Raw genomic sequence first — 57,671 nt, 5'->3', positions numbered from 1 at the left:
TTCGCCTGCCTCTTCGCCTACGTCGCCGCCTCCCCGTTCGTCGTCCAGGAGATCTACGGCGCCTCCCCGCAGACGTTCAGCCTGCTGTTCGGGATCAACTCGGTGGGCCTGATGATCATGGGCCAGATCAACGGCAAGGTGCTGGTCGGCAGGGTCCGGCTGGACCGGGTGCTCGGCCTCGGGCTCGTCGTCGTCGTGACCGCCTCGACCGCGGTGCTGCTGATGGCGCTGGGCGTGTTCGGGGACGTCGGGCTGGCGCCGATGGCCGTCGCGCTGTTCGTGCTGATGTCCGCCATGGGCATCACCATGCCCAACACCCAGGCGCTCGCCCTGATGCGCGTCAGGCACTCCGCGGGCTCCGCGTCCGCCCTGCTCGGCACGTCGTCCTTCCTCATCGGCGCCATCGCCTCCCCGCTGGTCGGGATCGCGGGCGAGGACACCGCCGTTCCGATGGGCGTCGTCCAACTGACCGCAGCCCTGGTGGCCCTGGCCTGCTTCATGGGAATGTGCCGCCCCTGGCGCGGGCGCACGGCCACGGACGACGGAATCACCCTGCGTCCCCGCGCGGCCGGCGGACCCGGCGGAAGCAGTACAGCCGACGGAACCAACGGAACCAGTGGCACCGAGAGAGCGGGGGCGGGCAGCTGAGCGCACCGAGACTGCGCCACGGCACCCCGGAACGGGCCGGGCTCGACCCCCGCGAACTCGCCGCCCTCGTCCGGGAGGTCCGCGCCCGCACCGCCGGGGAACACCCCTGGGCCGCGGGCGCCGTCGTGGTCGCCGGCCGCGGCCCGGTGCTCGCCGTGCGGGAGGCGGCGGGCTGGGCCGTACGGTACGCGGCGTACGACGAGCGGACCGGGGCCGCGGTGGAACTGCCGCCCGGTGACCGCGTGCCGATGGCCGTGGACACCCCCTTCGACCTGGCGTCCCTGACCAAACTGTTCACCTCGGTGGCCGCCGTGCAGCAGATCGAGCGCGGCACCCTGGGCATCGACGCCCGCGTGGGCGCGTACCTGCCGGACTTCCCGGCGGCCGTACGGCACGGCGTCACCGTCCGTCAGCTGCTCACCCACACCTCCGGGCTGCGCCCCGACCTCCCGCTGTACGACTGCGCCGACGACGCCGAGCGCCTGGCCCGGCTCCGCGCGGAGCGGCCGACCGGGGTGCCCGGCACGTACTGCTACTCCGACCTGAACATGCTGCTCCTCCAGCACGTCCTGGAGCGCCTCACCGGCCGCGCCCTCGACACGCTCGTCCGCGACGGCATCACCCGGCCGCTCGGCATGACCGCGACCGACTTCGGCCCGTGTCCGGGCGCGGCGGCCACCGAGGACCAGCGGCGGCCCTGGGCCAAGGCGGACCGGGGCATGCTGCGCGGCGAGGTGCACGACGAGAACGCCTGGGCGCTCGGCGGTGTCGCGGGCCACGCGGGTCTCTTCTCCACCGGCCCCGACCTGGCGGTCTTCTGCCGCACCCTGCTGGCGGGCGGCTCGTACGGCCCCGCCCGCATCCTCGGCCCCGACTTCGTGGACCTGCTCCTCGCCCCGCCGGGCCTGGGCTTCGCCGTGGACCAGCCCTGGTTCATGGGGGAGTTGGCCGGGCGGGGCGCGGCCGGCCACACCGGCTTCACCGGCACCTCCCTGGTCCTGGACCGCGCCACCGACACCTACCTCGTCCTCCTCGCCAACACGGTCCACCCCCGCCGCCCGCCGGCCCCGTCCAACGGCCCCCGCGCGACGGCGGCCACGCGCGTGGCCCGCGCGGTCCGGGGGAAGTGAGGGGCACCGCGGACGGGCGACGCCCGCCGGACCGGGGCGGCCGACGGACCGCGCAGGCGGCTGCCGGGTGCGGTGCGACGCGGCGGGCGGCACCGTCGTGGCCGGTGCCGGGGCCGTCCGCCCGCGCCGTAGAATCACGAGGTGAACGCCCCCGCTCCCGTCTCGCCCGGCTCTCCCGCCGACACCCTGCGCAGCGCGCTCGCCGGGCTGCTCGACGGGCTCCCGCCGCGGCAGGCGGCGCAGGCCGTCGAGCGGCTGATCGCCACCTACCGGGGCGCCACCCCGACCGCGGCACCCATCCTGCGCGACCGCGCGGACGTCGCCGCGTACGCCGCGTACCGGATGCCCGCCACCTTCGAGGCCGTACGGTCCGCGCTGACGGCGTTCGCCGACGCGGTGCCCGGCTGGACGCCCGGCGACCACCTCGACATCGGCGGCGGAACCGGCGCCGCGGTCTGGGCGGCGAGCGCCACCTGGGACGGGAAGCGGCCGGTGACCGTCCTCGACTGGGCCGAGCCCGCCCTCGCCCTCGGCCGGGAACTCGCCGCCGCCCACCCCGCCCTCGCGGACACCCGCTGGCAGCGCTCCCGGATCGGCACCGCGCTCACCCTCGAGCCCGCCGACCTCGTCACCGTCTCCTACGTCCTCAACGAACTGACCGACGCCGACCGCGCCGCCCTCGTCGACGCCGCCGCCGGGGCCGCCCGGGCCGTCGTGATCGTCGAACCCGGCACCCCCGACGGCTACGCCCGCGTCATCGAGGCCCGCGACCGGCTGATCCGGGCCGGCTTCCGGGTCGCCGCCCCCTGCCCGCACAGCGCCGCCTGCCCGATCGTCCCCGGCACGGACTGGTGCCACTTCTCGGCGCGGGTCAGCCGCTCCTCGCTGCACCGCCAGGTCAAGGGCGGCTCCCTCGCCTACGAGGACGAGAAGTTCAGCTACGTCGCCGCCACCCGCCTCCCGGTGAGCCCCGCCCCCGCCCGCGTCGTCCGCAAGCCCCAGATCCGCAAGGGCCAGGTCCTCCTCGACCTCTGCGAGACGGACCCGGCCCTGCGCCGCACCACCGTCACCAAACGCCACGGCGACCTGTACCGGGCGGCCCGGGACACCGACTGGGGCGACGCCTGGCCGCCGCCGGCCGATGACGGGGGGCGCCAGGAAGTTCCGTTCGGATCAGTCGGTCACCGGCCCGGACCGTCGAGCGGTGCGTCAACCGCCTGAAGCAGTGGCGCGGCATCGCCACCCGATACGAGAAGACCGCGACCGTCCACCTCGCCGGACTCCACATCGCAGGCCTCCTCCTCCGGTCCGCCCGCTGATCCGTACGAAACCGCCTAGGTGAGCGCAGCCTGCATGATCTTCTGGGCGATGGGAGCCGCCAGGCCGTTGCCGCTGACCTCCGAACGCTCTGCGCCCGAGTCCTCGACGACGACCGCGACCGCCACCTCCTTGCCGGTGGACCGGCCTTTTGCATAGGACGTGAACCACGCGTACGGCGTCTTGCTGTTGTCAACGCCGTGCTGAGCGGTGCCCGTCTTGCCGCCCACCTCCGCCCCGCCGATTTGCGCGTTCGTCCCCGTGCCGTCCTCGACGACGGTGACCATGGCGCTGCGCAACTGCTCGGCGGTGGACGACGACACGACGCGTTGTGCAGCCGCGTTCCCGAAGTCCTCCAGGGTCCCGCCGTCCGCGTCCGTCACCTCGGAGACCATGTGCGGCGCCGGGAGCTCGCCGCCGTTGGCGATCGCCGCCGAGACCATGGCCATCTGGAGCGGGGTGGCCGTCACGTCGAACTGGCCGATGCCGGTCAATGCGGTCTGCGCCCTGTCCATGCCCGAGGGGTACACGCTTTGGGACGCCCGCACCGGCACGTCGAGCTTCTCCGCGTTGAAGCCGAACTTCTCCGCCATCGCCTTCACCGAGTCCTGGCCGAGGTCGACGGCCAGCTTCGCGAAGACGTTGTTGCAGGAGTACTTGAGCGCGGTGCGCAGCGTGGCGTCTTCACAGGGCGCGGACGCGTTCTCGTTCGTGAGGACCGTCCGCGTGCCGGGCAGGGTGTAGGGGTTCGGGCTGTCCGTCCGCTCGTCGACGGACCCGAACAGTTCCTCTTCCAGCGCCGCCGCGGCGACGACCAGTTTGAACGTGGAGCCGGGCGGCAGTGGCTGCCGCAGCGCCCGGTTGAGCATGGGCTTGTCCTCATCACCGGTCAGCCGGCGCCAGGCGTCGCCGGCCCGCAGGCCGCTGATCTCCGACGGATCATACGAAGGCGTGGAGACCATGCCCAGGATCCGCCCGGTTTCCGGATCGATCGCGACGGCTGCGCCCTTCTTGTCGCCCAGCGCCTCGTACGCGGCCTCCTGTACACGCGGGTCGATGGTCGTCACGACGTCACCGGGGTCACCGGGGTCGCCGATCAGAATGCCGACCGGGTTCTTCAGCCGGGGGTCGGTCCCGTCGAGGACGTCCTCATGGATGCCCTCCAGCTGCGTTGCGCCGTACACGTGAGACCTGTAGCCGGTGACGGCCGCGTAGAGCTCGCCGTTCCTGTAGGTCCGCTTGTATTCCAGATCGCTTCCCTCGGTCTCCTTCGATCCGGTGACCGGCGAACCGGCCACGATGATGTCACCGAGCGGCTGCGCGTACTGCGCGATGATGTTCCGCCGGTTGTGCTTGTCATCCGCGAGGGCCTGGCCCCGGAACGCCTGCACCCACGTGACCCGCACCAGCAGGGCGAGCACCAGGAGCAGGCAGAAGACCGAGGTGTGCCTGATCGTTTTGTTCATCCCACATGAGGGACGAACGGGGCGGTTCGGGGAGTTCCGGAACGTCGATCGTCTCAGAAGACGTTCATCTCGGTACGGCGCGGTGAAGCCCGCCTCGTACCCGTGATCACCGCCGGGGCGCCCCGTGCTGTTCACGGGCCACGCGAACACCCGCTTCGATTGTTCACGAGAGCACTGACCGGTGCTCCGTTCCCACCCGATGAGCCCGTGTGCGGTTGCCCTGGATCATCGGGGTGCTGATGGTTGGTCCAGTGGGGGCTGACGAGGAGGAGCGACCATGGCACGACGTTCCGCGCTTCGAGGCCGGTGCGGCTTGGCGGCCGCGGCCCTCGCGCTGGCCGTGACTGCCGGCGGATGCGGGGGTGACGATTTTTCCCTGCCGGACTGGGAGGCACCGGGGCAGAATGCCCGCGTCGGCGATCTCATGATCAGGTACGCGCACTTGGCGGAGCCGCGCGGCGAGCCGTGGAAGCCCGGGGACGACGTTCCCGCTTACGTCTGGCTCTACAACAAGGGGGCAGAGGCAGACAGGCTGGTGGGTGCGAGCACACCGGCGGCCGACTCCGTGGACATCGTCGGGCCCGACGGCAAGCCGCTTTCCGACGGGGTGAACCTTCCGGAGAACAAGCTCGTCGAATTGGAACCCGGCAAGGCCCACCTCGTCCTTCGGGACCTGCGCCAACAGGTCAGAGGCGGCGATTTCATCAAGATCACCATGCGGTTCCAGGATGCCGGGTCGATCACCTTCAACATCCAGTCGCAGATCCCGGCCTACGACCAGAGCCCCTCCCCGAGCCGCTGAACCGCCCGCACGGCGATCATGTCACCGGGCGACGACGTGTGCTGCTGGGCAGTTTCGTTTGGACCACCGGGCGGACCGGATGCACCGCTCGACGGTATTGCGCTGTTCACAGGTCTCGCGGTCGAAGGCCGGTGGCCTGCCACCCATGCTGCCGCGACGCAGCCGGTGGCCGCGCCGGTCCGCCGGGACGGGGATCACCGCGCGGATACCGCGCTTGCGCAGGTGCTCGCGGATCGCCCGGGACGAGTACGCCCTGTCGGCCAGGGCCACGTCCGGCCTGGTGCGGGGCCGTCCCCGCCGACGGGGAACGCGCCGGCGGGCCATGACGTCGGTGAAGGCGGGTGCGCCGCCGGCCTGTCCGGCGGTGAGAACAAATGCGAGGGTCCACCTGCCGTACTCCTCCGGCAGGTGGACCCACCGCGTTCCGGTCCGGAACTTGAAGGCGATCGCGCCGATCACCTCACGGTGGTCCCACCAGCGACCATCCCGCCTCGGGTCCTGTCCGGGAGCGACGGTTCGATCCGCGCCCACTGCGCACCTGTCAACGGCACACCCGGACCAATGACCGACTGATCCAAACGAAACTGCCCAGGTCCGCTTCAGGACCGGTTCCCGGGCTCTGCGTCGCCTCCTCCCCGGTGCTGTACTTGCCGGTGTTCCTGCTCGCGTCGCTCCTGGAGCCTGCGCAGCAGTTCGCGCTTCTGGGCCCGGGCGTCGCGTCCGCCGCCGACGCGGCCGTCGCGTCCGCCGCCGCGCAGGGCCTCGCGGCCGAGGTGCTGTCGGGTGCCGCCGACGCCCAGCATGTTTCCGGATCCGCCTCGGGACATGGTGATCTCCATTCTTCCGACTCGCGACGATACGTATCGTCTCGGTTCAGCTCTCACCACTCTCAGGCGAGACGCACCGTCTTGTCAACCTGCTACATTCGAGCCATGGCCTCGAACAGCTCCTCAACCCCCGACTCCACCCGCCGCAGCGAGCGTTCCCGCCGCTCCATCTACGACGCGGCCATCGCCCTGGTCGTGGAGATCGGCTACCCGAAGACCACGATCGAGGGCATCGCCGCCCGCGCCGGCGTCGGCAAGCAGACGATCTACCGGTGGTGGCCGTCGAAGGCGGACGTCCTGCTGGAGGCCTTCCTCGACCTCGGCGAGCAGACCGCCCGCACCGCCGCGGAGGAGCACGGGACCGTTGACGGGCAAGGGGAGCCGCAGGGCCAGGGCATCCCCGACACCGGGGACCTCGCCGCCGACCTCAAGCTCGTCCTGCGCGCCACGGTCGACGAGCTGCGCAACCCGGCGTTCGAGGCGCCCTCCCGCGCCCTGGCCGCCGAGGGCGTCGTCAACGAGGAACTCGGCCGGAGGTTCGTCGCCAAGCTGCTGGAACCCTCGCTCCAGCTCTACGTCGACCGGCTGCGCTCCGCGCAGGAGGCGGGTGACGTCCGCCCCGAGATCGACCCGCGCATCGCCCTGGAACTGTTCGTCTCACCACTCGCCCAGCGCTGGCTGCAGTACACCGGGCCGATCTCCTACGAGTACACCGACACCCTCGTCGACTACGCCCTGGGCGGCATCGCGCCCCGCTGACCAGGCCCGGCGCCGAAGGGTGGGCGCACCTTGCGGGCATACCTTTCGCCCCGTGGGGCACCCCTCGTCACGTCCGGGCCCCGCTTGTCCCGGCTGCGCCGATTATGGGCTCCGCCCCCCTGAGGCGCAGGATGGTGGGACGATAGGGCATGCTGTGCAGCACGACGGCGAGGCGAGGAGCTAGATGAGCGCGGAGTTCGGCGGTAGGACCGGCAGGCAGGGCAAACTCTCCCGGTGGCTGCGCGGACGCCGCCCGGAACCGGCCGTCGACGAAGGCGGCCGCGAGGCTCTGCTGCTCGCCGCCGCCGGTGCGGGACTCCCGCTCGCGCCCGCCGCCCACCCGGCCGGATACGGCTGTTCCTGCGACCGCGTCGGCTGTCCCACTCCCGCCCGGCACCCCGTCTCGTTCGCCTGGCAGACGCAGTCCACCACCGACCGCGCCCAGATCGAGCGCTGGGCCCACCACCAGCCGCAGGCCAACTTCATCACCGCGACCGGCATGGTGCACGACGTACTCGACGTGCCCCTCGAAGCCGGTCACGAGGCGTGGGAGGGCCTGCTGGAGGCCGGGGTCGAGGTCGGTCCCGTCGCGGAGAGCGACGACGGCCGCATGCTGTTCTTCACCCTCACCCGGGGCACTCCCGAGGACGAGGACGAATGGTGGCCGTGCGAGCTGGACTGCCACCCCGAGACGATGGACGAGCATCCGGGCCTGCGCTGGCACTGCCGCGGTTCGTACGTCCTGGTACCGCCCGCACGGCTGCCCGGCGACGACAACCGGTCGGTGCACTGGCTCCGCGGTCCGGAGCATCCACTGCCCGACCCGCTGAGCCTGCTGGAATACCTCACCGACGCCTGCGCCCGCCATGCCGGCGAGTACCCCGACCAGGCGGCCGCCGCGGCCTGGCCCTCGCGCCGCTGACCCGCCGCGAAAACACGGTCCGGTCCCGCCGTACGGCAGCGGACGCGCTACTCGCCCTTCGCCGACGTCAGTCCCTGGATCCGCCCCAGGATCTCCACCTCGCCGTCGCCACCGCCGCCGTCGCCCGGGTCCAGAGCCACCTCGTTGGACACGAACTCCATCGTCAGGTTCTGCCGTATCTCGCCGGTGGTCAGCGCCAGTACGTCCTTGTTCGGCGTCGGCACGGACGTTCCGGCGGCGGCCGTCTGCTTCTCGAAGTGGCGCGTGGTGAAGAAGACCAGCGCCCCGCCGTCCTCGGTACGCAGTGCCAGCGGCGCGTAGTCGCCGTTCGTCATCGGCTCGTCGATGTACTGCGTGGCCAGACCCGGCCGGGCCGACTGCTTCGTCCGCAGTGCCCGCCACGCGCTGGTGTGCGGCCCCTTGGCGAAGACGGCGTCGCCACCGTCCTCGCCGTCCTCGCCGTTCTTCAGGTACGTCGCGTACGCCGCGCTCAACTCGCCGGGCGGTACGGCCAGATCGGCCGCGTTCGCGGGCACCGCCTCGGCCCAGCCGTCCTTGTCCACCGCGAACCCGGGCATCGCGTCCGGGGCGACCAGCGTCAGGTACGCCGCCTCCCAGGTCTCGTCCAGACCGCTGCGCGTGAACACCAGCAGCCAGCGGGAGTCGCCGCCCTTGTTGCCGGCCGCGTCCGCGAGGAACCAGCGGGGCCAGCCGGCCTTCTTGGGGATGGTGAACTTCGCGTCCGTCAGCTTCAGCGGCGCGTGCCGGGGATTGCCGTCCGGACTGTTGGCCTTCCCGGCCGTCAGCCGCGCCGTGTCGATGTCGGCGAGCGCACCGGTGGTGTGGTCGGCGTCCAGGGAACTGTCGTACGCCTCGTCGGCCTTGTTGTAGGCGGCCGTGAACTCCTGGAGTGCCGTGGCCGCTTCGGCGCGGGTGGTGGCCGGAAGCACCTCCCGCTCACCGTGCACCACCACGCAGCCGCTCGCCGTCAGCGACAGAGCGGTCGCCGAGGCGGCCGCGATCAGCACGCTCCGGTCGAACCCGTGGAACCCGCGGAGCCTTCGAAGGCCGAGATACCTGCTCATCCGGATCCTTCACCTTCCCCTTCCCGGAGCCGAACCCTACCGGGGCGGGGTGCGGCGCGAACGCCGGGACCGGATACAGCGGCCACACCGTGACCCGGCGCGGAACCCGCCCGGGTGAGAGGGCCGGAGGGAGGGGGCATGACGGCGTGATCAGGAAGGGCAACCCTCGGCAGAGGAGGTGCCCTTCCCGGTCCTCACGTCCTAACGGTTGAAGGCAGGCAGGGCGAACCGGGCGACGAGCGGGAAGCCGTCCTCCCGGGCGCTCTTGGCGTTCACCGAGTACACCACCGTCCGGGACAGGTCCCGGGTCGCGGCCAGCACCGTGTGGTAGCCGGGCCGGGACCCCGTCTTGCCCCAGATCTCCGTCCCGTTGTGGACGAAGCGCTGAAGCGCCATACCGTAGGACGCGCCCTCGACGTCGGGGACGACGAACATCTGGTCCAGGAGCGGCTGCGGCACCACCCGGCCCCGGAACAGGGCCACCAGGAACCGCTCCAGGTCTGCGGTGGTGGAGATCATGTCGCCGGCCGCCCAGCGGTCGGACATGTTCCACTCCGTGACGTCGGTGGTCCGGCCGCCGATGTCCGTGTAGGCCCGGTGGTGCGGGCCGTGGACGCGCGGGTCCGGTCCGGCGGGGAAGCCGGTGTGCCGCATGCCCAGCGGGCGGAAGATCCGTACGTCGGCCCGGTGTTCGTAACGGTCGCCCGTCACCTTCTCGATCAGCAGGCCGAGCACGGTGTAGTCGATGTTCTGGTACACCTGCCGCTCCCCGGGCGCGAAGGCCGGGCCCTTCGCGACCGCCGTGGCCACCACCCGCTCGGCACTGAGGGTCCGGAACCGGTGGGGATACATCTCCTCGGTGGTCGAGCCGAGGTTCGCCCCGGGCCGCAGGCCGCTGGTGTAGGTGAGCAGGTGCCGTACGGTCGGCGGCTCGGTGAAGGAGGCCGGCAGCAGACCGGGCAGATAGCGGGTGAGAGGCGCGTCGAGTTCGACCCGTCCCTCCGCGACCAGCTGAAGCACCAGCGCGGCGGTGACCACCTTGGTCGTCGACCCGGCCCGGAACCGCGCGTTCTCCAGAGCGGGGGCCCCGGTCCGCAGATCCCTCACCCCGGCGACCCCCGCCCAACTCCCCTTGCCGCCGACCCGGACGAGAGCGGCCGAGACGTCCCCGTCGGGGAGTCCGGTGAGGGCCTTCTCCAGAGCGCCGACGTCAGGACCGTCGGGGTCAGGGGCGACTCCGACGGACGAGGCGGCCGCCGCGGAAGCCGTCCCGAGGGGATGGGCGGCGGCCACTCCGGCAAGGGGGCCGAGAGCCAGCCCGGCCAACAACGCGGAGGAAACGGCGATACGGACAGGGCGATGGGCATTCATGTACGGGTTCTCCTGCTTCCCAGGGGGCAGCGCTTCGGACGGACTCCATCCTGGTGATCACGCACGCCACCGGGATCCTGCGCGAAGAGGAGCCCAACCCCTCACATCCGGCGCCCAGTTCTCCGGGGGACCCCTAGTTGCACGGGCCATTTAAACGGATTGTTTAAAACAGTCTGTTGACAAGTGAATGTGTGGCGTCGCATCCTTCTCCCATGCCGTCGACTCCCGAACAGCACCCCGAGCCCAACTCCGACCCCTTCATGCCTCCGCAGCCGGAACAGGCGCGGGCGCAGCGCGTCCACGCGTCCCTCTTCCGCGTCGCCGAGCGGCACGCGGCCACCGACGAGCAGCGCCGCCGGCAGGTCCACCCCTCGGTCCTCGGCCCGCACGAGGCCGTCCGGCTGGTGTCGTTCCTGCTCAGCGGGGCCGCGCAGCTGGACGACGGTGAACCGGAGGTGGACCAGGCCGACGTCACGGCCGCGCTGAGCCTCGTGCCCCTGGTCCGCGGGGAGCTGGACGAACTGGAAACCGGTCTCCTCCAGATGGCCCGAGGCCGCGGGATGACCTGGCAGGACATCGCCTTCGGCCTCGGCCTCGGGACTCCCCAGGCAGCCAGACAGCGTTACGAACGCCTGGCCGGCCGCACGGCGGCCGCCGAGGAAGGCCCGGAGTAGAAGGGCCCGCGGTACGTCTCCGTGCACCTCGCGCTCCAAGGAGTTCGATCAGGCGGTCATCGTGGACCCGGCACCATTGCGACTCCGTGTGATCCGCGACGGTCTCCACGTGGAGAACGCCTTTCTCCGGGCCCTCCACAACGAGGTGTGCGGTTGTTCCGCCCACCGGCTCGGTGAAGCAGCCGGGCACCGTCCGGCCGCCGGCCGAGGCCCGAGGCCGCCGGCCGTCGGCCTGGGCAGCCTCCCGGTAATGCCGCAAAGCCGTCCTCGGCGAACCCCTCTCTGTCAGCCTCGCAGGTGCTGGAGGCTGACGGTCGGAAGGGCGCCCTTGACCACCTCGGGTGACAGCGTCAGGCCGAACTCGCGCTCCGGCATCGTCAACGCGGTCACGGACGGCTCCCAATCGCCGGACTCCCCGTTCTCCTCCAGGAAGAAGCCTGCGTCAGTGAGGGCACGGTTGAGGAAAGAGGGCTCGGCGCCCTCCGGCGGCTGGAAATGCCGGGCGTCGTAAGAGGCCAGGAGTTTCCCGGATCGCACATGCGCGATCCGGGTCGTGCTGTCGAGGAGTGCCCAGATCGCGACAGCCTCGGTGTTCATGGACAGGTGGGTGAGCACCGGAGTCCTCCGATCGCCCACGTGGGCGCGGCTGCTCACGTTCTCCCGGGAGTGGTTGGCCCCAGACCGGCGCCACCGGGAGCGGGGGGCGACCTCGTTTGCTGCGCGATGCTTCAATGCCCCCGTGACTGACTACGACGTGGTGCGCGTCTTCTGCGGCCCCCGGGGCGGGTACGGCAACGAACTCGGTGTCGTCCGTGAGGGTTCCTTCATGCCCGGGCGGAGCGAGCGGCAGCTGTTCGCGGAGAAGCTCGGCTTCAGCGAGACCGTGTTCGTCGACGACCCCGAGCGCGGGGTGATCGACATCTACACCCCCACCCTGCGCCTGCCCTTCGCCGGCCACCCGTGTGTCGGTGCGGCCTGGCTGCTCGACGTACCCGAACTGGTCACGCACGCCGGGGTGGTGGGCGCCCGGCAGGACGGGGAGTTCTGCTGGATCGAGGCGCGCGCGGAGTGGGTGCCGCCACGCACCCTGCGCCAGTACGCCACCGCCGCCGAGGTCGACGACCTGGCCGTGCCGCCGAAGGGGGAGTGGATCTACGCCTGGGCCTGGGAGGACGAGCCCGCCGGCCGGATCCGCGCCCGCGCCTTCCCCGGCCGCGACGACGGCATCGACGAGGACGAGGCGACCGGCGCCGCCGCCCTCCTCCTCACCGACCGGCTGGGGCGCGCCCTCAACATCACCCAGGGCACCGGCTCCCAGATCCTCACGGCACCCCAGCCGTACGGATGGACCGAGATCGGGGGACGAGTCATCCTGGAGCGCTGAACTGCGACGAGGGCTTGTGTGCTGTCAGGCGGCCGGTGTCAGTCCAAGCGCGCGACGAATGCCTGCCCCGCGTCTCGGCCGAAGGGGATGGCCGGGCTGCTGGGGTTCTTGCCGTCGCGTACGGGTACGAGGGCGGGGACGCTGTGGGCGAGTTCGAGGCACTCACTCACCCTGTCCGCCGCTGTAGCCGCTCCTGGTCCACATGGAGCGGCTACATGGAGCGGCTGCGGTTTCTGTGAGCCGCGGAGCGGGCGTCACGCCGACAGCGGGAACTCCTCGCCCAGGGCGCGGAAGACGTCGGTGTTCAGGGCGAAGGCCCGCTTGCACTCGGTGATGACGCGCTGCTTCTCCAGGTCGTCCGCCCGGACGCCGTCGAGCAGTTCGCGGTACTCGCGCTTGAAGGCGGACGGGTTGGATATCTCCTCGAAGACGTAGAAGCGGACGCCGTCGCCCTTCTTCGGGAAGCCCCAGGTGCGCTCCGCCCTGTCGCGGATGAGCTGGCCGCCGGAGAGGTCGCCGAGGTAACGGGTGTAGTGGTGGGCGACGTAGCCCGCCGGCCATGCGCTCGCGCAGTGCGCGACGCGCTCCGCGTACGCCCGCGTGGCGGGCAGGGCCGTCAGCGTCGCGCGCCACTCGGGGCCCCGCAGGTGGGCGAGGTCCTGCTCCAGGGAGGGCAGGCGCAGCAGCTCCGGGCGGATGAACGGGCCGGCCACCGGGTCCGACGCCAGCCGCTGTGCGCCGGACTCCAGCGCCTCGTACACGAACCACAGCTGCTCGGTGTAGCGCGCGTACGCGTCCACGCCCAGCCGGCCGCCGAGCAGGTCGCTCATGAACGTCGAGGTCTCCGCCTCCACGTGCTGCTCGTGCGAGGCGGTGCGGATGAGGGTCGAGAAGGAGTCCATGAGTCCAGATCTTTTATGGTTAGGTTTACCTAAGTCAATACCTTGCCGACGGTTCGTCGGTATCCCGTCGGTGACTCCCTACCCCGATGTGGAACGACGAAAGCCCGCCCTCCGAAGAGGGCGGGCTCGAGAGGGAGGAGACTTTGGGTCCGGCTACGGCAGGGTCAGGATGTCCGCGCCGGTGTCCGTCACCACCAGGGTGTGCTCGAACTGGGCCGTCCGCCTGCGGTCCTTCGTCACGACCGTCCAGCCGTCGTCCCACATGTCGTACTCGTGGGTTCCCAGGGTCAGCATCGGCTCGATCGTGAACGTCATGCCCGGCTGGATGACCGTCGTCGCGTGCGGACTGTCGTAGTGCGGGACGATCAGCCCGGAGTGGAACGCGGTGTTGATGCCGTGGCCGGTGAAGTCCCGCACCACGCCGTAGCCGAAGCGCTTGGCGTACGACTCGATGACCCGGCCGATGATGTTGATCTGCCGGCCCGGCCTGACGGCCTTGATCGCCCGGTCCAGCGACTCCCGGGTGCGTTCCACCAGGAGCCGGCTCTCCTCGTCCACGTCGCCCACCAGGTACGTGGCGTTGTTGTCGCCGTGCACCCCGCCGATGTACGCCGTCACGTCCAGGTTGACGATGTCGCCGTCGCGCAGCACCGTCGAGTCCGGGATGCCGTGGCAGATCACCTCGTTGACCGACGTGCACAGCGACTTGGGAAAACCGCGGTAACCGAGCGTCGACGGGTACGCGCCGTGGTCGCACATGTACTCGTGCGCCACCCGGTCCAGCTCGTCGGTGGTCACGCCGGGCGTGATGAGCTTGGCGGCCTCCGCCATCGCGCGCGCCGCGATCCGCCCGGCGGTCCGCATCGCCTCCACGGTCTCGGGGGTCTGCACCTCCGGCCCGGTGTACGGCGTGGGAGCGGGCTTCCCGACGTACTCGGGTCGGCGGATGTTTCCGGGTACGGAACGGGTGGGAGACAGTTCCCCTGGGATGAGCAGCGACTGGCCAGACATGGCGGCGAGTCTAATTCAGTGCCCACGGGGCACCGTCTTCCGTGGCGAGAGGAGCCGGTCATGCCCCTGTTCAAGAAGCGGACGGTCGGAAAGCCGGGCGAGTGGTACTACTGCCTGGAACACCAGAAGGTCGAGGAGGGTCCGGACTGTCCGAACAAGGACCGCTTCGGGCCCTACACGAGCCGCACCGAGGCCGAGTACGCCATGACGACGGCCCGCGAGCGCAATCTCCAGTGGGAGAACGACCCCAAGTGGCACGACGCCCCCGAGGGCGACGGCGGGCGCGGCGACGCCTGACCGGGCGGCCCGCGGGCGGGCCCGCTCCGGCTACCAGCGGGCCGGGGGCGGGGCCGTCAGGAGGTCGGCCAGGCGTGACATGCGGTCCCGGAAGGGGCGGCGGCCCCGCGACGGGGGCAGCGCGTTCTCCCCGGCCGCCGCGCCGACCAGGTGCTGCACGGTGTCCAGGTCCAGCTCGGCACCGTCCGGGACGGCCAGTGTCTCGTGGGCCAGCGCCGGCAGCTCGCCGTCGCCGGGGCCCAGGGACAGCAGCGTCGCGCCGGCCCGGCGGGCGTCCGACACCCGCTCCAGCAGTGGGGCCGTGGGCTCCCCGGGCGCCACCACCAGCAGCGTCTCGCCCCGCCGTGCCGCCTCCAGCCGTCCGAGCCCCACCGCCAGGTGCGCGGGGTCCGAGGGGCGCGCGTCGTGGCGTACGAGCGTCGGGGCCAGCTCCGGTGTGCCCGACCAGGCGGCTTCGTCCACCAGATGCGCCGCCAGGTGCCACGGCTCGTACTCCCGTGTGCCCACGAGCAGCAGCCCGCCCCCGTGCGACACCACCGATCCCCGCAGCGCACCCGCGAACCGCCGGGTGGCCCCCAGCCACTCGGTCCCGGCGAGCACGTCCCGCAGCAGCGCGACCCGTACGGCGTCCATGGACCGCACCCTGCCCCGACCGGGCCCCGAGGATGCGGTGTTCGCCTCCGGTTCACCCGGCCGAGGGGGCGGCGTGCGGCGCAGTGACGGGGCTCACGTGGATCCGCTGAGCCGGAAACCGCCTCCCCGCGCACGTAGAGTCGGACCATGACCTCCAGTACCTCCAGCGACAGCGCACAGCAGCCCGGGAACGCCCCCGCGAAGGCGTCCGCCAAGGATCCCTGGGACCTGCCCGACGTCTCCGGGCTCGTCGTCGGCGTGCTCGGCGGCACCGGACCGCAGGGCAAGGGCCTCGCCTTCCGGCTCGCCAGGGCCGGCCAGAAGGTGATCATCGGCTCGCGCGCCGTCGAACGCGCGCAGGCCGCCGCCGAGGAGCTCGGCCACGGCGTCGAGGGCGCCGACAACGCCGAGACCGCCCGCCGCAGCGACATCGTGATCGTCGCCGTGCCCTGGGACGGCCACGGCGCAACGCTCGAAAGCCTGCGCGAGGAACTGGCCGGCAAGCTCGTCGTCGACTGCGTCAACCCGCTCGGCTTCGACAAGCAGGGCGCCTACGCGCTCAAGCCCGAGGAGGGCAGCGCCGCCCAGCAGGCCGCCGCCCTCCTGCCGGACTCCCGGGTCACCGCCGCCTTCCACCACCTGTCCGCGGTCCTGCTCCAGGACCCGGAGACCGACATGATCGACACCGACGTGATGGTGCTCGGCGAGGTCCGCGCCGACGTGGAGACCGTGCAGGCCCTGGCCGGACGCATTCCCGGCATGCGCGGCGTCTTCGCCGGGCGGCTGCGCAACGCCCACCAGGTGGAGTCCCTGGTCGCCAACCTGATCTCCGTCAACCGCCGCTACAAGGCACACGCCGGGCTCCGCGTCACGGACGTATGACCTCATGGGGGACACTGGTCGGCGAAGCAGTGTCCCCCGACAGGAGCCCAGCCGCCATGCCCCGCCTCGCTCTCTACGCCCTCACCGTCTGCCTCCTCGCCGTCGCCGCGGCCGTCGTGTCCTTCGTCCAGGGCAGCTGGCTGGGGGTCGTCTGGATCCTGCTCGTGGGGCTGTCGTCCAACATGACCTGGTACTACGTACGGCGCGGGAAGGCCGAGCGGGAGGCCGAGAGGGCGGCGCGGGCAGCCCGGACCGAAGGCCCCGTCACGGGCTGAGCCGCACGTCGCCGGCCGGGTCCGTCACGCGGCGGCAGCGCAGAACTCGTTCTCGCCCTGCCAGAAGCGGAACAGCTCCAGACCGCAGTACGTCTCCACCTCGTGGATGCCCAGGGCCGACAGGACCGAGTCGATCACGTCGAAGAACACGCCGTTGACCGCCGGCACCCACAGCAGCGCGAACACGAACAGCAGGCCGAACGGCGCGAACGGCTCCACCTGCCGCCGCAGGCCCGGCGACAGCCAGGGCTCGAGCACGCCGTAGCCGTCCAGGCCCGGCACCGGCAGGAAGTTCAGGATCGCCGCCGTCACCTGGAGCAGCGCCAGGAACGCCAGCGCGAACCGGAAGTGGACCGGCACGCCGTCCAGCGCGCCCAGCCAGAACGGTGCCGTGCACACGATCGCGAACAGGACGTTCGTCAGCGGACCCGCCGCCGAGATCAGGCTGTGCCGCCAGCGCCCCCGGATCCGGTGCCGCTCGATGAACACCGCGCCGCCCGGCAGACCGATCCCGCCCATGATCACGAACAGCACCGGGAGCACGATGCTGAGCAGGGCGTGGGTGTACTTCGCGGGATTCAGGGTGAGGTAGCCCTTCGCGCCGATCGAGATGTCGCCGCTGTGCAGCGCCGTGCGGGCGTGCGCGTACTCGTGCAGGCACAGCGAGACGATCCAGGCGGCCGTCACGAACAGGAACACGGCCACGCCCGGCTGGTTCGCGAACCCGGTCCAGGTGGCCCATCCCGTGACCGCCGTGACGGCCAGGATGCCCAGGAACACCGGGCTGATCCGCCGGTCGCTGTGGCGGGTGGTGACGGTGGTCATGGGGCTCCCTGGGCTGACTGTCGGGCCACGGCCCGTCGGGCACACGGCCACCGGGCACGAGGCGGGACGCGCGGCACGCGCGGGCGGACTGCCCGACCGTACCGGGCGCACCCGGAAAACGTCTCGCGTCGGCCACCGGTTCCGGAGAGGGTGGGGACCCAGGGGCGCGGGAGGAGAGGGCAGCGGACGAACGGGGCCGCCGACCCGCCCGCCCGACCCCGGCCCGTGACCGCCCCCGGACCACCAGGGACAATGGACCCCGTGCGCTATCGCATCCTCGGTACCACCCAGGCACTCCGCCCCGACGGCACCTCCGTCCCGGTCGGCGGGGCGCGGTTGCGCGCGCTGCTCACCGTGCTCGCGCTGCGGGCCGGCCGCACGGTGCCGGTGCGGCACCTCGTCGACGAGGTGTGGGACGGCGAACCGCCGGCCGACGCGACGGGCGCGCTGCAGGCCCTGGTGGGGCGGCTGCGCCGGGCGCTCGGCGCGGACGCGGTGGCCTCCGACGGCGGCGGCTACCGCCTCACCGCCACACCCGACGACATCGACCTGCACCGGTTCGAGCGGCTCGCCGGCGAGGGGCTGCGCGCGCTGGCCGACGGGGACCCGGCCAAGGCGTGCCTCCTGCTGGACGAGGCACTCGCCCTGTGGCGCGGCCCCGCCCTCGCCGATCTGCCCGACCGCACCGGCGAGGCGGCCCGGGCCGCCGCCCGGCGCCTGGACGCCCTGCGCGCCCGGCACGGCGCCGCCCTCGCCCTCGGCGAGGCCGAGCGGTCGCTGCCCGAGCTGACCGCCCTGTGCGACAGCCACCCGTTCGACGAGCCCCTCCAGGTGCTGCGGCTGCGCGCCCTGCGGGACGCCGGCCGCACCGCCGAGGCACTGGCCGCCTACGCGGACGTACGCCGACTGCTCGCCGACCGGCTGGGCTCCGACCCCGGTATCGAACTGCGTTCCCTGCACGCCGAATTACTGAGACCGGAGGCGACACCGACGGCCGCGGCGGCGCCACCGCCCCCGCATCCGCCCGGCAGCCTGCGGGCCCGGCTGACCTCCTTCGTCGGCCGGGAGGCCGACATCGATGCCATCCGGGGTGATCTCGCCTCGGCCCGGCTGGTCACCCTGCTCGGGCCCGGCGGGGCCGGGAAGACCCGGCTGTCGCAGGAGGCCGCCGACGCCCTCCTGCGGGCGTCCGCCGCGCACAACGGCGCGTCCGCCGCGCACAACGGCACAGGCGACGATGCGGTCCAAGGCGGGCTCCTGGACCGGGTACGGGACGGAGTCCGGGTCGCCGAACTCGCCCCGGTCGACGACCCCGCCGCCGTCCCCGAGGCGGTCGTCACCGCCGTCGGCGCCCGCGAGACCGTGCTGTACGGCGCCGGCGCCGAGGGCATGCGGGCCGCCACCGAACGCGGCGACGACCCCGTGGACCGCCTCGCCGAACACTGCGGCAGGCGCCGCATGCTGCTCGTCCTGGACAACTGCGAGCACGTCGTGGACGCCGCCGCCCGGCTGGTCGAGACCCTTCTCGAACGCTGCCCCGGCCTCACCGTGCTCGCCACCAGCCGCGAACCCCTCGGTGTCCCCGGGGAGCTGCTGCGCCCGGTGGAACCGCTGCCGGAACCGGTCGCGCTGCGGCTGCTCGCCGACCGCGGGGCCGCCGCCCGCCCCGGCTTCCGCGTCGACGACGACCCGGAGGCGTGCGCGGAGATCTGCCGCCGGCTCGACGGGCTGCCCCTGGCCATCGAACTCGCCGCCGCCCGGCTGCGGATGCTGACCCCGCGCCAGATCGCCGACCGGCTCGACGACCGCTTCCGGCTGCTCACCTCGGGCAGCCGCACCGTCCGGCCCCGCCAGCAGACCCTGCGGGCCGTCGTCGACTGGTCCTGGGACCTGCTCGACGCCGGTGAACGGGACGTCCTGCGGCGGCTGTCCGTCTTCGCGGGCGGCTGCGACCTCGCCGCCGCCGAGGCCGTGTGCGGGCCCGCCGTACTGGACCTGCTCGGTTCGCTCGTGGACAAGTCCCTCGTGGTGGCGTCCCCTTCGGGCAACGGCACAGGAGACAACGGCGCAGGCACCGGCCCGGGCGGCGGCGAGATGCGCTACCGACTGCTGGAGACGGTCGCCGAGTACGCGTCCGAACGGCTCGACGAGGCCGGACAGCGGCCCGGTGCCGAACGTGCCCACCTCACGTACTTCCGCGAACTCGCCCGCACCACCGATCCGTTGCTGCGCGGTCCGGACCAACTGGTCGCCATCGAGCGGCTGGAGCGCGAATACGAGAACCTGCGTACCGCGCTGCGCCACGCCCTCGCCGCCCGCGACGAGCAGGAGGCGCTGTGCCTGACGCTGTCGCTGGCCTGGTACTGGCAGATGCGCGACCAGCGGATCGAGGCCCGCACCTGGTGCCGTGAGGTGATGGCGCTGGGTCCGGACCCGTTCGCCGAACCGGTGCGTCCCGTCCCCTCGTTGTGGAAGAGCTGTACCGACGCCCCGCCGCCGATGACCGACGAGGTGCTCGCCGAGGCCCGGCGCGAGGTGCATCTGGCCCACATGGCGTGCATGGACACGGAACTGGACGACTGGATGACGCCCCAGGCGCAGCACCGGCTGCGGGTCATCGCTACGGCCTACGAGCCCGGCCAGCCGCAGATCTGCCGCCCGCCCGGCACGTTCTGGGCGTTCGCCCTGCTGCTGAACGGCGAGATGAGCACCCTGTACAAGGTCGTCGACGAGGCCGTCCGCACCTGTCGGCAGACACCCGGCTTCGACTGGGAACTGGCCTCCAACCTGCAGATAAGGGCCAACTTCCTCGCCAACCGCAGCGACTGGGCCGGCGACGCGCTGCGCGACGCCGACGAGGCCCTGGAGATCTACCGGCGGATCGGCGACGCCTGGGGCGCCGCCGAGAGCCTGTCCGCCCGCGCAGAGGCACGCGAACGCCGCGGTGAGTGCGCGCTCGCCGCCGCCGACTACGAGGAGGCGATCCGGTACGCCGAACGCCTCGGCGCCCACGCCCAGACGGCGGTGCTCACCGCACGGCTGGGCGGCGTGCTGCTGGAGGCGGGGGAGGAGGAGCGCGGTGAGCGGCTGCTGCGCGACGTCATCGACCGGCGCGGCGGCGGACACGAGCCGGCGCTGCCCGCCGCCCGGCTCTTCCTGACCGATTGGCTCGGCATGACCGGGCGCGTCGCCGAGGCGCGCGAGCAACTGCGCGTGCTGCGTGATGAGTTCCGTATCGCGCACTACGTCGTCTTCGACGCCTTCATCCTCGGCGCCGAGGGCTGGCTCGACATCGCCGACGGACACGACGAACGGGCGCTGGGCACGATCCGCGCGGCGCTCGCACAGTCCAACAACCCGCTGACCCTGGCGATCGCCGCCCATATGCGGGCCTCGCACCTGACCATGGCCGCCACCGCCCTGGCCGGCGTGGACGGCGGCCGGCACGCCCGCGACGCGGCCCGTTGCCTCGGTGCCGCCGACGCCTCCCTGCCGTCCCGTCACATCGCCGGGCGCATGGAGCGCGAGGTACGTGAACGGGCCGAGCGGCGGATCCGGGAGGCCCTCGGCGACACCGCGTACGCCGCCGCGTACGCGGAGGGCGGCCGCCTCTCCCCGGAGGAGGCCGCCGCCCTGGTCTGACCCGGCACACGGGGACGGAGGACCGGTTTCCCGGTCAGCTCTTCGTACGGAACTTGTGGATCGCGACCGGCGCCGTCACCGCCGTGATACCCACCGACCAGGCCACCGTCAGCCACAGGTCGTGCGCGACCGGGCCGCCCACCATCAGGCCGCGCGCGGCGTCGGCCAGCGAGGACAGCGGGTTGACGTCGGTGAAGGTCTGCAGCCAGCCCGGCATCGACTGGGTCGGCGCGAAGATCGACGAACCGAACTGCAGCGGCATCAGCACCAGGAAGCCCATCGCCTGCACCGACTGCGCGTTCTTCATCGTCACACCCAGCGTGATGAAGATCCACATGAGGGCCGAGCCGAACAGCACGGACAGCCCCACGGCGGCGAACAGCCCCGGCCAGTGGGTGATGTCGAAGCCGACCAGGACACCGACGACCATGAGGATCGCGGTGGCGATCAGCATGCGCAGTATCTCGACCGCGATCTTGGCGAACAGCACCGAGCCCCGGCCGATGGGCAGTGACCGGAAACGGTCCATGACACCCGTGTTGAAGTCCTGGTTGAAGCCGGTACCCACTCCCATGGCCATGTTCATGCCCATCATGGCCATCAGGCCGGGCATGATGTACTGCACGTACGCCTCCTGCCCGCCGCCCAGCGACTGCCCGATCGAGCCGCCGAAGACGTACACGAACAGCAGGGTGAACACGATCGGGAACAGCACGGCGTCGAACATCGACTCCGGGTCCTGCCGGATCCACAGCAGATTGCGGCGGACCAGCGCGCCGGTGTGACGCAGATGGGAACGCAGCGGGATCCGGCCGTCCCCGACGGCCGCCCGAGCCGTACCGGCCCCATGGGCAGCACCGGTGGCACCGGCAGTCGCGGTCCCGCCGTCCGGGGTGACGTCGGTCTTCGAGGTCGTCGCGGTCTTCGGGGACGTCGCGGAGCTCATGCGGCGGCCTCCTCGTGGGTCTCGGCGGGCACGGTGTCCTGCGGGGCACTGGCACGGTGGCCGGTGAGCGAGAGGAACACCTCGTCCAGGCTGGGCAGTTCGGTGGTGATGGAGGCGAGGGTCAGGCCCCGCGCGGTGACGGCGCCGACCACCGCGGTCAGCTGCTCGTCGCTGAGGATCGGAACCAGGACGGCGCCCCGCTCACTGTCCACGGTGGCGGTGGCGAGCCCGGTGATGCCCAGCTCGTCGAGCGCGGAGGCGAGCGGGCGCAGCTGGAGCGGATCGGCCGGGCGGATCCGCAGGGTACGGCCGCCGACCTTGGCCTTCAGCTCCTCGATGCCGCCGCTCGCGATGACCTTGCCGCGGTCCACGACGGTCAGCTCGGAGGCGAGTTGCTCGGCCTCCTCCATGTACTGGGTGGTCAGCAGCACGGTCACCCCGTCCCCGACCAGCCGCCTGACCTCGACCCACACCTCGTTGCGGGTACGCGGGTCCAGCCCCGTGGTCGGCTCGTCGAGGAACAGCACCGCCGGCCGGCCGATCATCGACGCGGCCAGGTCCAGCCGGCGTCGCATACCGCCGGAGTACGTGGACGCCGGACGCCGGGCCGCCTCGGTGAGCGAGAACCGCTCCAGCAACTCGTCGGCGCGGCCACGGGCCTCCTTGCGGGGCAGGTCGAGCAGCCGGCCGATCAGATACAGGTTCTCCCAGCCGGCGAGCTTCTCGTCCACGGAGGCGTACTGCCCGGTCAGCCCGATCACCCTGCGCAGCTGCCGTGGCTGGCGGAGCACGTCGTACCCGGCGACGGTGGCCCCGCCGGCGGTCGGGACGAGCAGGGTGGAAAGAATGCGGACGAGGGTGGTCTTGCCGGCGCCGTTCGGCCCGAGAACCCCCATCACGGTGCCCTCGCGCACATCCAGGTCGACACCGTCCAGTGCTTTGGTCTCGCCGTAGTGCTTGACCAGCCCCCGCACGGTGACGGCGCTGCCCGCGCCACCGGAGTCGTTGTCGTTTCGCGTCATGCCCCGACCCTGACACCCCCCACCGACAAACCCCCGACAGCCGTCCGACAGAGGGCTGTCGGGCAGCCGGCACCCCCGACAACTTCGCGACGGCCACCGCAACCACCGATGGAGCAACCGCGACGGTGAGTACCACTTCCGCGAAAGCGGCGCCGGTTCAGGCGCAAAAAGGGGACGGGCCCGCCGATGGGGGAAGTCGGCGGGCCCGTCAGTGTGCGGCGATGGCTCAGTGGCAGTGCCACGGCAGCGTGGTTCAGTGGACGGAGTGCTCCTCCTGCGGGAACGTTCCGCCTACGACGTCCTCGGCGAACGCCTTCGCCGCGCCGCCCATGACCTCACGCAGGTTCGCGTACTGCTTCACGAACTTCGGCACCCGGCCCCCGGTCAGCCCGAGCATGTCGGTCCACACCAGCACCTGCGCGTCCGTCCCGGACCCCGCGCCGATCCCGACCGTGGGGATGTGCAGCGTGCGGGTCACCTCGGCGGCCAGCTCGGCCGGCACCAGCTCCAGGACGACGGCGAAGGCGCCCGCGTCCTGCACGGACTTGGCGTCCCGCAGCAGCTGCTGCGCGGCCTCCTCGCCGCGCCCCTGGACGCGATAGCCCATGGCGTTCACGGACTGGGGGGTGAGTCCGATGTGCGCCATGACCGGGATGCCGGACTCGACCAGCAGCTCGATCTGCCGGTGCGAGCGCTCGCCGCCCTCCAGCTTCACGGCGCCGACCCCGGCCTCCTTGACCAGCCGGGTCGCCGAGCGCAGCGCCTGCACCGGACCCTCCTGGTACGAGCCGAAGGGCAGGTCGGCGACGATCAGGGCGCGACTCGTACCGCGCACCACGGCCGCGGACAGCACGGCCATCTCGTCGAGGGTGACGGGGACGGTCGTCTCGTACCCGAGGTGGCAGTTGCCCGCGGAGTCGCCGACGAGCATGACCGGGATGCCGGCCTCGTCGAAGACGGACGCGGTCATCGCGTCGTAGGCGGTGAGCATGGGCCACTTCTCGCCGCGTTCCTTGGCGAGGGCGATGTCACGAACGGTGATACGGCGGGTGCCCTTCCCTCCGTACAGCGCCTTGCTGCCGTCGGAGGGGCGTGACCCCGAAGTCGGAGCAGCCGAAAGCTGCGTCATGGCAACGGCTCCTAACACGTCATCTCGAGGCGCCCTGACGGCGTCCCCGGATCCCCTCCATGGTGGCACTTCGCGAGAGCCGGTGCCAGGGGTGGTCTCCACCGGAAGGAGCGCCGCCGGAGCGGCACCGGGGAACTCCTCGCGGACAGCCCCGCCCCGCGACTCCCGGCCGCAGCATTGTGCGCGTTCCGTCACAGAGCGCGCTTTCCCCGGTCCCACCCGGAACTCCCGGGACGGTTCCGCTCGTCCTCGCCTCCGTACGGCCGTCGACAGACGGCGGGAAGGACGCCGATCATCCCCTAGGGTCTACGCACACAGGGGGAGTCGGTGTGCACGGCAAGGTGTGAGGCGACGGTATGGCGCAGCAGGCGTACATGACGGAGACGGACGACGGCGGCTCGGGGCCAGGGCAACGCCGGACAACCGGGCTTCGGCGCCTGTGGGACCGCTTGACCAGAGGCTGGCGCGGGGACCCCCGTATCTGGCGCCGGGGCGTGATCCTCGCCGTGTGCGCGGTGCTGCTCGCCCTCGTCATGGCGGCCCACGCCCGGATCCCCAACGTGGTCGGCAACCTGGGCAGTCTGCTCGAGACGTTCCTGCCGTGGCTGGGGCTGGCCGTCCCGGTGCTCCTGGTACTGGCCCTGGTCCGCAGGTCCGCCACCGCGCTGATCGCGGTGCTGCTGCCCGCCGTCGTCTGGCTGAACCTCTTCGGCGGCCTGATCGTCGACCGGACCGGCCCCGGCGGCGACCTCACGGTGGCCACGCACAACGTCAACGCCCAGAACCCCGACCCGTCCGGCACCGCCCACGACGTCGCCGCCTCGGGGGCGGACGTCCTGGCCCTGGAGGAACTGAAGGCGTCGGCGGTCCCGGCGTACGAGACGGCGCTGGCCTCGACGTACGAGTACCACGCGGTGGTCGGCACCGTCGGGCTGTGGAGCAAGTACCCGCTGAGCGACGTGGCGGCCGTCGACATCCGCCTCGGCTGGAAGCGCGCGATGCGGGCCACGGTGACGACGCCCGAGGCGCAGGTCGCCGTGTACGTCGCCCATCTCCCGTCCGTACGCGTGAAGCTGGAGGCCGGCTTCACCGCCCGCCAGCGCGACAAGAGCGCCGACGCCCTGGGCGCGGCCATCGCGAGGGAGCCCCTGGAGAACGTCGTCCTGCTCGGCGACCTGAACGGCACGATGAACGACCGCGCCCTGAACGCCGTGACCTCCCAGATGCGTTCCACCCAGGGCGCGGCGGGCAGCGGCTTCGGCTTCAGCTGGCCTGCGGCGTTCCCGATGGCGCGGATCGACCAGATCATGGTCAAGGGCGTCGAACCGGAGAGCTCGTGGTCGCTCCCCGAAACGGCGAGCGACCACCTCCCCGTCGCGGCCCGGGTGAAGATCGCTACGCCGGACGGCTGAGGCCGCGGAGCGGCCCCGGGGCGCGAGTTCCCGAGGCCGCTCCGGGCCTGCCCCGCGCTCGTGTGCCGCCTACTCCCGCCAGCCGTTCGTGATCGGCAACCGGCGGTCCTTGCCGAAGCCCTTCGGGGAGATCTTCGTCCCCGGCGGGTACTGCCGCCGCTTGTACTCGGCCCGGTCGACCATCCGCAGTGTCTTCTTCACCAGCTCCGCGTCGAACCCGGCCGCGACGATCTCGTCCGCACCCCGGTCCCGGTCCACGTACAGGTCGAGGATCGCGTCGAGGACGGGATAGTCCGGCAGCGAGTCCGTGTCGACCTGACCCGGCCGCAGTTCCGCACTCGGCGGCTTCGCGATCGAGTTCTCCGGGATGGGCGGGGTCTCGCCGCGCGCCGCCGCCGAGCGGTTGCGCCATTGTGCGAGCCGGAACACCGACGTCTTGTAGACGTCCTTGATGGGCCCGTACGCCCCCACCGAGTCCCCGTACAGCGTCGAATACCCGACCGCCAGCTCCGACTTGTTGCCCGGCGCCAGGACGAGGTGGCCCTCCTGGTTGGAGATGGCCATGAGCATCGTGCCGCGAAGCCGGGACTGCAGGTTCTCCTCCGCCAGCCCGGAAAGCCCCAACGCCCCCATGTACGCGTCGAACATCGGCTCGATGGAGACGGTCCGGAAGTTCAGCCCGGTCCGCCGCGCCAGCTCCGCCGCGTCGCCCCGGGAGTGGTCCGAGGAGTACTTCGACGGCATGGACACGCCGTGGACGTTCTCCGCGCCCACCGCGTCGCAGGCGATCGCGGCGACGAGCGCCGAGTCGATCCCGCCGGACAGGCCGATCAGCACCGACTCGAAGCCGTTCTTCACGACGTACGCCCGCAGCCCCACGACCAGCGCCGCGTACACCTCCTCGTCGTCGTCGAGCGGCTGCGCGGACGACCCGTGCCGCTCGGGCGCGTACGCGGGCAGCGCTGCCCCGGACAGGACGACGCGGTCGATCCGCAGCCCGTCGTCGACGACCTCGCCGGCCGGCGGCGCGTCCGCGGCGGCCTGAGGGAGGTCGAGGTCGAGCACCACGCACTCCTCGGTGAACTGCGGCGCGCGCGCCACGACGTCGCCGTCACGGCCGACGACGATCGAGTCCCCGTCGAAGACCAGGTCGTCCTGACCGCCGGTCATCGCGAGGTACGCGGTCGTGCAGCCGGCCTCCCGGGCCCGCCTGCGGACCAGTTCGAGCCGGGTGTCGTCCTTTTCCCGCTCGTACGGCGAGGCGTTGACGGAGAGCAGCAGTCCGGCCTTCGCCGACCGCGCGGCCGGGACCCGGCCGCCGTCCTGCCACAGGTCCTCGCAGATGGCGAGGGCGACGTCCACGCCGTGCAGCCGCAGGACGGGCAGGGTCTCGCCCGGCACGAAGTACCGGAACTCGTCGAAGACCCCGTAGTTCGGCAGATGGTGCTTGGCGAAGCTCAGCACGACCTCGCCGCCGTACAGCACGGCCGCGGCATTGCGCGGCGCGCCGGCCGGCTGGCCGTACTTCGGCTGGGCGGCGGCGCTGCGGTCGAGGTAGCCGACGAGCACGGGCAGCTCCCCGAGGCCCTCCTCGGCGAGCCGGGCGGCGAGGGAGCGCAGGGCCTCGCGGGAGGCCTCCACGAAGGACGACCTCAGCGCGAGGTCCTCGACGGGATACCCGGTCAGAGCCATCTCCGGGAACGCCACGAGGTGGGCTCCCTGCTCGGCACAGTGCCGGGTCCGGCGGAGGATCGTGTCGGCGTTGCCGGCGAGGTCGCCGACACGCGAGTCGATCTGATTCAGAGCGAGACGAAGTTGAGGCACGCGGCCCAGTGTAATCGTCAATTCGACACTATGGGTGGGGCGGGCGGGCGGTGAGCCGTGGATCACCCTGGGCCGGGCCGCCGGGCCGCCGCACGTGACGGCTTACGGCTTACGGCTTACGGCAGATAATTTGAACGCGTGATGCGGATTACCTACGCTCCCCGGTATGAGGCTGCTGCGCTCCACCGACCTGGCCCTGCGGGTCCTGATGCGCCTCGCCGTGGCCGCGGAGGACTCCCACCCGACGACGCGTGATGTCGCCGAGGCCATGGGCGTGCCGTACACCCATGCCGCGAAGGTCGTCGCCGAACTCCGGCACAGGGACCTGCTCACCGCCCGGCGCGGCCGGGGCGGCGGCCTCACCCTCACCGAGCGGGGCCGTACCGCCTCGGTCGGCGCCCTGGTGCGGGCCTTCGAGGGCGAGAGCGACGTCGTCGACTGCGAGGGCGCGTCCGCGTCCGGCACGGGCACGCCCTGCCCGCTCCGGTCCGCCTGCCGGCTGCGCGGCGCACTGCGGCGGGCCCAGGAGGCGTTCTTCGCCTCGCTGGACCCGCTCACCGTGTCGGACCTCGCCGCGAGCCCGACGGGCCCGCTGCTGCTGGAGATCTCCCGCACCCCTCGGCCCCAGGGCCCGGCCCGCGGCCGTGCGGGGCGCGCTCAGCCCTGCTTGGCCAGCCAGAGGTCCGGGCCGAACACCTCGTAGTGGATGTCGGCCGGCGCGACGCCCTTGCCGATCAGCTGCTCCCGCACCGTCCGCATGAACGGCAGCGGACCGCACAGGTACGCCCGCGTACCCGCCGCGACCGGTACGCCGGTGAGGTCGACGTAGCCGGTGGAGGCGCCGGCCGGGGCGTCCTGCTCGTACCAGAGGTGCACCGCCGCCTCCGGCAGCTTCGCCGCGTACGCCTCGTGGTCGGCGCGCAGGGCGTGGTCGGCGGGGGAGCGGTCACCGTGCACGACGGTGACCGGGGCGTCGTGGCCGTGGTCGGCGAGATGGGCCAGCATCGCGGTCATCGGGGTCACGCCGATGCCGGCGGAGGCGAGCAGCAGGGGGGCGGCGGGTTCGGTGTCGAGGACGAGATCGCCGTACGCCTCGGACAGTTCCACGACGTCCCCGACCCGCACGCGCGCGTGCAGGTGGCCGGAGACCTCGCCCTCGGGCGCCGCGTCGTCGTGCACGCGCTTGACGCTGAACTGCCGCTCACCGGGGCCGGGTGCGCCGGAGAGGCTGTACTGGCGGATCTGCCGGGCGCCGTCGTCGAGGGTGACGCGCACGGAGACGTACTGGCCCGGGCGGAAGTCCCGCACCGGCCCGCCGTCGGCCGGACGCAGCCGGAACGACACGACATCGGCGGTCTCGGCGACCCGCCCGACGACCTCCCACTCCCGCCAGCCGGGCCCGCCCCGCTCCTCGTGGAGCCGCTTCTCGACGGCGATGAGGGCGTTGGCCATCAGCCAGTAGACCTCCTCCCAGGCGGCCGCGACCTCGGGCGTGACGGCCTCGCCCAGGACCTTTGCGATCGCGGCGAACAGGTGCTCGTGGACGATCGCGTACTGCTCCGGGGCGATGCCGAGCGAGGCGTGCTTGTGCGCGATGCGCCCCAGCATCGCGTCGGGCCGGGTGTCGGGGTGTGCCAGCAGGTGCGCGGCGAACGCCGCGATGGACCCGGCGAGGGCCTCGCGCTGGGTTCCGGCGGCCTGGTTGCCGCGGTTGAACAGGCCGCGCAGCAGCTCGGGGCGGGCCTCGAACATCCCGGCGTAGAACCGCTCGGTTATCTCACCGAGGGCCCCGCCCACGGCGGGAAGCGTGGCGCGGACGGTGGCGGCGGACTGCTCGGACAGCATGGGGTCTCCTCGTTCTCGACTGTCTTCTCGACTGCCTGCACCGCCCATTAAAACTTGCATCTGAAATACCAATTAAAGGAGGGTGGGTTCAGGGCCGCCGGGGCGGGCCGGATCGCATACGGGCCCCTCCGTGACGAACCCCGGCCCGAGCGGGCAGGATGGGCCGCAGGGTGATGCGCCTGGCGCGGACAGGCCCTTCGCGCCGCTGTGGAAGCCCGTGGGACGATCAAGGTCGGCAACACGCGCGAAACCCGGATGTGGTGGGATGGCCGAAGTGCCCGACCGCCGCCCGAGGAGGCCACCCGGCGCGGGAGAGACTGGCGGCCTGAACGGCAAGGATGGGGAAGCGGAAGATGGACAAGCAGCAGGAGTTCGTGCTCCGGACGTTGGAGGAGCGCGACATCCGGTTCGTACGGCTGTGGTTCACGGACGTACTGGGCTTCCTGAAGTCCGTGGCCGTGGCCCCGGCCGAACTGGAGCAGGCGTTCGACGAGGGCATCGGCTTCGACGGCTCCGCCATCGAGGGCTTCGCCCGGGTGTACGAGTCCGACATGATCGCCAAGCCGGACCCGTCGACGTTCCAGGTCCTGCCGTGGCGCGCCGAGGCCCCCGGCACGGCCCGCATGTTCTGCGACATCCTGATGCCGGACGGCTCCCCGTCCTTCGCCGACCCGCGCTACGTCCTCAAGCGTGCGCTGGCCCGCGCCTCCGACCAGGGTTTCACCTTCTACACCCACCCGGAGATCGAGTTCTTCCTGCTGAAGGACAAGCCGGTCGACGGCAGCCGCCCGACCCCGGCGGACAGCTCCGGCTACTTCGACCACACCCCGCACAACGTGGGCATGGACTTCCGCCGGCAGGCGATCACCATGCTGGAGTCGATGGGCATCTCGGTGGAGTTCTCCCACCACGAGGGCGCCCCCGGCCAGCAGGAGATCGACCTCCGCTACGCGGACGCGCTGTCCACGGCCGACAACATCATGACGTTCCGTCTGGTCATGAAGCAGGTGGCGCTGGAGCAGGGCGTGCAGGCCACGTTCATGCCGAAGCCGTTCTCGGAGTACCCGGGCAGCGGCATGCACACGCACCTGTCCCTCTTCGAGGGCGACCGCAACGCGTTCTACGAGTCGGGCGCGGAGTACCAGCTCTCCAAGGTCGGCCGCTCCTTCATCGCGGGCCTGCTGCGGCACGCGGCGGAGGTCTCCGCGGTCACCAACCAGTGGGTCAACTCGTACAAGCGCATCTGGGGCGGCTCCGAGCGCACCGCCGGCGCCGGCGGCGAGGCCCCCTCGTACATCTGCTGGGGCCACAACAACCGCTCGGCCCTGGTCCGCGTCCCGATGTACAAGCCCGGCAAGACCGGCTCGGCCCGCGTCGAGGTCCGCTCGATCGACTCCGGCGCCAACCCGTACCTGACGTACGCGCTCCTCCTGGCCGCCGGCCTGAAGGGCGTGGAGGAGGGCTACGAACTCCCGCCCGGCGCCGAGGACGACGTCTGGGCCCTCTCCGACGCCGAACGCCGCGCCCTCGGCATCGAACCCCTCCCGCAGAACCTCGGCGAGTCCCTCACCCTGATGGAACGCAGCGACCTGGTCGCCGAGACCCTCGGCGAACACGTCTTCGACTTCTTCCTGCGCAACAAGCGCCAGGAGTGGGAGGAGTACCGCTCCGAGGTCACGGCCTTCGAACTGCGCAAGAACCTGCCGGTGCTGTAACGCGCGGAGGGAGCCCCGCCCCCGGCCCGTACACGGTCCGCGGAACAGGGCTCCCTCCGGTCTCCGGTGGGGCCGGCCCCGGGAGAGGCCGGGACCGGAGCGTTGCCGGTCCTACCCCTTGAGGTGCCGGCCGGAGTCACGTGCCTGCTCGGTGACCTCGCCGGTCCGGCCGCGTGCCTCGTCCTGGGTGGTGCGTGCGGCCTGCGCCGCGGTGTCCTTCACCTCCGCGGCCGCGCTCTGCGTCACCTCCCGGGCGCCTTCCTTGAGGTGCTGCGCGGACTCCGCGGCGGCCTCCTTGACCGGCTGCAGGGCCTCGCCACCGCGCTCCATCAGCTCGGTGGCCTTCTGCTGCTCGGTCCGGGACGCGGGCACCACCGAGGACGCCAGCAGACCGACGCCGAAGGCGACCAGACCGGCGGCCAGCGGGTTGCCCCGGGTCTGCCGACGGGCCATGTCGGGCGCCTGCTGCACGGCGTCCTCCGCCTGGCCGGCCGCGGCGCGAGCCGCATCGGACGCCTTCCCTGCGCCCTCCTGCACCGAGCCGGCCGCCGACTGCGCGGTGCTCGTCACGCCGTGCGCGGACTGCGACGCGGTGCCCATGACCCGGTCGCGGACGCCCGACACCCTGTCGCGCATCCGGTCCGCGCGGCGGCGCACCACCCGGCCGGGACTGGTCCGCTCGGCGAGCTGGTCCACGTTCGTGGAGAGTTGTTCGCGAGTGGCCTCTATCTCGGCCCTCACCTGGTCGGGTGACGTGCCCATTCCGCGTTCTCCTTCATGGTCTCGACGGTCTGCTCGGGCTTCGGGGAGACGGCCCGCATCCGTGCGCGGCCCTTCTGGTACAGCACGGCCGCGACGACGGCCCACACCGCGGCGACGATCAGTGCGGCCCAGCCCCCGTCCATCACATTGGCCAGCCCCAGTACGGCGGCCAGCGACAGGAACAGCAGCACCAGGTAACCGGCGAAGCCGGCACCGCCGTACATCCCGGCGGCCTTGCCCGCCCTGGTCCCCTCCTCCTTGATCTCGGCCTTCGCCAGCTCGACCTCCTGCCGGAAGAGGGTCTGGAGGTCGGCGGTCACGCCGGAGAGGAGCTCGCCCACGGACTGCTCCTGGCCCTGTGGCTCGGTCGAGCCGGGCACGGGTGACATGGAGGACATCTCACACCTCCGGGTGCGCGCGGCCCGGCGCGCCGGCCGGCGGCGCCCCCGCGGCCGGTGGGGGACCGGCCGGAGGGGGGCCGGGGGGCAGCGGCTGGGTGGGGGGCAGAGGCTGGGTGGGGGGCGTGCCCAGCCCGTCCCACCCCTGCGACCCGGAGGTCTGCGCCTGCCCGGACCCGTCGGACCGCGACGGGGTCTGGGAGGCGGTGCCCGACGCCTTCGCCAGCCGCCCGACGGCCAGTCCGGCCAGCAGCGCGCCGCCGAGGAAGGCCCCGGGGCGCCGGCGGGCGAAGCTCTGGAGGTCGGAGACGAGACCTTCGGCGCCCTGCTCCTCCAGGTAGTCGGCGGCACGGCGGCCCCGGTCGGCCGCCTGGGCCGCGAAACCGCGGGCGGCGGAGTCGCTCTGGGCGTGGTCGGCGAGGTCGGCGAGGTCGCTCGCCCACCCCCGCAGTGCTTCGGCCGCGCGCCTGGTCTGCCCCTCGGCCTCCTCCATCGCCCGGCCCCGCAGGTCGTGGACGGCGGTCCCGGCCTGCTGCCGGGCCTCGCCCGCCACGGTCCGGGCCTGCGCCGCCGCGGTGTCCGCGACCTGGCCCGCGGCCTGTTTTGCCTGACCGGCCGTCGCGGAGGCCTCTGTCCTGACCTTTTCTCCCGTGTCCCTGGTTCCGGTGTGTACGGACTCACTCATCGGCGACTTCTCCTCATCGGATGTCCTGCGTGAGGTCCCGTGCCCCGGACGCCCCGGCGCCTGCCGGAAGTCGTACACCGGGCATCCCACGTGACCGTCCGTCCCGCCCCGAGTGACCTTTCATCCATTTTTGACACGCTTCGTCCGTAAGGAATTCCGGCCGGAGGCCGCGCCTCTCCGTCCACGCGTCGTTTCGCGGGGCGTCTCACGGCAGACGCGGCCGTGACGGTGGGTGAGGGGAAGGGGGAGCGGTACGCCTACGGGTGACTCGGGCGGGCAGCGGGCAGCGGGCAGCGGGCCCGTGTCCCGTGGCGTGGGACCGGGTGGGTTCTGGGTACCCGTGGGTGGTCGGGCGGCGGTGCCCGCTGCCCGGGTGGCCGAGATCTTGTGGGGGGAGGGTGTCGGGTGTGGGCTCGGGGTGGGGGTTGGGGTGGCGGTATGTCGCGGAGTGGTGACGGGATCGTCGAGCGAATGCAACCGTCCACTGGCGTAAAACCGCACCCTGGCGGGACATAATCGCTGGGATTGTGCGACGGCGGCTCGGCGGGGAAGCCGGTCGACGGAGGGACAGGGGGCGCTGGATGAACGCGGGACCGGTCAGGGTCGCGGTCGTGGCCCGGGGCGCTGTCGCCCGCGGTGGGCTCACCGCCATGCTGAAGGAAGCGGGTCTGGTGAAGCAGACCACCGTCTTCCGGCCCGACGAGTTCACGACGGGGTCGCCCCAGGACGCCGTCCAGTTGCTGATCCTCTCCTGCGACGTGCTGGTGCTGTGGTGCGTGAACGGCGCCGGGGAGGGCGAGGACGCGTGGGCCGCCGAACTGGCGCACGTCGTCCGCCGCAACGGGGTCCGGGTGCTGCTGGTGCTGCCCGGTGCCGAGGTGCGGCGCATCGCGTCCGGCGGGGCCGTCCCCTGCGACGGAATCCTGGACCAGGACGCCCTGACCAGCGAGGGACTGGACGACGCCCTGCGGATGCTCGCCGACGGCGAGCGGCCGACGCCACAGCTCACCGGACCGCAGCCGGTGCCGCGCCCGACCGGCCCGGGCAACGGCGTACCGCGGACCCGGTCGCCGATGGGGCAGCTCACCGACCGCGAGAGACGGGCGCTCGAACTGCTGGTCGAAGGGCTGAGCAACCGGCAGATCGGACAGGCACTCGAGCTGTCGGAGCATGCCGCCAAGCGCACCGTCGCGCTCGTGCTGGCCAAACTGGACTGCCCCAACCGCACCCAGGCCGCCGCGGTCGCCCTGCGCGAAGGGCTCGTGGGCGCGGACCCGGGGACGGGGAGGAGCGCGGGTACGGGCAGGGGCAGGGGCACGGGCCTGGGGCCGGGGGAGGCGCTGCGCGCCTAGGGCCTTCCCGCTTCGGTGGGTCGTGGGTGGCCCAGGACCGTTGCCAGGTCGGTTCTGCCGTTGATGCCCAGGATGCGGTAGGTGCGGGTCAGATGGAGTTCGACCGTGCGCAGACCGACCGAGAGTTCCTTGGAGATCGCCGTGTTCGAGCGGCCCTCCGCGGCCAGGAGCGCGACCCTGAGCTGGGCCGGACTCAGCCGGGCCCGGTTCGAGCGGGGCCGAGCGGCCAGCCGGGCGGCGACCTCCTCGGGGAGCGGGAAGGGCCGGCCCCGCCTGACCGCCTCGTCGAGCAGGCCCCGCACCTCCGCCGACCGGCCGGTGTCCAGCAGGGCCGAGGCCAGTTCGACCATCGCCCGCGCGTACAGCCTCCGGGTCGGCAGACCGGCGAGCAGACGTACCGCGGTCCGCAGATGCCCCAGCGCCGTCCGGTCGGTGAGTGCCGGACCCGCCCAGAGATGCACGGCACCGACCGCGCCCGGCGCGCCCCAGGCCCGGGCCGCCGCGAGGCTCTCCACCACCAGACGGGCCGCCGTCTGCGGTGCCTCGCAGGCGGCCTCCGCCATGGCGAGGTGCGAACGCCAGGGGACGACGGCGGGGTTCACACAGCCGAGGGGCAGCAGCATCCGGCCGCACTCGCGCAGTTGGGCCCTCGCCTCGGCGGTCCGGCCGGTGCGGAGCCCGAGGACGCCCCGGGCGAACAGCAAGTGGGGACGGCCCAGGCCGTGTTCGTGCCGGTCCGACGGGTCTTCTGCCCCGTCGGGTCCCTCCAGGATCGACTCCGCCAGGTCCGTCCGCCCGGACTCCAGGGCGACGAGCGCTTCCAGCGCGGTCAGCCTCGGCAGCGCCCGTGGGTGCCAGTGGTGCTTGGGCACCTCGTCGACCGCCTCGGCCAGTCGTTCCCTGGCTTGTTCCAACTCGCCTGTACGCAGAGCCAGTTCGGCCAACCCCAGGAGGGCGTGCCCGGTCACCTGACTCACCTTCCGGCGTCTTGACTCGGCCGCGATCCGTTGCAGCCCGGACCGGGCGAGAGCCGTGTCCTCGGTGACGGCGAGCACGCGCGCGGCGAACAACCGGGGAGTGAACAGCCCGTCTCCCGCCCGGGTGAACACGGCCACGGCCAGGCTGCGGGCCCTACCGATCTCCCGCCCGGCCAGGCAGTACCGCCAGGCCTCGGCGGCGGCCTCGGCCGCGTCGAACTCCACTGCCGGGACGGGAAGTGCCGAACTGTCCGGCGTCACGGCGTCCGTCGCCGGTGCCGTCCCGGCCGTTCCGGCCGGAGAGGTCTCCACGGCCAGGTGGAGCAGGGCGAGCAGGGTGCGTCGATCCGCCTCGGCCGCCGTCGCCCGCGCCGCCGTGCCGAGGGCGGCCGCCGCGTCGCCCCCGGCCCGCAAGGTGAGCAGGTCGGCGGCGAACAGCCGTGCCCCGGAACGGTTCTGGGTGTAGGGCTCCGCCAGGATCCGCCGGAATCCGCGCTCGGCCGCCGCCGGGCGCAGTGACGACTGGGCCGTCGCCAGTTCCAGGAGCACGTCCGTACGCAGCCCGCCGGCGGCTCCGCGGTCCAGGGCCCGTTCCAGGAACACCAGCGCCTCGGCGTCGTCGCCACAGCGGCGGGCGTCCAGGCCCGCCGCGTACAGGGCACCGGGAACCCAGGGCTCGTCCAGCAGGGTCTGCGCCGCCAGGCGGCCGAGTACGGGCGGTGGAAGTCCCTCTTGCTGCGCCAACCGCACGGCACGCTCGTGGAGTTCGCGCCGCCGGTCGTCGCTCAGGAGGCCGAGCGCCCGGTCGGCCACCAGGGGGTCGTAGACCCGGGGCCGTACGAGGGAGTCCAGCAGGCCGGTGGTGGCAAGCTCCGTACGGGCCTCCTCGGCTTCCGGTACGGCGATCCCGGCCAGTTCGCATACCTGGGCGAAGGAGAAGCGGCCCGCCGCCACCGCGCTCGCCCCGACGAGCGCGACCGCCGGTGCGGACACCCGCGCCAGTAGGGTCCTCAGCTGGTGCCTGCCCATCTGGTCGGCCAGCGCGGTGAATTCGTCGGCATCGGGAGGGGGGCCGGGCCACCGCCGGAGCGTGGCGCAGAGCAGCGCCGGGTTGCCGGCCGTCGCGGCGACCGCGGGAGCGAGGAGGGGGACGGCCGCGTCCTCGCCGTATGCCCTGACGAGCAGGGTTCGTACGGCTTGTTCGCCGAGCGGGTGCAGCGTCAGCTCGTACCGGAGGCCGGGAGCGGGGCGGGAACCCGTGGTGCGGGGCGCCGGGGTCGGGTCCTCGGTGCCGCCGACGCCTTCGGCCACCACCACCCGCAGCGCCGGCCGCCGGTGCCCCGGACCGCTGCCGGACGGCTCCGCCCACTCCGTCGCCGGTCCGGGCGTGCCACAGAGGCCGTCGACGAGGACCGCCCACGGGGTCCCGGGGGCAGCGGGTCTCTCCTGGGCGGGCGTTCGGGTGCCGCCGTCGGCCGGGCGGGCGGGCCCGGTGACGACGCGCAGGCCGGCCTGCCGGGCCAGGACGGCGGCCTCGGCGAGCACCGCGCTGCGCCCGGTGCCCGGTCGCCCGCGGACGACGACGGTCGCCGTCCCGCCGTTCGCGACCTCGCGCACGGCGTGCTTCAGCGTCGCCAGTTCCTCGGACCGTTCCAGAAGCCCGCCCGGTCCGCCCGGTCCGCCCGGTCCGTCCCGCGCGTCGCGTGCTCCCTCGCCCTGCCGCGGCCCGCTCAACGCAGTTCGCCGAGTGCTCGCGCGGAGGGGGAGGAGGAGTGCGGCTCCTGCGGCGGGAACCGCTTCGCGAGGCCGGTCCGTCCGGGGACGTCGAGCTTCCGGTAGACGTTCGTCAGGTGGTACTCGACCGTCCGTACGGTCAGGCACAGGGCGTCCGCGATGGCCCGGTTCGACTTCCCGGCCGCCGCCAGCTCCGCCACGGGGCGTTCGGCGTGGCTGAGAACCGCCGGAGCGGACCGGTCCCGGCCCTCCGCCGAGCGCAGGGCGCACCGTGCCTGTTCGGCCACGGCGGTCAGGCCGCAGCGCACGGCGGTGGCCAGTGCCGCGCGCAGCCGGGGGCGTGCTCCTCCGATGTCGGACTGGTGCAACAGGGTCCTGCCGAGGCGGAGTTCGGCGAGTGCGTGGAAGTGCCGGTCGGAGCTGTCGGCGAGTACGCGCACGCTCTCGGTGAGCAGTTCGACGCGGTCGGCGGGACCGGCTGCCGCCATGCCCCGGGCCAGCAGACTCAGCCCCGTGCTGCGGGCCGTCGGCCATCGCCCGGCCAGCTGCCGGCCGAACTCGGCCCGCTCCGCGGCGGCGCCCGTCCGGCCCAGCCGCATCAGCAGGTCCGTACTGTGCACCCACCAGGTGGTGAACACCGGGCTGTGCACACCGGCGGCGGCGAGGCTCGCCCCGCACCGCTCCAGCAGGCTCAGGGCCTGCTCGGGCCGGCCGCGGTCGCGTTCGACGAGGGCCAGGGCCGTCAGGCGGTGGTGGTACTCCCAGACACAGTCGTCGAGCCGGTGGCTGTCGAGCCGGAGCAGTACCTGCTGTGCCCGGTCGAGGTCGGCCCGGGCGACGAGGGCGAGCGCGAGGGCGATCGAGGCCAGCCGGCTTTTTCCCGCCGCGCCCTCCCCCTCGGAGATGCGGGAAGCGGCCAGCGCCGCCGCGGCGGCCTCGGACGCCTGGCCCGACTCGATCAGTACGAGGGCGCGCGCGGAGGAGGCGTGGCCCTCGGCCCACACCTCCTCGCGCTCGGCGCTGTCGGCGACGGTCCGTTGCAACTGGTCGAGTGCGGTCGCGGTGTCGTCGGCCAGCGCGAGGACCTGCGCGGCGGCGACCCTGGCCCACGCGCTGGGCGGCCGCTCGGACCAGAGGACCTGACGGGCGCCGGAGAGTGCCGTCTCCCGTCCGGTGGCGGTCAGCGCGGTACGCAGCGCGCGGGCGGCGAGGACGACGTGCTCGGCCGGGTGGCCGGTGAAGACCGGAGGCACGGGGGCCACGGGCACTACGGCTGTCGCAGGGGCCGTGGGGATCGTGGGGGTGGCGGGCGCGGCTGGAGCTGCAGGAGCGGCAGGAGCGGCTGGAGTCGGCGCACCGCCGGGGCGGCCGGGACCCAGCTCGCGCACCAGCGCGTCGAGTGCCTCGGGCCCGTCGGGGGAGCCGTGCACCATCAGGGAGGTGAGCAGGAGCAGGCCGGCGGCGTGGGACCGGACCAGCGGATCGTCCGTGCGGGACAGCGCCCCGGTGAGGTGCTCGCGGGCGGCCGCGGGGTCGATGTCGACCAGGACGGCGGCGAGGTCCATGCGGACGGTGACGTCGTCGGGGTCGGCGGCGTGCAGCCGTTCCAGGCAGGCCACCGCGGCGGCCGGGCGGTCGTGCCGGGCGGCGGCCGCCGCCTCCTTGAGGACGGCCCGCATCCAGGAGCGGTCCAGCGTGGTCAGTCCGAGCAGCAGGTCGGCCACCCGCTCGGCCGGCTCTGCCGCGTCGTTGAGGATCTCGGCGGCCTGGGCGCGCATCCGCTCCCGCGTGGCCTCGGGCAGGGCGTCCAGCAGCGCGGGGGCGCCGTGGTCCCGGGTCCGCCCGAAGAGCAGACCGCGGGCCTCGGCGTCCGCCAGAAACCGGGCGGTCACCTTGGAAGGGAACCCGGCCAGGGCGCCGACGAGGTCCGGGTCGGTGCTGCGCAGGAGCGCAGCCGCCTGAGCGACCCGGAGCAACCTCGGCTCGTTTTGAGCCAGTTCGTCCGCGCTCCGGGGCGTCGGCCGGGCGGCGTCGGCGGGCCAGAGACCGGCGGTGTCGACCACGGTGCAGTAGTCCCGCGTCGCCAGCTCGTGGAGCGCGGCCGTGGCGGGCCCCGGCAGACCGGGAGGCAGGTGCAGCAGGACGGTCAGCGACTGTGCCGCCCCGCCCCGGGAGGTGGCGCGGATCAGGTGGTCGATGAAACGGAGCGTGCCCTCGTCGCACCACTGCGCGTCACCGATGGAGAGGACGACCGGCCCGTGCGCCAGCAGCCCGCGGACCAACGAGTGTGTCGCGTAACGGACTTGGTGCGCCGGCATGGAGGTTCCGAGCAGTCGGCGCAGCACGGCGTGCTCCGTGCCGGCGGCTTCCCGCCGGCAGTGGACGCGCCGCACGCTCGCCGCGCGGCCGCACTTGTCACTGACGTGACGTGCGATCGTGTCCACCGGAGCACGGTCGTGGGGGCCGAGCATCACCAGGCAGTGGGCTCCGGGAATCTCCCCGCGGACCGGGCAGGCGGAGGGCGCGCGCCGCGGGGCCGGGACGGCGGCGGATCCCGCTCCGGGGGTGAGGGAGCGGGAGACAGAGAACGAGGGGAGGAGAGGCACGGGCTGTGATCGTCTCGAACTCATAATCATTACGATATGACAGTGCTGTGATCTTTTGTTGACGGTGCGGTGCCTTCTTGTCCAGGCGACTCGCCGGGCCAACTACCCCGGAATGGCCCATACTTGATCGACTCCGCCGGTGAATGGAGGCCCCGTGCAGCTGCTGGAGCGGACACAGGACCTCGCCCCGATCCAACACGCGATGAACACCGTGTGGACCGGTGGCACCGTGCTCGTGGCGGTCACCGGAACTCCGGGCATGGGGCGTTCGGCCTTCCTCGAGACGGTCGCGGACCAGGCGGAGCGGCACGGGTTCGCCGTACGCCGGGCCCGTGGCAGCCGGCTGGAACAGGGACTGCCCCTGGCACCCGGTCCGGCCCTCCCGGACGCCACCGGCCCGGTGGCGCTCCTGGTCGACGATCTGCACCTGGCCGACGCGCCCTCCCTGACCGCACTGACCCGGCTGCTCACCGCCCCGGAGCGGGCCCCGCTGTTCCTCGCGGTCGCCGTGTGCGAGGGCGAGTCGGCCACCGAACTGCCGCATGTGCAGGACGTCCTGGCGGCCGCGCACCGGGTGATCCGGGTGGGGCCGCTCGGCACGGAAGGAGTACGCGCCCTGCTCGAGGGGCGCGGCCTCGCCCTCGCCGACGACCAGGTCCACGCCTGGACGCGCGCGACGGGCGGCAGTCCGGCACTGATCACCTCCCTGCTGGACCGCCTGGAGGGCACGGACCACGGCACCCCCACCCGGCTGCTCGACGTCGCCCGTGCCCGCCCCGCGCCCTGGAGTCTGCGGACCCGGGTGGCCGCGGCGCTGACCGGGCACCCGGAGTCCGTCGGCCGGCTCGCGGGCTGCGCGGCGATTCTCGGCGGGGAGAGCGAGACCCATGTCCTCGCCCGGCTCGCGGATCTCGACCCGGTCGAAGGGATCGCCGCCGCCCGTGCGCTGGTCCGGCTCGGCTGGGCCGCCGACCGCTGGACGCCACCCGTGCTGTGGGACTGCGTGCGGGAGATCGCCGAGGACGGACTCTCCCTCGCCGACCGTGAGCGGCTGCACCGCCGGGCGGCCGAACTGCTCCACGAAGCCGGTGCCCCGGCCGAACAGGTCGTCCCTCATTTCCTGGAGGTGGGCCCCGGTGACTGGACCGGGGCCGCACGCGTGATGAGGGAGACCGCCTGTGAGGTGTGGCGTGGCGGGGACGACGCACTCGCGATCCGCTGTCTGCGCCGGGCCCTGCGGGAGTTCCCGCCCGACAGCCCGCAGCGCGGCGACCTGCTGACCGCCCTCGCCGACGTGGAGCAGGGTGCCGACACCGCCGCGATGCTGCGTCATGTCGGCCAGGCACTGCCCCTGCTGGGTGCGGTCCGGGAACGCGCCGCGGTCGTGGCCTGCGTGCCGCTCACCCTGTTCCTCTCCGCCCCGCACGCGGCGGCGGAGATGCTGGGGCAGGCGGCGGGGGCGGCCGGGAGCGTGAGGGACGGGTACGTCCACGTCGACGAGGTGGGGACCGTGCCGCACACGGGCCCCGCCGCTTGTTCCGCCCCTGCCGCTCCGGTCGCTCCCGCGCCTGCGGCGGTGCCGGTCGCGTCGGAGGCGGGGCTGCGGCTGGAGGCCCGTGCGCGACTGGCCCGGCTGGGCGACCCGGGTGCCCAGGCCGCCGCCGTCGAGCGGCTGCGCGGTCTCGGCGTCGGGGTGCGGGCCGGTACTGTCCCCGGCCCCCGTGCTGATCCCGGTACCGCGGCCCGGCGGGAACTCGTGGCGGTCCTCGTCTTCGCGGGCGTCCTCGGCGGCAGGCTCCCCGCCACCGAGGTGGCCGGCCTCACGCGGTGGCTGCTGGAGCACGAGCCGGCGTCGGCCGCCTCGGAGTACACCGCGGCCGCGCTGACGATCGCCTGCGCGGCCGTCTCGGAGACGGGCGAACCCGCACACAGCTGGCTGGACATGGCGCTGGAGACGGCACGGCGGCGCGACGACCAGCGGCTGCGCACGGCCGTGCTCAGCTGGCGGGCCCTCACCGCGGTGCACGCCGGCCGGCCCGCCGACGCCTGGACGGACGCACGGGACGCGTGCGCGGCCGCTCCCGACTCGCTGGGGGACCACGACTGGCTGACGGTGCTCGCACTGACGTCCGTGGCGGTCGAGACGGACGACGCCTGGCTGGCGGCGCGGCTGCGGGACCGGCTGGCCCAGGGGCAGGGCGCGGGGGAGCCGGTGTGCGGGCTCGCCCTGCGGGTGCTCCAGATCCCGCTGACGGCGGAGCGCGAACTGCCCGCCCTCGTGGCCGATCTGCAGGGCGCCGTCCATCGCGCCGAGGCGGCGGGCTGGCACAACCGCGCCCTCTTCCCGGTGGATCTGTGGTGCGTGCCCCTGCTGCTCCGTCTGGGCGAGCCGGAGGCCGCGCTCGAACTCCTCGCCCGCGCCTGCGACCGGGCACGACGGTTCGGCGCGCCGGGCGCGCTCGGCCGGATCCTGCGCATGTGGGGCACCGTCGTGCGCGGCCGCTACGCCCTCTCGCTGCTCGCCGAGTCCGTCGCCGTGCTCAGGGAGGGTTCCAACCGCCTGGAGCTGGGGCGGTCGCTCACGGCGTACGGCAACCGGATGCGGGCGGCCGGCCGGCCGGGCTCCGCCGAGATCCTCGCCGAGGCGGACCGGATCGCCGAGGCGACGGGCGCGGCGGTGCTGCGGTGCTGGACCGGGCCGCGACCGCCGTCCCCGCACGAGGCGCGCCCGTGCGGAGGAGCACCGCCGTCCGGGATGCTCAGCGACACCGAGCGCCGGGTCGCCTCCCTGGTGGCACTGGGGCACACCAATCAGGACACCGCCGAGGCGCTCGGCGTCACCCGGCGGGCGGTGGAGAAGATCCTGACCCGGCTGTACCACCGGCTGGACGTGGACGGCAGGGCCGGCCTGATCCCGGCGGTCCACCGCATGGCCGGACGGTCGGCCTTCGGCTCGGGCGTCCTGGCCGACCGGCTGTGAACCGGACGGCCACGATCCGGCGCCCCGTCCCGCGCACGGCCGGACCCGGCCGGCCGTGCGCCGGGTGAGCGGATCGGGGTGGCCGTGCCCCGGGCGGCCGGGTGCGGGAGACGTGTGCGCCGAGCGGCTGGATCCGGGCGGTCGTGCCCGGGCCACCGGGCCGCGGGCACCCCGCGCGGCGGCGCCCCGGCCCGTGACGCGGCGTCAAGTCCGGTACGTCCTGCCCCAGGTGGCAGGGCTTTTGGCCGCCATGCCCCGGGTCACCCGCCCCACCGCAGGTGAGCCCGTGTCCGCCGTCCGGTGCACCGAACGGGCTACCGCCGGGTAACGGTCGCCGGTCCGCCCGGATGGCGGGAAATGTAGGGGGAAACAGTGGAAATCCGCGGCCGACAGGAGGTTGCCGGCCGGTGCCGACGGTCGCTTTCCGTGGTGACCCGGATCCCCTGGCGACGGTCTCTCCGAACCTGTGATCGGGCGACCACAGTCTTTCGGGCCGAGGCCGGATTTCGTTGCGTGCCGTCGTCCCCGCTCCGTACGCTGGCTCGCGGCCAGTCAAAGATTCGGGAGCGGGAGGGGAACGGCCTACATGGCCCACGCGGAGATCGGCACGGTGGACGGGCTTCTTCGGGCGATGGAGCCGCATGCCGCCTTGCCCGACAAAAGCCAAGGATCCACCGAAGTGCCGTACGACATCGACCCCCCTTTGTTCGACGCGGAAATCGGGAGCGAGAAGTACCGTGACGCGTTCCTCTCACTTTTCGAGCGCTCCGGAATCGCCCTCGCGATTCTTGACCCGAACCTGCGCGTGCGTTCCGTCAACAGTCCCGAGATGCCCCGGTGCGCCCGGCGCCCGGACAGGTTGCAGGGCCGTGAATTCGTGGATTTCCTGCACCCGAGTGTGCGGCAGCACGTGCTGTACCAGTTCGGCCGGCTCGTCAAGGGGCACCGGACCCGCCTCGTCGGCCACTCCGTCGTCCTGTGCGTCCACGGCACCACCGTCTCCGGCAAGCTCACCGCGTTCCCGGTGACCGACGGCGCCGGCCGGGTCGAGATGATCGTCGTGCAGTTCACGCCGGAGGAGGCACCCCGCGACCAGGAGGCGGTCGACGGCTCGAAGTGGCGACTGGCCCCCCTCAGCGCGAAGGTCCTGGAGGGCGTGGCGGCGGGCGACCCGACGGTGCGGCTGGCGGCCAAGCTGTTCCTCAGCCGCCAGGGCATCGAGTACCACGTCGGCATGCTGCTGCGGCAGTTCCAGGTGCCCAACCGGACGGCGCTGGCGGCGAGGGCGTACTCCATGGGCATGTTCGGCATCGGCAGCTGGCCCCCGAAGGTGCTCCCCGGCTACATCCGCTCCGACGACCAGGGCGCGGACACGGACCTCGGGACCGATCGGCGTAGTCATGACCGCGGCGCTACGAGGGCGATGTGAAACTGCTGGTCGTCGAGGCCAACGAACGGGTGTCGGCCGCTCTCCGGGGCGCTCTGGCCGAGCACGGCCTGGAAGCCGTGTGCGCGTCCACCGGCAGGGAGGCGATCGGGCTCCTGGGCCGGGCCCGCCCCGACGCCGTACTGCTCGACCTGGCCCTCCCCGACTGCGACGGCTTCGAGCTGTGCGCCGAGATGCGCGCCGCCGACGCCGTTCCGATCCTGGTGACCACCGCGCGCGGTGACCATCTCTCCTGCGTACGAGCGCTCGACCTGGGCGCGGACGACTATCTCGTCAAGCCCTACAACCTGGCCGAAGTGCTGGCCCGGACCAGGGCGGTGATGCGCCGAGGACGGCTCACCGGGCCGACCGCCCCCGGCGCGTCCCCGGCCCCCGTCGCCGACCCGGCCCCCGCCCCCGGCCCGCCCTCCGGCGCCGACCCGGCCCCCGCCCCAGGCCCGCCCCCCGGCGCCGATCCCGGAACCGCGGGGTGCGGGTGCGGGTGCCTCGAGGAACCGCCGCCGGGTGATCTCCTGCTGGCCGGGCGGGTGCGCGTCGACCTGCGGGAGCGGGCCGTGCTGGTCGACGGCGCCCCGACCGAACTGCCCGACGACGAGTTCGACATCCTCGCCGCCCTGGCCCGGCGGCCGGGCGAGAAGCTGTGCGCCGACCAGATCGCCCAGGACATCCTGCGGGCGCGCCGGGCGTCGCTGCGGGCGACGCTGCGGCACCGCGTCGCCTCCCTGCAGGAACGCCTCGGGCCGTCCTCCCGGCTGGTCGAATCCGCCGAGGACGGGGGTTACCGGCTCGCCCTCCCCGAATCGTCCCTGTAGTGGGGGGAATGTCCGAAGCCGGCCGGTGGGAGGAGGGCGTGACGTCCCGGTCGGCGGCTGCGGGAATCCGGGGCGTCCGCACGGTCCGGGAAAGATGAATTTCCGGGTGCGGAGATTTTCCGCGGGCGGGGGAGGGGTGCGGCAAGGCCGTGCCGTGAGAACTGGGGGTTCTTTCAGTGATGGGCCTCCGGGCCACCGGTCGGGCGATGGTTCGAGGAATGTGGTCGGCGACGCCGACCGCGAGGGATGCAGGCACGCAGTGATACAGGCATGTGCCGCCGACCCGCCGGCTGTCCGCCGCACCGCAGAAAACACATGACGACGCATTCTCTTGTGAGGGGACAAAAGTGCGATCAGCCCGGTTCACCCGTCATCGTCGAATATCCGCCACCGCGCTGGCTCTGGGAACTCTGATGTGCGTGGGCGCGACGACCGCCCCGGGACACGCGGTGGACTCCGGTACCGTCGCCGCCGCGGACGGCGGCAACGCGGCGAACGCGAGCTATCTCGTCGTCTTCGAGGACGGAGCACGGCCGGACCTCGCCGGCACGTACGGCGTACGGGTCCGGGACACGTACGGCCACGCGCTGCGCGGAGCGCTGGTCGAAGGCAGCGCGGAGCAGGCGAAGCGACTGGCCCGCGACCCGGGCGTCCGCCTGGTGGAACGGAACACCGTGGTGCACCGCGGTCGGTCGCACAGGGTGACGCAGGAGTCGCCGCTGTCCTGCGGACTCGACCGGATCGACCAGCGTGCGCTGCCCCTCGACGGCTCCTACACCTACCCGCGCTCCGCGGGCCGGGGCGTCGACGTCTACGTGATCGACACCGGCATCGACTACGGCCACCCCGACCTGGCGCCCCGGGCCCGGCCCGGCTTCGACGCCTTCGGCGGGGACGGCGCCGACGAGCACGGCAACGGCACCCACATGGCCGGGATCATCGGCGGCACCGGGCACGGCGTCGCCAAGCGGGCCGAGCTCATCTCGGTGAAGGTGCTCGACGCACAGGGCGGCGGCTCCCTCGCCGGAGTGGTCGCCGGCATCGACTGGGTCACCGAGCACGCCGACGGGCCGTCGGTCGCCAACTTCGTCATCGGCGCCCCCGCGAGCGAGGTGCTCGACGAAGCGGTGCGCAACTCCCTCGCCGCCGGCGTCACCTACGCGATGTCGGCCGGAGCCAGCACCGACGACGTCGCCCACTCCTCGCCGGCCCGGGTGACCGAGGCCCTCACCGTCGGCGCCTCCGACTGCGCCGACCGGGTCGCCCCGTTCAGCAACTACGGCAAGGGACTGGACCTCTACGCCCCCGGGGTGGACATCACGTCCACCTGGCCGGGCGGCGGCACCGTCACCGCGTCCGGCACCTCGGTCGCCGCCGCGCACGTGTCCGGCGCGGCCGCGCTCTTCCTCGGCACGCACCCGCGGGCCGCCCCGCGCGTGGTGGGCACCGTGCTGAAGGCCACCGCCGTACGGGGCGCCCTCACCGGCGTGCCGACCGAGGACACCCCCGACAAGCTGCTCCGGGTACCCCGGTGAGACCTCGCCACCGCGCGCTCCCCCCGCGGCGCCCCCGACCTCCGCACACCCCTCCAAGACAACGGGCAGGACATTGCTGACCATCGAAGATCTCGTGAAGCGCTACCGGGACGGCACCCGCGCCAACGACGGCATCAGTCTGCGCGTCGAGGCCGGTGAGGTGGTCGGCCTCCTGGGACACAACGGAGCCGGCAAGACGACTCTGATCAACCAGGTGGCCGGGCTCGTGGTGCCCACCTCCGGCACCATCAGGGTCGACGGATGCGACCCCGTCGCGGAACCCGCCAGGGCACGCCGGATGGTCTCCGTCATGCCCCAGGCCCACGCACCGCTCGCCGGGGTCACCCCGCGGCAGGCCATCCGGACGATGGCCCGGATCCGTGGGATGAGCAAGCAGGCCGCCGCCGAGCGGGCCGCCGAACTCCTCGACGCACTCGACCTCGGCACCTGGGCCGACACCACCGGAGAACGCCTCTCCGGCGGCGTCCGCAGGCTGACCGCGTACGGCATGGCCGCGGCCGACCCCGGACGCGTCGCGATGCTCGACGAACCGACCAACGACGTGGACCCCGTACGCCGCAGACTGCTGTGGCAGCAGATCCGTGAACTCGCCGACCGGGGCTGCGCCGTGCTCCTCGTCACCCACAACGTGGTCGAGGCCGAACGGAGCGTGGACCGCATCGTCGTGATGGGCTCCGGGAAGGTGATGGCGGAGGGCACCGCCGCCCAGCTCCGTGCCCGCGCGGTCGGCGACCTCAGACTGGAACTGACGGCGGCCGTCCCGGACGACCTGCCGCCCCTGCCGGCCCACATCCCCGTCGCGGGCCCGCCGCTGTGCGGCTCCCGGCGGCTGGCGGTGCCCCTCGCCTCCGGCGCGGCACCGGCGGCGCTCGCCTGGGCGCAGGAACTCCGCGACGCGGGGCACATCGACGAGTTCGCCCTGGTACCGGTCGGCCTGGAGGACGTGTACCTGCAACTCGTCGGCGCCGAGGACGCCTCCGGCACGGACAACGGCACGGACAACGGCACGGACGGCGGTACGGGGAACGGGGGCGACGATGGCTCACTGGCTGCGTAGTTACGGGCTGCTGCTCGGCTGGACCGCGCTGCGGAGCCGCGCGACCCTGCCCCTGAACCTCATCATCCAGACCTGCCTCGCGGTCGGCATCATCGTCGGATTCGCCTATCTGGTACCCGAGATGGACGACGCCACCGCGCTCTACCTGGCGACGGGCGCCCCGGTGCTGGGGCTCATCACCGTGGGCATGGTGATCGGCCCGCAGGAGGTCGCGTCCTCCAAACAGGAGGGCATCTTCGACTTCAACCGCTCACTGCCGGTGCCCCGAAGTGCCCTCATCGCCTCGGACGCCACCATCGCCCTGCTCACCGCCCTGCCCGGGATGGTGGCCGCGCTCGTGGTCGCGGGGCTGCGGTTCGACCTGACCCTCGACATCAGCCCGCTGGTGCTCCCCGCGGTCCTCCTGACCGCGTTCACCGCCATCGGCCTGGGCTACGGCATCGGGTACGGGATGGCTCCGCAGTTCGCCCGCATGATGTCCCAACTCGTCGTGTTCGTGGCCCTGATGTTCTCGCCGATCACCTTTCCGGCCTCCCGGCTGCCGGACTGGTTCGAGTCCGTGCACGCGGTGCTCCCGTTCGAGTACATGGCCGAAGCCGTCCGGGACACGCTCGCCACCCCACCGGACGGCGTCTCGGGTCTTCCCTTCGCCGTCCTGGCGGCCTGGTCCCTCGTCGGGTTCCTCATCACCTACCGGATGATGTCCCGCAGACCCTGAGCCACCCTCACGGCAGCGGGACGGAGGAACGGCGACGTGACGCTCCCGGGCGGGGACCCCGCCCGGGAGCGCCACCGTCGTGACCCGCCCTGTCCCGACCGCCCGGCCCGCTCAGAGGTCCGTTCCCGCCGTTCCCGGCAAGGGCTCCACCACGGCCTCCTCCTGCGGGGCGCTCCCCTCGACGACACGGACCCGGCCGTCCGGCCCCCGGGTCCACTCCCGGTACGGACGGAACAGCATCGGCACGCCCCGGGCGACGGAGAGATCGGCGCTGTCCATGGCCTGCAGGTGCACATGCGGCTGGGTCGAGTTCCCGGAGTTGCCGCAGTCCGCGATGTGCAGTCCCTCGACCACCCGCTCGCCGACGGAGACACGGACGGAGCCGGACCTGAAGTGGACCAGGGCGACGTACGGACCGCTCGGCGAGAGCGCGATGATGACGTGGTTCCCCGCGATGGCGTGCACGCCCTCCCGCAGCCGTGCCCCCTGCCCCAGCATGTACGGCACCAGCGCCAGCTGCGACCGCCGCGCCTCGTGGTCGGGCTCGGAGTCGTGGGCGGCGACGACCGTACCGCTGACCGGCGCCAGGATCGGCCGGCCGAACCCGCGGAAGAGCTCCGGGGGTTCGGTGGCGAGGAAGGTCCGCCAGCTGCGGCTGCCCGCCGCCCGGTGCCGGTCGTCCACGGCGATGAAGTCGATGGCGTAGCGGCCGCCGAGCAGGTCGGTGCCATGGCTCGGCACCCGCCGGGCCGGACTGTTCCTGGCACGCCACCGGCCGGTGAAGGGCATCGAGACCTCGACGCCCGCCGCCCCCGGAGCCTGCGCCGTCGGCTCTCCCGCCCGGGCGACGACGGTGCCCCCCGCGGCCAGGGCGGTCGCGCCGATCGCGACGGTGCGGGCGACGAACAGCCTGCGGGCGGGATCGTCTCCGGCGGCGGCCGCCGTTCCCGCGCCGACCGCCGCCCCGGTGCCGGCCGCCGTTCCGGTGCCGACGGCCGGCACCGCACCGGAGTGCGTGTCCGTGCCGGAGGCCGCCCCCGCGCCGGACGCGTCCGGGGACGTACCGGAAGGGCCGTGGGCAACCGCGTCCAGGGGCCCGCCGGCCCTGCGGGTCAGGCCCCGGCGCAGGAGTGGGCGGACGAGCTCGCCCAGGACCAGGGCGACGGTGAGGTACAGCAACAAGGTCGGCCACACGGCGGCCACTCGGGCGCCGATGCGGCGGACCTCGAAGGGCGGCTCGGCGGGACCCGCCGTCAGCACGAAGACGGTGACCGCCGACAGCAGCCACACCAGCACCGTGCCGATGCGCCGCCACCGGCTGCCGGCGGGCGAGACGTCCTTGACGAGCCGCCGGTACAGGTACCGGTGGACGACCGCCAGGACACTGAGGATCAGGACGGCGTTCAGGAGTGCGAGGGCCATGGGGCTGAGCTCCCGTTGGTAGGGGTGCTGTGCGTGAGGTGCTCGTGAGGCCGGGGTCCGGGGTCCGGGAGGACCCGGAGGGCGGCACATCGCCGGCCCCAAGTATGGCTGCCCCACACCTCGTCAACGCACCCGAACAGCTTGAGGGGATTTCAATGAATGGACATTCCCCTAGTCCTGCGGTGCCCGGTTCGGGCCGGTGGGCGTGGCCGTTCGCGCAATGTCCGGAGTTTATGCAGGTCAGCGGCTGCACTCGGCGGAAGATTCCGGTCCGTCGTGGGCCGGCGGGGCGGATCTGATCTGTTGACAGTCGTTGTTCGAGTCGACGAACATGCTCATCGATGGTGAAGGTATGAGTAGCCGCAGACTCCGGTCGGAGGCACGCGGGCACCTTCTGAACTCCTTGTGAATTCCGAGGCAACCGTTCAGGTTCGGGGGAACTTCGAATGCGAAGTTGCATGATGCATCGATCTGCGTTCCGTAGTCCGTCGACGGCTCCCGGTGTCGGTGGTGCCGTCGGGTCGACTCGATCGAACGGGCAGGTCGGAGCGTGTTGGCGCGGGCTCCGAGGTGCTGACCCCGGCAGGCGGGACACCGCTTCCGGTCGGTGAGCGCGGGTCGGTCCGCCTGATTCCGGACCCGGATGTACGAATTCACCGGCACGTCACTTCGCCATAGATCCCGAACCCCGCAACGGTCGACGACGACTCTTCCGGGACAAGGGGATTCAGGTGCCTGCCCCGCCTGGTGCACACCTTTTCCCGGGCAAGGTCACAAGCGCACATCATCGTTCATGACTTCAGGGGATTGCGGTCTTGAGTACTTCTCGTAACTCGGCAGAAAACCTCCCTGTCTTCCCGGAGGGCCGGCGGGGCGGGGCTTCCCGTCCGATGTCGCCCACTCAGCAGGGCATTCTGTTCCAGTCCCGCCACGGAGAAGGAGCCGGCCTTTACCACGCGCAGGTCGTGCTCGACGTCGCGCAGGAAATCGATGCCGACACATTCCGCCGGAGCTGGGAGCGCGTGACGGAGCGCCACGAGGCGCTGAGGACGGGCTTCTCGGACTCCGCGGGGGAGGCCCCGCGGCGGACCGTCCGCCAGGACGTGGAGGTGCCCCTGGTCCACGAGGACTGGCGCGGCCTCGACGAGGAGCGGCGGGCCGAACGGCGCGCCGCCCTGCTGCGGGAGGACCACGAGCGGGCGTTCACCCTGGACCGGGCGCCGTTGTGGCGGCTCCACGTGGCCCGTCTGGAGGAGGCGCGGTACCAGATCGTCTGGAGCCTGCACTACCTGCTGATGGACGGACGCAGCCGGGCGACGGTCCTGCGGGAGGTCGAGCGGACCTACGGGGCCCTGCTCTCGGGAGCACCCCTCGACGACCTCCCGCCCGCGACGCCGTTCGAGGAGTACACCGACTGGCTGGACCGTCAGGACCCGGCCCGCGCCGAGGCGTTCTGGCGCGACGAACTGCGGTCGGTCCAGCCGGCCGAACCCCTGCCCATCGAGTCCCGGACACCGGCCGACGGGCAAGCCGTGGACGGAGACGGGGGAAAGGGCGCCGGCGAAGCGGCCGGCGGGCCGGCGACGGTCCGGTACGGGCAGGTGTCCCTGGTCCTCGACGAGCGCGAGACCGCCGCCCTGCGTGCCGTCGGCCGGGACCACGAACTGACCCTCACCACGCTCGTCCAGGGCGCCTGGGCCTTCCTCCTGAGCCGCTACCGGAACACCGACGACGTGGTCATGGGCGTGACCACCCCCGGCCGTCCCGCGGACCTGCCCGGCGCCCGGCACATGGTGGGGCTCCTCAACAACACCCTCCCGCTGCGCGTGCGCGTACCGCCCGCGGCGGGCTGGGCGGACTGGATGCGGGACCTGCAACGGACGTACGCGCGGATCCAGGAGCACGAGTACAGCCCGCTGGTCCGCGTCCAGCAGTGGAGCGGGATCGGCTCGGGGGAGTCGCTCTTCGACAGTGTCGTCCTGGTCGAGGACGGGACCACCGCCGCGCACGGGGCCGGGACCGGTGCGCGGGCCGGGCACGACGGCTCCCTGCGGATGACCCGCGTCCAGGAGGAGAGCCACGCCGCCTACCCCCTGAGCCTGACGGCCACCCCCGGGGAGCGCCTCGCGCTCACCCTCCACTACGACACCCGTCGCTTCGAGGCGGCCGCGGTCGAACGGACCGCGGGGCACCTGCGCCGCGTCCTCGCCGAACTGGCCGGCCGGCCCGACGCCCGCACCGGCGAGCTGGCCCTGCTCGCGCCGGAGGAGTTCGCCCGGCTGGTCCATGAGTGGAACGACACCGACACCCCGTACTCGGACGACCTCCGCATCCACGAGCTGTTCGAGCGGCAGGCCGGCCGTGCCCCGGACGCCCCGGCGCTGCTGTTCCAGGACGAGCGGTGGACGTACCGCCAGGTGAACGAGCGGGCCAACCAGGTGGCACACCGCCTGATGAGCCTCGGCGTCGGACGCGGCGACCAGGTCGCGATCCTGACCGAGCGCTGCGCGGAGATGATCCCGGCGCTGCTGGGCATCCTCAAGGCCGGCGCCGTCTACGTCCCCCTGGACGTCAACGCCCCCGTCAAGCGCTGGCACTGGATCCTCGGCGCGCTGAAGGCCACCTGCGTCCTCACCCAGCACTCCCTCGTGCCCCGCCTGCTGACCGCCGACCCGCTGCCGGACCTCGCGCACATCCTGTGCCTCGACACGGCGGCCGACGACGGCACCGGCCTGCCGGGCAACGGCACCCGCCTGCCGGCCGGCAGCCCGTACACCCTTCACACGGCGGACGCCATCGCCGCGATGCCCGGCGACGACCTTCCCCGCCAGGGCACCGCGCAGGACCTCGCCTACGTCATCTTCACCTCGGGATCCACAGGCACCCCCAAGGGCGTCTCCGTGACGCACGCCCCCGCCGTGAACCTCATCGAATGGGTCAACAGCACCTTCGGCGTGGGCCCCGACGACCGTGTCCTGTTCGTCACCGCGCTCACCTTCGACCTCTCCGTCTACGACGTCTTCGGCGTCCTCGCCGCCGGCGGGTCGATCCGGATCGCCACCGGCGAGGAGGTCCAGGAGCCCGCGGCCCTGCTGCGCCGCCTCGCCGAGGAACCCATCACCTTCTGGGACTCGGCACCCGCCGCCCTCATGCAGCTGGTGCCCCTGCTCCCCACGGACGCCGACGGCGCGCACGAGACCGTCTCCCGCTCCCTGCGCCTGATCTTCATGAGCGGCGACTGGATACCGGTCCACTCGCCGGACCTGATGAGGACGGTGTTCCCCGCCGTCCAGGTCGTCGGCCTGGGCGGCGCCACCGAGGCGACCGTCTGGTCCAACTACTTCCCCGTCGGGGAGGTCGACCCCGCCTGGAAGAGCATCCCGTACGGCAGGCCCATCCAGAACGCCCGCTACTACGTCCTCGACGAGAGCCTGCGCCCCTGCCCGCTCGACGTACCGGGCGACCTCTACATCGGTGGCCCCTGCCTCAGCTCCGGCTACGCCGACGAGCCCGGGCTGACGGCGTCCAAGTACCTCCCCTCGCCCTTCGCCGGCACACCCGGCGAACGCCTCTACAGGACGGGCGACATGGCGCGGTGGCGCCCGGACGGGAACCTGGAGTTCCTCGGCCGCACCGACTCCCAGGTCAAGATCCGCGGCTACCGCGTCGAACTCGGCGAGATCGACAGCACCCTGAGCGAACACCCCGTCGTCCGGGACGCGGCGACCGTGGTCCGCGAGGACCGCGGCGGCGACCGGTCCCTCGTCTCGTACGTGGTGCTGGACCCGCGGCGCGCCCGCTCTGCCGTCCAGGAGGACGACGAGCCGCTGTCCGGCGACTCGCTGTCCGACAAGCGCATCGAACGCTGGCGCGAGGTGTACGACTCCTTCGACGCCGACGCGGCGAAGGACTCCGAGGACGGCAACGACTTCTCGGGCTGGAACAGCAGCTTCACCGGCCTGCCCCTCCCCCTGGAGGAGATGCGCGCCTGGCAGGAGGACACGGTCCGGCTGATCCGCGGCTACGAACCGCGCGCCGTCCTGGAGATCGGCTGCGGCACCGGCCTGCTGCTCTTCCCGCTCGCCGGGGAGTGCCGGCGGTACTACGGCACCGACTTCTCCACCGCCGCCCTCGACTCCGTCCGCGGCCGCCTCGACGCCCGTCCGGAACTCAAGGACTCGGTGGTCCTGCACCGGCGGGAGGCGGACGCCCTCGGCGACCTGGAACTGGAACCGGTCGACACCGTCGTCGTCAACTCCGTCGTCCAGTACTTCCCCGACGTCGACTACCTGGTCCGCGTCCTCGACGAGGCGCTGTCCCGGATCAGCGACGGCGGGCGGATCGTCGTCGGCGACGTACGGAGTCTCCCGCTGCTCGAGGCCTTCCACACCGCCGTCGAGGCGCAGCGCGCACCCGACGCCACGACCCGGCTGGAGCTGTGGCAGCGCGTCCAGCAACGCGTGCGGCAGGAGGAGGAGCTGACCCTCGACCCGGCCTTCTTCCACGACTGGGCGGCCCGCACCGGCCGCATCTCCCGGGTGGAGATCCGGCCCAAGGGCGGCCGCCACCTCAACGAGATGTCGATGTTCCGGTACCAGGCGGTCCTCCACGTCGGCGAGCCCGTCGCGGCCGCCGCCACGGCGGCACCGGACGGCCCCGAGCAAGAACACGCGTACGACTGGACCACCGACCGTCTCACCACCGACAGGCTCCGGGACCTGCTCGCCGACGGACCCGACCGGCTCCGGCTGCGCCAGGTGCCGAACGCGCGCGTCGAGGAGGCCGTCCGCACCCTCCGCTGGCTCAGGGGAGGCTCCGGCCTGGAGACCGTCGAGGCCTGGCGCGCCCAGGACCGGCCCGCCGAAGGAGTCGACCCGGAGGACATCCGCGAACTCGCCGAGCGGGCCGGCTACCTCGCCGTGCCCGACTGGAGCCGCCACGGCACCGACGGCGGCTACGGCGTCCTGCTGACCCGCACCGGGACCGAACCCGCCCCGGACAGCGCCGAGTTCGTCGCACCGACCGAGCCTGAGCACGAACCCCGTGACTGGTCGGAGTACGCCAACCAGCCACTGAAGGCGGAGATCCAGCACCTGCTCGTGCCCCGGCTGCACGCATACCTGGCCGAGCGGCTGCCCGGCTACATGGTGCCGTCCGACCTGGTACCGCTCGACGCCCTGCCCGTCACCTCCAGCGGCAAGCTGGACCGCCGCGCGCTGCTGCTCCCGCAGGCCTCCGGGTCCACGGGCGGCCCGACCACCGGGCTGCCCGCCCGCAACACCACCGAGGCGCTGCTCGTCTCGATGTGGGAACAGATCCTGGACCGCGCACCCGTCGGCGTCCTCGACAACTTCTTCGAACTGGGCGGCCACTCGCTGCTCGCCGTGCAGCTCGTCGCCCGGATCCGGCAGGTCTTCTCACTGGAGGTGCCGGTCCGCCTCTTCTTCGACCTCCCGACGATCGCCGAGATCGCCCGCGAGATACGGCGACGCCAGGAGGAACTGCAGCCGCGGCAGACCCGCCCCCTCACCGCCGTGCCCCGCGGCGGTCCGCTGCCGGCCACCTTCGACCAGCAGCGGCTCTGGTTCATCGACCGGCTGAGCCCCGGCACCACCTCGTACACCGTCAACTGGCTCGTTCCCCTGCCGGCGTCGATCGGGACCCCGGTCGTCCGTGACGCGCTCGGGCACATGCTGCGCCGCCACGAGCCGCTGCGGACCACCTTCCGCGAGGAGGACGGACAGGTCTGGCAGGTCGTCGCGGACCGGTGGGACGTCGACCTGCCGACGCTGGACCTCTCCCGGCTCGGGCTCCCGGAGGAGGAGAGCGAACAGCGGGCACGGGACGAGATCCGCCAGTGGTGGGACCGGCCCTTCGACCTGGAGGAAGGCCCCCTGCTGCGGGCGCGGCTCGTGCAGTGGTCGCAAACCGAGCAGATCCTGGCGTTCAGCGCCCACCACCTGGTGTTCGACGGCTACTCGATCGGCGTCTTCGGCCAGGAGTTCCTCGACATCTGCCGGGCCCTCGCCGACGGCGAACCCTGCCCGCTGCCGGACCTCGACGTGCAGTACGCCGACTACGCGGTCTGGCAGCAGGGCCTGTTGGAGGAGGACAGGCTCCGCCACCAGCTGGAGCACTGGCGCCGGCAGCTCACCGGAGCACCCGAACTGCTCACGCTTCCCACCGACTTCCCCCGGCCCGACGTACAGAGCCTCCGGGGCGACTTCCTGCGGCGGCAGCTGACACCGGCGGCGACCCGCCGGATCACGGAACTGAGCCGCGACTACCAGGTCACGAACTACATCACCATGCTCAGCAGTTACGCCGTCTTCCTGGCGCGCCACAGCGGGCAGGACGAGGTGGTCATCGGCGTACCGATCGCCAACCGCAACCGCGTCGAACTCGAATCCATGATCGGCTTCCTGGTCAACACGGTCGCGCTCAGGGTCGACCTGCGCGGCAACCCGACGTTCGAGGACGTGCTGCTCCAGGTCCGGGGGCAGCTGTTCGACGCCCAGAGCCACCAGGACGTCCCCTTCGAGCGGCTCGTCGAGGCGCTCCGGCCGGCCCGCAGCCTCAGCCACAACCCGGTCTTCCAGGTGATGTTCGCCGACGAGAGCCTCCCGCTCCTGGACCACCCCTCGGCGCTGGTCCGGCCGAAGCCGTGGATGCACGACCTGATCGCCGAGGGCATGAGCGTCGGCGTCGCCCGCTTCGACCTCACCCTCATGATCCAGGCCGCCCCCGAGGGCATGTACTACGGCCTCGAGTACAGCACCGACCTCTTCACGGCACCCACCGTCGAACGCCTGGCCGACCACTTCGAGGTGCTCCTGCACTCCGCCCTGGCCGACCCCGGACAGCGCGTCCAGCACCTGCCGCTGGTCGACGACACCGAACGCGCCCGGATCGTCGAGAAGGGCCACGGGCCCCGCAACACGGCCGCCCTCGAACCGGCCCCGCTCACCCGGCGGTTCCAGGAACAGGTACGCCGGACCCCCGACCGGCCGGCCCTCGTGCACGGCGACGCCCGGCCCACCTTCCGCGACCTCGACCGGCAGTCGAACCGGCTCGCCCGACTGCTGCGGGGCCGCGGCGTCGGGCGGGAGAGCCTGGTCGGGCTGTGCGTGCCGCGCTCGCCCGAGATGGTCGTCGCGCTGCTCGCGATCGTGAAAGCCGGCGGGGCGTACGTACCGCTCGACGCGACCTACCCGAGGGACCGGCTGGCCCACATGGCCGAGGACGCCGGACTGAGGGTCGTACTGGCCGAGCGGGCGGCGGTCGCGTCCCTGCCCGAGACCGACGCGACGGTACTGGTCGTCGAGGACCTCTGGCCCGAACTGGACGCCTGGCCCGACACCGACCTCCCCTCGGACGCCACCGGCGACGACCTCGCCTACGTGATGTACACCTCCGGCTCCACGGGCCGCCCGAAGGGCGTCGCCGTCACGCACGCCGACGTGGCGGCCCTGGCGCTGGACGGCCGCTTCGCCGAGGTGCGAGGGAACGGGTCGGGGCACGCCCGCGTCCTCATGCACTCCCCGCAGGCCTTCGACGCGTCCACGTACGAGCTGTGGGCGCCACTGCTGTCCGGCGGCCGCTCGGTGATCGCGCCGCCCGGGGCGCTGACCTCGGAGGTACTGCGGGAGCAGGTGGCCGCACACGGCATCAGCGCCGTGTTCCTCACGACGGCGCTGTTCCACCTCTTCGCCGAGGAGGACCCGGGCTGCTTCGCGGGCCTGAGCGAGCTGTGGACCGGCGGCGAAGCCGTACGGGCCGAGGCGGTACGCCGGGTCCGCGAGGCCTGCCCCGCACTGGTGGTCGTGGACGTCTACGGACCCACGGAGACGACGACCTTCGCCACCTGCCACCGCATCGACCCGCAGGACCCGACCCCGGCCGTGATGCCGATCGGCCGGCCGCTGGACAACACACAGGCCTACGTACTGGACCGCATGCTCCAGCCGGTCCCGGCGGGCGTGGCCGGTGAGCTGTACCTCGGTGGGGCGGGGCTGGCGCGCGGGTATCTGGGGCGGCCGGAGCTGACGGCCGGGGCGTTCGTGGCGAATCCGTTCGGCGAGGCGGGCAGCCGGCTCTACCGCACGGGCGACCTGGCCCGCTCCCTGCCCGACGGCACCATCGAGGTGTTCGGCCGGGTCGACGACCAGGTGAAGATCCGAGGCTTCCGGATCGAACTCGGTGAGATCGAGGACGCCCTCACCCGGCACCCCGACGTGACCGGTGCCGCCGTCCTCGTCCACCAGGAGGGTGTCAGCAAGCGGTTGGTGGCGTTCGTGGTGGCGCGTGAGGTCGTGGCGGGGGAGACCTTGCAGGCGTTCCTGGGGGAGCGGCTGCCGGGTTACATGGTTCCGGGGGTGTTCGTTCCGCTGGACGCCCTGCCGCTGAATCCGAACGGGAAG

The 57,671-nt window shown here is 72.8% G+C and carries 43 protein-coding genes and 4 pseudogenes (1 of these 47 running past the window's edge); 24 read left to right on the top strand and 23 right to left on the bottom strand.

The annotated features are described in order from the left end of the window. The 4 genes and pseudogenes from ACFWVE_RS18815 to ACFWVE_RS18800 form a co-directional block, all read left to right on the top strand. On the top strand, positions 1–648 hold the final stretch of the coding sequence (locus tag ACFWVE_RS18815; RefSeq protein WP_384015217.1) for a multidrug effflux MFS transporter. The gene continues 795 nt to the left of window position 1, outside the view; only the last 648 of its 1,443 coding nucleotides appear in the window; its start codon lies beyond the left edge, outside the window; its stop codon occupies positions 646–648. A gap of 11 nt (positions 649–659) precedes the next feature. Further along, on the top strand, positions 660–1,778 hold the full coding sequence (locus tag ACFWVE_RS18810) for a serine hydrolase domain-containing protein (RefSeq protein ID WP_384015235.1): 1,119 nt from the start codon (positions 660–662) through the stop codon (positions 1,776–1,778). Positions 1,779–1,919: 141 nt separating this feature from the next. Beyond that, positions 1,920–2,999: a small ribosomal subunit Rsm22 family protein gene (locus ACFWVE_RS18805; protein WP_384015214.1), complete on the top strand. Its 1,080-nt coding sequence runs from the start codon at positions 1,920–1,922 to the stop codon at positions 2,997–2,999. After that, positions 2,972–3,097, top strand: a pseudogene (locus ACFWVE_RS18800) (IS5/IS1182 family transposase); the annotation flags it as partial. The gene ACFWVE_RS18805 and the pseudogene ACFWVE_RS18800, both read left to right, overlap by 28 nt. A 15-nt stretch (positions 3,098–3,112) precedes the next feature. Here the strand turns inward: ACFWVE_RS18800 and ACFWVE_RS18795 are convergent. Next, complete coding sequence (locus ACFWVE_RS18795; protein ID WP_384015211.1) at positions 3,113–4,561, bottom strand: peptidoglycan D,D-transpeptidase FtsI family protein; 1,449 nt, start codon at positions 4,559–4,561, stop codon at positions 3,113–3,115. Positions 4,562–4,838: 277 nt separating this feature from the next. On the opposite strand from ACFWVE_RS18795, the gene ACFWVE_RS18790 reads away from it, so the two are divergent. Next, complete coding sequence (locus tag ACFWVE_RS18790; protein ID WP_384015208.1) at positions 4,839–5,363, top strand: copper chaperone PCu(A)C; 525 nt, start codon at positions 4,839–4,841, stop codon at positions 5,361–5,363. Between the two features lie 63 nt (positions 5,364–5,426). On the opposite strand, the pseudogene ACFWVE_RS18785 reads toward ACFWVE_RS18790, so the two are convergent. Then, positions 5,427–5,926: pseudogene (locus tag ACFWVE_RS18785) on the bottom strand (transposase); the annotation flags it as partial. A 36-nt stretch (positions 5,927–5,962) separates the two neighbouring features. Then, a complete protein-coding gene (locus tag ACFWVE_RS18780; RefSeq protein WP_384015204.1) occupies positions 5,963–6,190 on the bottom strand; it encodes a DUF6243 family protein in 228 nt (75 codons plus the stop codon). Positions 6,191–6,295: 105 nt separating this feature from the next. Between ACFWVE_RS18780 and ACFWVE_RS18775 the strand changes: the two genes are divergently transcribed. Beyond that, entirely contained in the window at positions 6,296–6,949 is a 654-nt protein-coding gene (locus ACFWVE_RS18775) for a TetR/AcrR family transcriptional regulator (RefSeq protein WP_384015201.1), read from the top strand. Positions 6,950–7,133: 184 nt separating this feature from the next. Beyond that, positions 7,134–7,871: a bifunctional DNA primase/polymerase gene (locus tag ACFWVE_RS18770; protein ID WP_384015198.1), complete on the top strand. Its 738-nt coding sequence runs from the start codon at positions 7,134–7,136 to the stop codon at positions 7,869–7,871. 47 nt (positions 7,872–7,918) lie between these two features. On the opposite strand, the gene ACFWVE_RS18765 is transcribed toward ACFWVE_RS18770, so the two are convergent. Beyond that, positions 7,919–8,956: a hypothetical protein gene (locus ACFWVE_RS18765; protein WP_384015195.1), complete on the bottom strand. Its 1,038-nt coding sequence runs from the start codon at positions 8,954–8,956 to the stop codon at positions 7,919–7,921. Positions 8,957–9,157: 201 nt separating this feature from the next. Then, positions 9,158–10,327: a serine hydrolase domain-containing protein gene (locus tag ACFWVE_RS18760; RefSeq protein ID WP_384015192.1), complete on the bottom strand. Its 1,170-nt coding sequence runs from the start codon at positions 10,325–10,327 to the stop codon at positions 9,158–9,160. A 212-nt stretch (positions 10,328–10,539) separates the two neighbouring features. Here ACFWVE_RS18760 and ACFWVE_RS18755 point away from each other — a divergent pair, with 212 nt between their 5' ends. Beyond that, positions 10,540–11,001, top strand: a complete 462-nt coding sequence (locus ACFWVE_RS18755; protein WP_384015189.1) for a DNA-binding protein — start codon at positions 10,540–10,542, stop codon at positions 10,999–11,001. A 285-nt stretch (positions 11,002–11,286) separates the two neighbouring features. Here the strand turns inward: ACFWVE_RS18755 and ACFWVE_RS18750 are convergent, their stop codons facing one another. Then, positions 11,287–11,598, bottom strand: a complete 312-nt coding sequence (locus ACFWVE_RS18750) for a hypothetical protein (RefSeq protein WP_384015185.1) — start codon at positions 11,596–11,598, stop codon at positions 11,287–11,289. Between the two features lie 142 nt (positions 11,599–11,740). Between ACFWVE_RS18750 and ACFWVE_RS18745 the strand changes: the two genes are divergently transcribed. Then, the gene (locus ACFWVE_RS18745; protein ID WP_384015183.1) at positions 11,741–12,385 is read left to right on the top strand and encodes a PhzF family phenazine biosynthesis protein; all 645 of its coding nucleotides are present in this window, start codon (positions 11,741–11,743) and stop codon (positions 12,383–12,385) included. A 38-nt stretch (positions 12,386–12,423) separates the two neighbouring features. Here the strand turns inward: ACFWVE_RS18745 and ACFWVE_RS18740 are convergent, their stop codons facing one another. The 3 genes from ACFWVE_RS18740 to map form a co-directional block, all read right to left on the bottom strand. Next, positions 12,424–12,555 (bottom strand): DUF397 domain-containing protein, encoded by a 132-nt coding sequence (locus ACFWVE_RS18740; protein WP_384015180.1) that lies wholly within the window; start codon positions 12,553–12,555, stop codon positions 12,424–12,426. Between the two features lie 84 nt (positions 12,556–12,639). After that, on the bottom strand, positions 12,640–13,287 hold the full coding sequence (locus ACFWVE_RS18735) for a heme oxygenase (biliverdin-producing) (RefSeq protein WP_384015177.1): 648 nt from the start codon (positions 13,285–13,287) through the stop codon (positions 12,640–12,642). A 153-nt stretch (positions 13,288–13,440) separates the two neighbouring features. After that, positions 13,441–14,298, bottom strand: a complete 858-nt coding sequence (gene map / locus ACFWVE_RS18730) for a type I methionyl aminopeptidase (protein WP_384015175.1) — start codon at positions 14,296–14,298, stop codon at positions 13,441–13,443. Between the two features lie 60 nt (positions 14,299–14,358). On the opposite strand from map, the gene ACFWVE_RS18725 reads away from it, so the two are divergent. Next, positions 14,359–14,595 (top strand): hypothetical protein, encoded by a 237-nt coding sequence (locus ACFWVE_RS18725; RefSeq protein ID WP_384015172.1) that lies wholly within the window; start codon positions 14,359–14,361, stop codon positions 14,593–14,595. A 30-nt stretch (positions 14,596–14,625) separates the two neighbouring features. Here the strand turns inward: ACFWVE_RS18725 and ACFWVE_RS18720 are convergent, their stop codons facing one another. Further along, positions 14,626–15,228, bottom strand: coding sequence for a hypothetical protein (locus ACFWVE_RS18720; protein WP_384015169.1), 603 nt, complete (start codon positions 15,226–15,228; stop codon positions 14,626–14,628). A gap of 147 nt (positions 15,229–15,375) precedes the next feature. On the opposite strand from ACFWVE_RS18720, the gene npdG reads away from it, so the two are divergent. Together npdG and ACFWVE_RS18710 are read left to right on the top strand one after the other, a co-directional pair. Next, entirely contained in the window at positions 15,376–16,110 is a 735-nt protein-coding gene (gene npdG / locus ACFWVE_RS18715) for an NADPH-dependent F420 reductase (protein WP_384015166.1), read from the top strand. A 56-nt stretch (positions 16,111–16,166) separates the two neighbouring features. Further along, complete coding sequence (locus ACFWVE_RS18710; RefSeq protein WP_384015163.1) at positions 16,167–16,385, top strand: hypothetical protein; 219 nt, start codon at positions 16,167–16,169, stop codon at positions 16,383–16,385. Between the two features lie 24 nt (positions 16,386–16,409). Here the strand turns inward: ACFWVE_RS18710 and ACFWVE_RS18705 are convergent, their stop codons facing one another. Continuing rightward, positions 16,410–17,210 (bottom strand): site-2 protease family protein, encoded by an 801-nt coding sequence (locus ACFWVE_RS18705; RefSeq protein WP_384015160.1) that lies wholly within the window; start codon positions 17,208–17,210, stop codon positions 16,410–16,412. A 252-nt stretch (positions 17,211–17,462) separates the two neighbouring features. Between ACFWVE_RS18705 and ACFWVE_RS18700 the strand changes: the two are divergent. Next, positions 17,463–18,122: pseudogene (locus ACFWVE_RS18700) on the top strand (BTAD domain-containing putative transcriptional regulator); the annotation flags it as partial. Between the two features lie 1,715 nt (positions 18,123–19,837). Here ACFWVE_RS18700 and ACFWVE_RS18695 read toward each other — a convergent pair. From ACFWVE_RS18695 to panB, 4 genes are all read right to left on the bottom strand, one after another. Then, positions 19,838–19,996 carry an SPOR domain-containing protein gene (locus ACFWVE_RS18695; protein ID WP_384015232.1) on the bottom strand — a complete coding sequence of 53 codons (159 nt, stop codon included), beginning with the start codon at positions 19,994–19,996 and terminating at the stop codon, positions 19,838–19,840. 890 nt (positions 19,997–20,886) lie between these two features. Further along, positions 20,887–21,798 (bottom strand): ABC transporter permease, encoded by a 912-nt coding sequence (locus ACFWVE_RS18690; protein WP_384015157.1) that lies wholly within the window; start codon positions 21,796–21,798, stop codon positions 20,887–20,889. Next, positions 21,795–22,820, bottom strand: coding sequence for an ATP-binding cassette domain-containing protein (locus ACFWVE_RS18685; protein WP_384015154.1), 1,026 nt, complete (start codon positions 22,818–22,820; stop codon positions 21,795–21,797). The genes ACFWVE_RS18690 and ACFWVE_RS18685 overlap by 4 nt, the downstream gene beginning before the upstream one ends. 253 nt (positions 22,821–23,073) lie before the next feature. Next, entirely contained in the window at positions 23,074–23,949 is an 876-nt protein-coding gene (gene panB, locus ACFWVE_RS18680) for a 3-methyl-2-oxobutanoate hydroxymethyltransferase (protein WP_384015151.1), read from the bottom strand. Positions 23,950–24,305: 356 nt separating this feature from the next. Between panB and ACFWVE_RS18675 the strand changes: the two genes are divergently transcribed. After that, positions 24,306–25,361, top strand: coding sequence for an endonuclease/exonuclease/phosphatase family protein (locus tag ACFWVE_RS18675; RefSeq protein WP_384015148.1), 1,056 nt, complete (start codon positions 24,306–24,308; stop codon positions 25,359–25,361). Between the two features lie 69 nt (positions 25,362–25,430). On the opposite strand, the gene ACFWVE_RS18670 is transcribed toward ACFWVE_RS18675, so the two are convergent. Continuing rightward, complete coding sequence (locus ACFWVE_RS18670) at positions 25,431–27,185, bottom strand: NAD+ synthase (protein ID WP_384015145.1); 1,755 nt, start codon at positions 27,183–27,185, stop codon at positions 25,431–25,433. Between the two features lie 166 nt (positions 27,186–27,351). Here ACFWVE_RS18670 and ACFWVE_RS18665 point away from each other — a divergent pair. Further along, positions 27,352–27,798: pseudogene (locus ACFWVE_RS18665) on the top strand (RrF2 family transcriptional regulator); the annotation flags it as partial. Positions 27,799–27,842: 44 nt separating this feature from the next. On the opposite strand, the gene ACFWVE_RS18660 reads toward ACFWVE_RS18665, so the two are convergent. Then, positions 27,843–29,030: a globin domain-containing protein gene (locus ACFWVE_RS18660; protein WP_384015143.1), complete on the bottom strand. Its 1,188-nt coding sequence runs from the start codon at positions 29,028–29,030 to the stop codon at positions 27,843–27,845. A gap of 353 nt (positions 29,031–29,383) precedes the next feature. On the opposite strand from ACFWVE_RS18660, the gene ACFWVE_RS18655 reads away from it, so the two are divergent. Beyond that, positions 29,384–30,745: a glutamine synthetase family protein gene (locus ACFWVE_RS18655; protein WP_384015140.1), complete on the top strand. Its 1,362-nt coding sequence runs from the start codon at positions 29,384–29,386 to the stop codon at positions 30,743–30,745. Between the two features lie 111 nt (positions 30,746–30,856). On the opposite strand, the gene ACFWVE_RS18650 is transcribed toward ACFWVE_RS18655, so the two are convergent. The 3 genes from ACFWVE_RS18650 to ACFWVE_RS18640 are packed head-to-tail and all read right to left on the bottom strand — an operon-like array spanning position 30,857 to position 32,590. Continuing rightward, a complete protein-coding gene (locus ACFWVE_RS18650; RefSeq protein ID WP_384015137.1) occupies positions 30,857–31,507 on the bottom strand; it encodes a DUF3618 domain-containing protein in 651 nt (216 codons plus the stop codon). Beyond that, complete coding sequence (locus ACFWVE_RS18645) at positions 31,483–31,896, bottom strand: phage holin family protein (protein WP_384015135.1); 414 nt, start codon at positions 31,894–31,896, stop codon at positions 31,483–31,485. The genes ACFWVE_RS18650 and ACFWVE_RS18645 overlap by 25 nt, the downstream gene beginning before the upstream one ends. A 10-nt stretch (positions 31,897–31,906) precedes the next feature. After that, positions 31,907–32,590 carry a hypothetical protein gene (locus ACFWVE_RS18640; RefSeq protein ID WP_384015132.1) on the bottom strand — a complete coding sequence of 228 codons (684 nt, stop codon included), beginning with the start codon at positions 32,588–32,590 and terminating at the stop codon, positions 31,907–31,909. A 581-nt stretch (positions 32,591–33,171) separates the two neighbouring features. On the opposite strand from ACFWVE_RS18640, the gene ACFWVE_RS18635 reads away from it, so the two are divergent. Continuing rightward, complete coding sequence (locus ACFWVE_RS18635) at positions 33,172–33,942, top strand: response regulator transcription factor (protein ID WP_384015129.1); 771 nt, start codon at positions 33,172–33,174, stop codon at positions 33,940–33,942. On the opposite strand, the gene ACFWVE_RS18630 is transcribed toward ACFWVE_RS18635, so the two are convergent. Further along, positions 33,939–36,653, bottom strand: coding sequence for a LuxR C-terminal-related transcriptional regulator (locus ACFWVE_RS18630; protein ID WP_384015126.1), 2,715 nt, complete (start codon positions 36,651–36,653; stop codon positions 33,939–33,941). The genes ACFWVE_RS18635 and ACFWVE_RS18630 overlap by 4 nt on opposite strands. Further along, entirely contained in the window at positions 36,650–39,097 is a 2,448-nt protein-coding gene (locus ACFWVE_RS18625; protein WP_384015123.1) for a LuxR C-terminal-related transcriptional regulator, read from the bottom strand. The genes ACFWVE_RS18630 and ACFWVE_RS18625 overlap by 4 nt, the downstream gene beginning before the upstream one ends. Positions 39,098–39,413: 316 nt before the next feature. Between ACFWVE_RS18625 and ACFWVE_RS18620 the strand changes: the two genes are divergently transcribed. From ACFWVE_RS18620 to ACFWVE_RS18595, 6 genes are all read left to right on the top strand, one after another. Next, on the top strand, positions 39,414–42,239 hold the full coding sequence (locus ACFWVE_RS18620) for a LuxR C-terminal-related transcriptional regulator (RefSeq protein WP_384015120.1): 2,826 nt from the start codon (positions 39,414–39,416) through the stop codon (positions 42,237–42,239). A gap of 586 nt (positions 42,240–42,825) precedes the next feature. Further along, positions 42,826–43,668: a helix-turn-helix transcriptional regulator gene (locus ACFWVE_RS18615; RefSeq protein ID WP_384015117.1), complete on the top strand. Its 843-nt coding sequence runs from the start codon at positions 42,826–42,828 to the stop codon at positions 43,666–43,668. Continuing rightward, the gene (locus ACFWVE_RS18610; RefSeq protein ID WP_384015114.1) at positions 43,665–44,498 is read left to right on the top strand and encodes a response regulator transcription factor; all 834 of its coding nucleotides are present in this window, start codon (positions 43,665–43,667) and stop codon (positions 44,496–44,498) included. The genes ACFWVE_RS18615 and ACFWVE_RS18610 overlap by 4 nt, the downstream gene beginning before the upstream one ends. A gap of 419 nt (positions 44,499–44,917) precedes the next feature. Next, positions 44,918–46,033 carry a S8 family serine peptidase gene (locus tag ACFWVE_RS18605; RefSeq protein ID WP_384015111.1) on the top strand — a complete coding sequence of 372 codons (1,116 nt, stop codon included), beginning with the start codon at positions 44,918–44,920 and terminating at the stop codon, positions 46,031–46,033. Positions 46,034–46,106: 73 nt separating this feature from the next. Then, entirely contained in the window at positions 46,107–47,111 is a 1,005-nt protein-coding gene (locus ACFWVE_RS18600) for an ABC transporter ATP-binding protein (protein WP_384015108.1), read from the top strand. Then, positions 47,092–47,829, top strand: coding sequence for an ABC transporter permease (locus ACFWVE_RS18595; protein WP_384015106.1), 738 nt, complete (start codon positions 47,092–47,094; stop codon positions 47,827–47,829). Before ACFWVE_RS18600 ends, ACFWVE_RS18595 begins: the two co-directional genes overlap by 20 nt. Before the next feature lie 111 nt (positions 47,830–47,940). Here the strand turns inward: ACFWVE_RS18595 and ACFWVE_RS18590 are convergent, their stop codons facing one another. Beyond that, positions 47,941–49,251 (bottom strand): hypothetical protein, encoded by a 1,311-nt coding sequence (locus ACFWVE_RS18590; RefSeq protein WP_384015103.1) that lies wholly within the window; start codon positions 49,249–49,251, stop codon positions 47,941–47,943. An 890-nt stretch (positions 49,252–50,141) separates the two neighbouring features. On the opposite strand from ACFWVE_RS18590, the gene ACFWVE_RS18585 reads away from it, so the two are divergent. Next, the coding region (locus tag ACFWVE_RS18585; protein ID WP_384015102.1) for an amino acid adenylation domain-containing protein at positions 50,142–57,671 on the top strand (7,530 nt) is incomplete at its 3' end.

This window comes from Streptomyces sp. NPDC058632 (genome assembly GCF_042717095.1).
In the GTDB taxonomy this organism is placed as follows: Bacteria; Actinomycetota; Actinomycetes; order Streptomycetales; family Streptomycetaceae; genus Streptomyces.
This window is presented reverse-complemented; position numbering and strand designations above follow the sequence as displayed.

Bases quoted from the DNA above. Each gene is read 5' to 3' on its own strand.
- ACFWVE_RS18795 (WP_384015211.1), bottom strand. From the start codon at position 4,561: ATGAACAAAACGATCAGGCACACCTCGGTCTTCTGCCTGCTCCTGGTG.
- ACFWVE_RS18790 (WP_384015208.1), top strand. From the start codon at position 4,839: ATGGCACGACGTTCCGCGCTTCGAGGCCGGTGCGGCTTGGCGGCCGCG.
- ACFWVE_RS18780 (WP_384015204.1), bottom strand. From the start codon at position 6,190: ATGTCCCGAGGCGGATCCGGAAACATGCTGGGCGTCGGCGGCACCCGA.
- ACFWVE_RS18775 (WP_384015201.1), top strand. From the start codon at position 6,296: ATGGCCTCGAACAGCTCCTCAACCCCCGACTCCACCCGCCGCAGCGAG.
- ACFWVE_RS18770 (WP_384015198.1), top strand. From the start codon at position 7,134: ATGAGCGCGGAGTTCGGCGGTAGGACCGGCAGGCAGGGCAAACTCTCC.
- ACFWVE_RS18765 (WP_384015195.1), bottom strand. From the start codon at position 8,956: ATGAGCAGGTATCTCGGCCTTCGAAGGCTCCGCGGGTTCCACGGGTTC.
- ACFWVE_RS18760 (WP_384015192.1), bottom strand. From the start codon at position 10,327: ATGAATGCCCATCGCCCTGTCCGTATCGCCGTTTCCTCCGCGTTGTTG.
- ACFWVE_RS18755 (WP_384015189.1), top strand. From the start codon at position 10,540: ATGCCGTCGACTCCCGAACAGCACCCCGAGCCCAACTCCGACCCCTTC.
- ACFWVE_RS18750 (WP_384015185.1), bottom strand. From the start codon at position 11,598: ATGAACACCGAGGCTGTCGCGATCTGGGCACTCCTCGACAGCACGACC.
- ACFWVE_RS18735 (WP_384015177.1), bottom strand. From the start codon at position 13,287: ATGGACTCCTTCTCGACCCTCATCCGCACCGCCTCGCACGAGCAGCAC.
- map (WP_384015175.1), bottom strand. From the start codon at position 14,298: ATGTCTGGCCAGTCGCTGCTCATCCCAGGGGAACTGTCTCCCACCCGT.
- ACFWVE_RS18725 (WP_384015172.1), top strand. From the start codon at position 14,359: ATGCCCCTGTTCAAGAAGCGGACGGTCGGAAAGCCGGGCGAGTGGTAC.
- ACFWVE_RS18720 (WP_384015169.1), bottom strand. From the start codon at position 15,228: ATGGACGCCGTACGGGTCGCGCTGCTGCGGGACGTGCTCGCCGGGACC.
- npdG (WP_384015166.1), top strand. From the start codon at position 15,376: ATGACCTCCAGTACCTCCAGCGACAGCGCACAGCAGCCCGGGAACGCC.
- ACFWVE_RS18710 (WP_384015163.1), top strand. From the start codon at position 16,167: ATGCCCCGCCTCGCTCTCTACGCCCTCACCGTCTGCCTCCTCGCCGTC.
- ACFWVE_RS18705 (WP_384015160.1), bottom strand. From the start codon at position 17,210: ATGACCACCGTCACCACCCGCCACAGCGACCGGCGGATCAGCCCGGTG.
- ACFWVE_RS18690 (WP_384015157.1), bottom strand. From the start codon at position 21,798: ATGAGCTCCGCGACGTCCCCGAAGACCGCGACGACCTCGAAGACCGAC.
- ACFWVE_RS18685 (WP_384015154.1), bottom strand. From the start codon at position 22,820: ATGACGCGAAACGACAACGACTCCGGTGGCGCGGGCAGCGCCGTCACC.
- panB (WP_384015151.1), bottom strand. From the start codon at position 23,949: ATGACGCAGCTTTCGGCTGCTCCGACTTCGGGGTCACGCCCCTCCGAC.
- ACFWVE_RS18675 (WP_384015148.1), top strand. From the start codon at position 24,306: ATGGCGCAGCAGGCGTACATGACGGAGACGGACGACGGCGGCTCGGGG.
- ACFWVE_RS18660 (WP_384015143.1), bottom strand. From the start codon at position 29,030: ATGCTGTCCGAGCAGTCCGCCGCCACCGTCCGCGCCACGCTTCCCGCC.
- ACFWVE_RS18655 (WP_384015140.1), top strand. From the start codon at position 29,384: ATGGACAAGCAGCAGGAGTTCGTGCTCCGGACGTTGGAGGAGCGCGAC.
- ACFWVE_RS18650 (WP_384015137.1), bottom strand. From the start codon at position 31,507: ATGGGCACGTCACCCGACCAGGTGAGGGCCGAGATAGAGGCCACTCGC.
- ACFWVE_RS18645 (WP_384015135.1), bottom strand. From the start codon at position 31,896: ATGTCACCCGTGCCCGGCTCGACCGAGCCACAGGGCCAGGAGCAGTCC.
- ACFWVE_RS18640 (WP_384015132.1), bottom strand. From the start codon at position 32,590: ATGAGTGAGTCCGTACACACCGGAACCAGGGACACGGGAGAAAAGGTC.
- ACFWVE_RS18635 (WP_384015129.1), top strand. From the start codon at position 33,172: ATGAACGCGGGACCGGTCAGGGTCGCGGTCGTGGCCCGGGGCGCTGTC.
- ACFWVE_RS18615 (WP_384015117.1), top strand. From the start codon at position 42,826: ATGGCCCACGCGGAGATCGGCACGGTGGACGGGCTTCTTCGGGCGATG.
- ACFWVE_RS18595 (WP_384015106.1), top strand. From the start codon at position 47,092: ATGGCTCACTGGCTGCGTAGTTACGGGCTGCTGCTCGGCTGGACCGCG.
- ACFWVE_RS18590 (WP_384015103.1), bottom strand. From the start codon at position 49,251: ATGGCCCTCGCACTCCTGAACGCCGTCCTGATCCTCAGTGTCCTGGCG.